Annotated in this window: 45 protein-coding genes (1 of these 45 running past the window's edge); 12 read left to right on the top strand and 33 right to left on the bottom strand. The window is 42.4% G+C overall.

From position 1 onward, the window contains the following. Positions 1 to 379: 379 nt before the first annotated feature. Genes ACFOSV_RS03655 through rpmH form a run of 5 tightly spaced genes read right to left on the bottom strand, consistent with a single transcriptional unit; the run spans position 380 to position 3,828 of the window. Positions 380 to 889 carry a DUF2480 family protein gene (locus ACFOSV_RS03655; RefSeq protein WP_377903514.1) on the bottom strand — a complete coding sequence of 170 codons (510 nt, stop codon included), beginning with the start codon at positions 887 to 889 and terminating at the stop codon, positions 380 to 382. Then, positions 886 to 1,575, bottom strand: coding sequence for a tRNA (adenosine(37)-N6)-threonylcarbamoyltransferase complex dimerization subunit type 1 TsaB (gene tsaB / locus ACFOSV_RS03660; protein ID WP_377903516.1), 690 nt, complete (start codon positions 1,573 to 1,575; stop codon positions 886 to 888). Before tsaB ends, ACFOSV_RS03655 begins: the two co-directional genes overlap by 4 nt. 8 nt (positions 1,576 to 1,583) lie before the next feature. Further along, positions 1,584 to 3,251, bottom strand: a complete 1,668-nt coding sequence (locus ACFOSV_RS03665; RefSeq protein ID WP_377903518.1) for a S41 family peptidase — start codon at positions 3,249 to 3,251, stop codon at positions 1,584 to 1,586. Then, positions 3,232 to 3,621: a ribonuclease P protein component gene (locus tag ACFOSV_RS03670; RefSeq protein ID WP_377903520.1), complete on the bottom strand. Its 390-nt coding sequence runs from the start codon at positions 3,619 to 3,621 to the stop codon at positions 3,232 to 3,234. The genes ACFOSV_RS03665 and ACFOSV_RS03670 overlap by 20 nt, the downstream gene beginning before the upstream one ends. 48 nt (positions 3,622 to 3,669) lie before the next feature. Then, the gene (gene rpmH, locus ACFOSV_RS03675) at positions 3,670 to 3,828 is read right to left on the bottom strand and encodes a 50S ribosomal protein L34 (RefSeq protein WP_377903522.1); all 159 of its coding nucleotides are present in this window, start codon (positions 3,826 to 3,828) and stop codon (positions 3,670 to 3,672) included. 135 nt (positions 3,829 to 3,963) lie between these two features. Between rpmH and ACFOSV_RS03680 the strand changes: the two genes are divergently transcribed. Continuing rightward, complete coding sequence (locus ACFOSV_RS03680; protein WP_377903524.1) at positions 3,964 to 5,604, top strand: M61 family metallopeptidase; 1,641 nt, start codon at positions 3,964 to 3,966, stop codon at positions 5,602 to 5,604. Positions 5,605 to 5,648: 44 nt separating this feature from the next. On the opposite strand, the gene ACFOSV_RS03685 is transcribed toward ACFOSV_RS03680, so the two are convergent. From ACFOSV_RS03685 to rimO, 9 genes are all read right to left on the bottom strand, one after another. Next, positions 5,649 to 7,697, bottom strand: a complete 2,049-nt coding sequence (locus ACFOSV_RS03685) for a M16 family metallopeptidase (RefSeq protein WP_377903526.1) — start codon at positions 7,695 to 7,697, stop codon at positions 5,649 to 5,651. A 26-nt stretch (positions 7,698 to 7,723) separates the two neighbouring features. Further along, positions 7,724 to 9,052 carry a M16 family metallopeptidase gene (locus ACFOSV_RS03690; RefSeq protein WP_377903528.1) on the bottom strand — a complete coding sequence of 443 codons (1,329 nt, stop codon included), beginning with the start codon at positions 9,050 to 9,052 and terminating at the stop codon, positions 7,724 to 7,726. 161 nt (positions 9,053 to 9,213) lie between these two features. Continuing rightward, positions 9,214 to 10,212 carry an adenosine kinase gene (locus tag ACFOSV_RS03695; protein ID WP_377903530.1) on the bottom strand — a complete coding sequence of 333 codons (999 nt, stop codon included), beginning with the start codon at positions 10,210 to 10,212 and terminating at the stop codon, positions 9,214 to 9,216. Positions 10,213 to 10,358: 146 nt separating this feature from the next. Beyond that, positions 10,359 to 11,522 carry a hypothetical protein gene (locus tag ACFOSV_RS03700; RefSeq protein WP_377903532.1) on the bottom strand — a complete coding sequence of 388 codons (1,164 nt, stop codon included), beginning with the start codon at positions 11,520 to 11,522 and terminating at the stop codon, positions 10,359 to 10,361. A gap of 69 nt (positions 11,523 to 11,591) precedes the next feature. Then, positions 11,592 to 12,266 carry a LytR/AlgR family response regulator transcription factor gene (locus ACFOSV_RS03705; RefSeq protein ID WP_377903534.1) on the bottom strand — a complete coding sequence of 225 codons (675 nt, stop codon included), beginning with the start codon at positions 12,264 to 12,266 and terminating at the stop codon, positions 11,592 to 11,594. Next, entirely contained in the window at positions 12,263 to 13,273 is a 1,011-nt protein-coding gene (locus ACFOSV_RS03710) for a sensor histidine kinase (RefSeq protein WP_377903536.1), read from the bottom strand. The genes ACFOSV_RS03705 and ACFOSV_RS03710 overlap by 4 nt, the downstream gene beginning before the upstream one ends. An 88-nt stretch (positions 13,274 to 13,361) precedes the next feature. Further along, positions 13,362 to 14,276 carry a hypothetical protein gene (locus ACFOSV_RS03715; protein ID WP_377903538.1) on the bottom strand — a complete coding sequence of 305 codons (915 nt, stop codon included), beginning with the start codon at positions 14,274 to 14,276 and terminating at the stop codon, positions 13,362 to 13,364. 114 nt (positions 14,277 to 14,390) lie between these two features. Next, complete coding sequence (locus ACFOSV_RS03720) at positions 14,391 to 15,260, bottom strand: glycerophosphodiester phosphodiesterase family protein (protein WP_377903540.1); 870 nt, start codon at positions 15,258 to 15,260, stop codon at positions 14,391 to 14,393. 147 nt (positions 15,261 to 15,407) lie between these two features. After that, positions 15,408 to 16,724, bottom strand: coding sequence for a 30S ribosomal protein S12 methylthiotransferase RimO (rimO, locus tag ACFOSV_RS03725; RefSeq protein WP_377903542.1), 1,317 nt, complete (start codon positions 16,722 to 16,724; stop codon positions 15,408 to 15,410). 587 nt (positions 16,725 to 17,311) lie between these two features. Here rimO and ACFOSV_RS03730 point away from each other — a divergent pair. From ACFOSV_RS03730 to ACFOSV_RS03740, 3 genes are read left to right on the top strand one after another with little or no spacing between them, the layout of a single operon-like run. After that, positions 17,312 to 19,318 (top strand): alpha-ketoacid dehydrogenase subunit alpha/beta, encoded by a 2,007-nt coding sequence (locus ACFOSV_RS03730; RefSeq protein WP_377903544.1) that lies wholly within the window; start codon positions 17,312 to 17,314, stop codon positions 19,316 to 19,318. 26 nt (positions 19,319 to 19,344) lie between these two features. Further along, positions 19,345 to 20,694 carry a DUF5723 family protein gene (locus tag ACFOSV_RS03735; protein WP_377903546.1) on the top strand — a complete coding sequence of 450 codons (1,350 nt, stop codon included), beginning with the start codon at positions 19,345 to 19,347 and terminating at the stop codon, positions 20,692 to 20,694. A 49-nt stretch (positions 20,695 to 20,743) separates the two neighbouring features. Then, a complete protein-coding gene (locus ACFOSV_RS03740; RefSeq protein WP_377903548.1) occupies positions 20,744 to 21,439 on the top strand; it encodes a hypothetical protein in 696 nt (231 codons plus the stop codon). A 36-nt stretch (positions 21,440 to 21,475) separates the two neighbouring features. Here ACFOSV_RS03740 and ACFOSV_RS03745 read toward each other — a convergent pair whose 3' ends face one another. The 4 genes from ACFOSV_RS03745 to ACFOSV_RS03760 all read right to left on the bottom strand — a co-directional run bounded on the left by ACFOSV_RS03745 (position 21,476) and on the right by ACFOSV_RS03760 (position 29,535). Further along, positions 21,476 to 24,658 carry an efflux RND transporter permease subunit gene (locus ACFOSV_RS03745; RefSeq protein ID WP_377903550.1) on the bottom strand — a complete coding sequence of 1,061 codons (3,183 nt, stop codon included), beginning with the start codon at positions 24,656 to 24,658 and terminating at the stop codon, positions 21,476 to 21,478. Between the two features lies 1 nt (position 24,659). Further along, on the bottom strand, positions 24,660 to 27,704 hold the full coding sequence (locus tag ACFOSV_RS03750) for an efflux RND transporter permease subunit (RefSeq protein ID WP_377903552.1): 3,045 nt from the start codon (positions 27,702 to 27,704) through the stop codon (positions 24,660 to 24,662). Positions 27,705 to 27,707: 3 nt separating this feature from the next. Further along, positions 27,708 to 28,778 (bottom strand): efflux RND transporter periplasmic adaptor subunit, encoded by a 1,071-nt coding sequence (locus ACFOSV_RS03755; protein ID WP_377903553.1) that lies wholly within the window; start codon positions 28,776 to 28,778, stop codon positions 27,708 to 27,710. A 133-nt stretch (positions 28,779 to 28,911) separates the two neighbouring features. Next, positions 28,912 to 29,535 carry a septal ring lytic transglycosylase RlpA family protein gene (locus ACFOSV_RS03760; RefSeq protein ID WP_377903554.1) on the bottom strand — a complete coding sequence of 208 codons (624 nt, stop codon included), beginning with the start codon at positions 29,533 to 29,535 and terminating at the stop codon, positions 28,912 to 28,914. Here ACFOSV_RS03760 and ACFOSV_RS03765 point away from each other — a divergent pair. Then, on the top strand, positions 29,518 to 30,747 hold the full coding sequence (locus tag ACFOSV_RS03765; protein WP_377903555.1) for a metallophosphoesterase family protein: 1,230 nt from the start codon (positions 29,518 to 29,520) through the stop codon (positions 30,745 to 30,747). The two genes, ACFOSV_RS03760 and ACFOSV_RS03765, sit on opposite strands and share 18 nt — an antisense overlap. Then, positions 30,744 to 33,779: an AAA family ATPase gene (locus tag ACFOSV_RS03770; protein WP_377903556.1), complete on the top strand. Its 3,036-nt coding sequence runs from the start codon at positions 30,744 to 30,746 to the stop codon at positions 33,777 to 33,779. The genes ACFOSV_RS03765 and ACFOSV_RS03770 overlap by 4 nt, the downstream gene beginning before the upstream one ends. Here the strand turns inward: ACFOSV_RS03770 and ACFOSV_RS03775 are convergent. The 5 genes from ACFOSV_RS03775 to ACFOSV_RS03795 all read right to left on the bottom strand — a co-directional run bounded on the left by ACFOSV_RS03775 (position 33,776) and on the right by ACFOSV_RS03795 (position 39,445). Beyond that, entirely contained in the window at positions 33,776 to 34,408 is a 633-nt protein-coding gene (locus ACFOSV_RS03775) for an alpha/beta hydrolase (protein WP_377903558.1), read from the bottom strand. The two genes, ACFOSV_RS03770 and ACFOSV_RS03775, sit on opposite strands and share 4 nt — an antisense overlap. Further along, on the bottom strand, positions 34,401 to 35,351 hold the full coding sequence (locus ACFOSV_RS03780; RefSeq protein ID WP_377905288.1) for a ring-cleaving dioxygenase: 951 nt from the start codon (positions 35,349 to 35,351) through the stop codon (positions 34,401 to 34,403). The genes ACFOSV_RS03775 and ACFOSV_RS03780 overlap by 8 nt, the downstream gene beginning before the upstream one ends. Positions 35,352 to 35,397: 46 nt before the next feature. Next, positions 35,398 to 35,943: a YceI family protein gene (locus ACFOSV_RS03785; RefSeq protein ID WP_377903560.1), complete on the bottom strand. Its 546-nt coding sequence runs from the start codon at positions 35,941 to 35,943 to the stop codon at positions 35,398 to 35,400. 68 nt (positions 35,944 to 36,011) lie between these two features. Then, on the bottom strand, positions 36,012 to 36,464 hold the full coding sequence (locus tag ACFOSV_RS03790; protein WP_377903562.1) for a MarR family winged helix-turn-helix transcriptional regulator: 453 nt from the start codon (positions 36,462 to 36,464) through the stop codon (positions 36,012 to 36,014). Positions 36,465 to 36,550: 86 nt separating this feature from the next. Continuing rightward, the gene (locus ACFOSV_RS03795; RefSeq protein ID WP_377903564.1) at positions 36,551 to 39,445 is read right to left on the bottom strand and encodes a triple tyrosine motif-containing protein; all 2,895 of its coding nucleotides are present in this window, start codon (positions 39,443 to 39,445) and stop codon (positions 36,551 to 36,553) included. A 213-nt stretch (positions 39,446 to 39,658) separates the two neighbouring features. Here ACFOSV_RS03795 and ACFOSV_RS03800 point away from each other — a divergent pair, with 213 nt between their 5' ends. Further along, positions 39,659 to 41,053, top strand: a complete 1,395-nt coding sequence (locus tag ACFOSV_RS03800; protein ID WP_377903566.1) for a hypothetical protein — start codon at positions 39,659 to 39,661, stop codon at positions 41,051 to 41,053. Positions 41,054 to 41,118: 65 nt separating this feature from the next. After that, positions 41,119 to 41,985: a glycoside hydrolase family 16 protein gene (locus ACFOSV_RS03805; RefSeq protein ID WP_377903568.1), complete on the top strand. Its 867-nt coding sequence runs from the start codon at positions 41,119 to 41,121 to the stop codon at positions 41,983 to 41,985. Between the two features lie 23 nt (positions 41,986 to 42,008). Here the strand turns inward: ACFOSV_RS03805 and ACFOSV_RS03810 are convergent, their stop codons facing one another. From ACFOSV_RS03810 to ACFOSV_RS03855, 10 genes are all read right to left on the bottom strand, one after another. Beyond that, complete coding sequence (locus ACFOSV_RS03810) at positions 42,009 to 42,809, bottom strand: alpha/beta fold hydrolase (protein WP_377903570.1); 801 nt, start codon at positions 42,807 to 42,809, stop codon at positions 42,009 to 42,011. Positions 42,810 to 42,823: 14 nt separating this feature from the next. Then, positions 42,824 to 44,407, bottom strand: coding sequence for an amidohydrolase family protein (locus tag ACFOSV_RS03815; protein WP_377903572.1), 1,584 nt, complete (start codon positions 44,405 to 44,407; stop codon positions 42,824 to 42,826). A gap of 125 nt (positions 44,408 to 44,532) precedes the next feature. Continuing rightward, positions 44,533 to 45,348, bottom strand: coding sequence for an enoyl-ACP reductase FabI (locus ACFOSV_RS03820; RefSeq protein ID WP_377903574.1), 816 nt, complete (start codon positions 45,346 to 45,348; stop codon positions 44,533 to 44,535). A 78-nt stretch (positions 45,349 to 45,426) separates the two neighbouring features. Further along, positions 45,427 to 47,085 carry a DNA repair protein RecN gene (gene recN, locus ACFOSV_RS03825; RefSeq protein ID WP_377903576.1) on the bottom strand — a complete coding sequence of 553 codons (1,659 nt, stop codon included), beginning with the start codon at positions 47,083 to 47,085 and terminating at the stop codon, positions 45,427 to 45,429. 15 nt (positions 47,086 to 47,100) lie between these two features. Beyond that, positions 47,101 to 48,003, bottom strand: a complete 903-nt coding sequence (gene porD, locus ACFOSV_RS03830) for a type IX secretion system protein PorD (protein WP_377903578.1) — start codon at positions 48,001 to 48,003, stop codon at positions 47,101 to 47,103. 29 nt (positions 48,004 to 48,032) lie between these two features. After that, the gene (coaBC, locus tag ACFOSV_RS03835) at positions 48,033 to 49,238 is read right to left on the bottom strand and encodes a bifunctional phosphopantothenoylcysteine decarboxylase/phosphopantothenate--cysteine ligase CoaBC (protein ID WP_377903580.1); all 1,206 of its coding nucleotides are present in this window, start codon (positions 49,236 to 49,238) and stop codon (positions 48,033 to 48,035) included. Positions 49,239 to 49,242: 4 nt separating this feature from the next. Continuing rightward, a complete protein-coding gene (locus ACFOSV_RS03840) occupies positions 49,243 to 49,554 on the bottom strand; it encodes a DNA-directed RNA polymerase subunit omega (RefSeq protein ID WP_377903582.1) in 312 nt (103 codons plus the stop codon). Between the two features lie 16 nt (positions 49,555 to 49,570). Beyond that, entirely contained in the window at positions 49,571 to 50,467 is an 897-nt protein-coding gene (locus ACFOSV_RS03845) for an outer membrane protein assembly factor BamD (protein WP_377903584.1), read from the bottom strand. A gap of 73 nt (positions 50,468 to 50,540) precedes the next feature. Continuing rightward, positions 50,541 to 51,257 carry a T9SS type A sorting domain-containing protein gene (locus ACFOSV_RS03850; RefSeq protein WP_377903586.1) on the bottom strand — a complete coding sequence of 239 codons (717 nt, stop codon included), beginning with the start codon at positions 51,255 to 51,257 and terminating at the stop codon, positions 50,541 to 50,543. Between the two features lie 132 nt (positions 51,258 to 51,389). Then, positions 51,390 to 53,060, bottom strand: coding sequence for an OstA-like protein (locus tag ACFOSV_RS03855; RefSeq protein ID WP_377903588.1), 1,671 nt, complete (start codon positions 53,058 to 53,060; stop codon positions 51,390 to 51,392). A 48-nt stretch (positions 53,061 to 53,108) separates the two neighbouring features. Here ACFOSV_RS03855 and tilS point away from each other — a divergent pair, with 48 nt between their 5' ends. From tilS to ACFOSV_RS03875, 4 genes are all read left to right on the top strand, one after another. Further along, on the top strand, positions 53,109 to 54,428 hold the full coding sequence (gene tilS / locus ACFOSV_RS03860; RefSeq protein WP_377903590.1) for a tRNA lysidine(34) synthetase TilS: 1,320 nt from the start codon (positions 53,109 to 53,111) through the stop codon (positions 54,426 to 54,428). 2 nt (positions 54,429 to 54,430) lie between these two features. Beyond that, complete coding sequence (locus ACFOSV_RS03865; RefSeq protein ID WP_377903592.1) at positions 54,431 to 54,946, top strand: Crp/Fnr family transcriptional regulator; 516 nt, start codon at positions 54,431 to 54,433, stop codon at positions 54,944 to 54,946. Between the two features lie 122 nt (positions 54,947 to 55,068). Next, positions 55,069 to 56,004 carry a malate dehydrogenase gene (gene mdh, locus ACFOSV_RS03870; protein WP_377903594.1) on the top strand — a complete coding sequence of 312 codons (936 nt, stop codon included), beginning with the start codon at positions 55,069 to 55,071 and terminating at the stop codon, positions 56,002 to 56,004. 99 nt (positions 56,005 to 56,103) lie between these two features. After that, positions 56,104 to 57,671, top strand: partial view of a hypothetical protein gene (locus ACFOSV_RS03875; RefSeq protein WP_377903596.1) — the 5' portion only. The gene runs 1,141 nt beyond the window's last position; only the first 1,568 of its 2,709 coding nucleotides appear in the window; the start codon lies at positions 56,104 to 56,106; its stop codon lies off the right edge, out of view.

Raw genomic sequence — 57,671 nt, forward strand, 5'->3', positions numbered from 1 at the left:
CTCCATTGTAAATTGTCTATTAACTTTTTTGTCTTTCTTTTCCTATTTCATGATCACACAAAGCCAGTCCGAAAACCAACCCCATATAACCACTCAGGTATTCGCCTTACATCATTTCAAAGAACTTTTTCCTTAGCTTTCTAAGGATGAGTGAGGTCGTTTTCCTCAAATGCGAGTGCAAATATCGGGATAATTATTTCATCTGCAAAAAGAAAAATCAAAAATAATTTAAATCTCTTTGTCCGAAAATTCGCGCTGTGAAATCAAAATTTGAGTCTGTTCTCAAATGGGAGTGCAAACATAGGGTAGAGTCTAGAATTAACCAAATGAATGTTTCAGAAAAACATTAAAAAATTATAAGACTCTTATCTTCAAGCAACTATTTTTTGGGCCGCTTATAAATAGGCACCGTGCTACATGGCTCACCGTACATAATTGATCTCACCAATGGCTGAATCCGCTTCACAAGCTGGCCATATGCATACAGTGGATTAGGCAAATCACTGCACCCTTTGATTACAACAGGGCGATCTTTTAACTCCTGATCATCGATATTTGTGATAACAGAATCGACGACCACCTTTTCTAAATCATCCATCGAACCCACCACATACCCAGCAGCCAACCCTTCAAGATGAGTTGCAACCAAAATAAAGGCCCAATTTGGAACGATAGCGTCAGCAGAACAAACAATAGACACCCACTTTGCTTCGTAAATCCCCCAATCTAATTCTTTCAACGCCAGACGAAATTCCTTTTCCCTGAGAATCAATTCCTGAAACAAAAATGGCTTAAGATCAAAAGTGACTCTTTCACCCTTTGGGTAAAGCTCCTCCAGATCAATTGTCAATAAAGGACTCGTAGCCACTCTGTTTACTATTTCGCTCATTTCAATAGTGGATTTTTTGTTGACTTTAACGCTTTAAATTCTTTCAAATAATCTGGTGCAAAATAGGCCAAATCTTCAAAGTCATGGATTAAGAACTTTTTCCAAGCCACCTCTCCCATAAAGCGCGCGGATATGCTGGCTTCTGAAAATTTAGCATTAGGATGGGAAATAATGTTCTTAGCTTTTGAAACCCCATCCCCAATAAAACAAACCACTGACTGAGACAAATAGTTCTCAAAGACGCCCTCTCCTAATATAACTGGGCGGACTCCTGAAACCGAGTCCAGCGTATCGTTGAATACCTCGGCATAGACCTCCATCCGACGAGCATCTAATAAAGGGATAATTAAACTTCTTTCATTCATCTCATGCCTAGCCGCATGTGCCAAAACTTCCATGGAGCTCACTCCAATGATTGGAACATTTCTAGCAAAGGCTAAACCCTTGGCCGCTGAGATCCCAATTCTCAAACCAGTATAGGAACCAGGTCCAGACGAAACAGCTATGGCGTCCAAATTTTCAATTTGAAGAACTGAATTTTCGAGACATGCAGTAATCAAATCCATCAATTTTCCTGCATGTGCACCAGGCTCATTCACTTCTTGCAATGCTCGCAGCTGGCCCTTTTCATGAATCGCAACCGAACAGACTGAAGTGGATGTCTCCAAAGACAATATAATTGCCATAGCCTAGCTTATTTTTTGGAAGCAGTTAGCACAGACTGTCTTAGATCCGCGTCATTCAAATACTTCAAAGCCTCTTCAATATCTTCGTCATAATCCAAGCCGGAGGCAATCATCCCCTCCTGAAAATAATATCTTGAAGCGATTTCACCTGAAAGGATTCGGCGAACCTCATTTTGATGGGTAATCAGATCCTGTTCTTTATTATGATTCACTCGAGCCTTGATGGCCTCTATTTGCTCTTCGATCTCAGAGTAGTACTCTTCTTTTTCAGCATACTTTTCCAAATCTTCCAAAGACTTCTCTACATAAGTAGTGTAGTCATACTCTTTACCTTCTAGAAAGGCTACAAACTCATTATAATCCTCATCAGTGATGGAGAAAGTTCTAGGATCCCCGATCTGTTCGTGCTTATAGTAATACTGCGTAGCAAAATCGAAAATATGATTCCCTGCGACCAAGGTGTAAGAAATAGGGGCGTATTGCCTTGGTTCTACCTTAGCATCTGGCTCAATTCCAGCTCCGTCTAAAACCACCCGGCCATTTGCCGTCAAAAATTCCTTACGAAGCGAATCAGGAACCACTGTAATTTCTCCATTTTCACGACTTTGGGCATAGTCAATAGCTTGGATACAGCGTCCACTTGGGATATAGTATTTTGCAGTAGTAACTTTAACTTGGGCGTTGTATGTCAATGGCAAAGTAGTTTGCACCAAACCTTTTCCAAATGACTTCCTTCCAATTAAAACCGCACGATCATAATCCTGCAAGGCTCCAGCCACGATCTCGGAGGCGGAAGCACTTCCTTCATTGATCAGAACCACGAGCGGAATATTTTTGTCGACAGGTGTTTTGGTCGTTTTGTAGGTGTAATTGACATTATCCAACTTTCCTAGCGTCTTCACCACCTCTTTGCCCTTGGGTACAAAGAGATTGACAATCTCCACTGCCTCGTTGAGCAATCCACCACCATTGTTTCGAAGATCTAGAACAAGCTTTTCAATCCCTTGTGATTTCAAATCCTCCAAAGCTCTACGTACCTCTAACGATGCGTTACTGGTAAACTCCGCTAGTTTAATATATCCAGTTGTCTCGTCAAGTTTTCCATAATATGGAACATTTGATATTACGATCTTCTTCCGCGTCAACTCAAAGCGAAGTGTATCCTTATCTCTTAATACACTCACATTTACATTGGTGTTTGCAGGCCCCTTCAATAGTTCAGAAACCTCAGCCGTTGATTTTTTAGCAACATTCACCGTATCCACAGTCAAAAGAAAATCGGCAATTCTCAATCCAGCCTCTTGAGCAGGAAACCCTGTGTAGGGCATAATAATCATATTGCCTTCTCCCCGGTTTCCAATCAAGGCCCCAACCCCGGCATATTCTCCAGTGGTTAAAGTTCTAAAACCTTCTGATTCTTCCTCTGGGATATACTCGGTATATGGGTCCAATTCTTCCAGCATGGCATTGATCCCAACAGTCACCAATTTATCTGCATCGATTTCCTCCACATAGTAAGAGTCTAACTCTCGAACTAGAGTAGCGAAAATGTCAATATTTTTGGCAAGGGTGAAAAGCCTATCATTCCTGAGGGTAAAAGCAAAGAGGCCGGAAAAAAGCACTAGGCTAATTCCTAAAAACAGCAAAGGCCCTTTTCTAAGGTTTTTTATCTTCATGGTTAGTGTGATATTCTAAATTTAAACGATCCAAAATCTTTACCATCTTGGATTGGATATCTGAAAACGACATAATTTCTTGAGAAACGTAAACAAACCCAAGAAGGATTGGTCGATCAAGCGTTAATTTATGTTTATTCAGTCGGTATGACTCCCTCATGCGGCGTTTGACAAGGTTTCTTTGGTGAGCTTTCCTCAGTTTCTTTTTCGGAACGGAAAACAGCACAGCCGTACCTTCTTCCTCAAGTGGTGCACGACCTTTGTAAACCACCTTGAAGGGGTATAAAAAGAAAGAGGAACCTTCGCTAAAAAGTTCCTCGATTAATTTTACGGAGTGAAGTCTCTCACTCTTTGGAAGTCGAAAATTCATCTGAAGGAGTCCTGCCGTATATGAACATACGAAAAGAAGTTCAAAGAATTACTTCTTCAATGTCTTTTCAGAAGAAACGGTAAGCTTCTTTCTACCTTTTGCTCTTCTGGATCTTAGCACCCTTCTTCCGTTGGCAGAAGACATTCTTTCTCTGAATCCGTGCTTATTTTTTCTTTTTCTGCGAGAAGGTTGGAATGTTCTTTTCATGATCGAATATCTTTAACTAATTGCGTTCTGTTTTTGACTTTCTGGTAAACCCTCCAAAAAGGACTGCAAAGATAAGTAGCATTTCATTAAATACAAATCCCCCTTTGAGATTTGTAATAAAACTTCTACAAAGGTATGATTAAGTATCAAATTTCATCAAAAAACCCGACTTCACAGTTCCTCAATATTCAAGTTTTGGTCCACTCGTACTTTGATACGACTATCAAAGTTCAACTTCCTGCCTGGCGTGCGGGACGCTATCAGCTGGCTGACTACGCTCAAAACTTGAGAAAATTCACTGTAGAGTCCAATGGCCATGCCGTTCCTTTTTCGAAAGAAAATAAAAACACTTGGACCATGTCGATCGAAGCCAACAAAGAATACACAATCAGCTATGAATACCATGCCGCCAAAATGGACGCTGGATCCTGCTGGGTAGATGAGCAGCAGATTTACATCAATTTTGTGAATTGCCTAGTCGAAATAAAAGGCTTGAAGCCTCAGGACCTGATTATAGAATTTCTCCAAAAAGGGTATTCCAAAAGGGTATGTACCCAGCCACTACTCAAAAACCAAAATTACACTGTTCCTAGTTTCGAGGAATTAGCCGATACTACCCTACTCGCAGCAGAAAATCTTACTCACTGGACATACAAAGTCGCTCATCAAGATTTTCAAATCTGGATTCATGGAGAAATTCACTTCAGTAAATCAGAATTTATCACAGCACATAAAAAATTTACTAAGCGATTGATTGAGGATTTTGGTGAATTCCCAGAGTCCGAATACCATTTCATCTACCAGATCCTCCCCTACAAACACTACCATGGAGTAGAACACAAGAGAGGCACTGTCATTACCTTTGGTCCTTGGGATATGCTTCAAGAAACTGAAGCCATGGAAGATTTGATTGGGGTGGCATGTCACGAGTTGTACCATGCTTGGAATGTCTGCCAGATTAGACCTAAAGAACTACTCCCATACAATTTTGGTACTGAAGTCTACACCGAAGCCGGATGGATGTTGGAGGGAATCACTACGTACATGGGCGATCTTTATTTGCTTAAATCTGGAGTTTATGGTTTTGAAACCTACCTCAAACATTTTAATAAAATATTAGATCGGGAATCAACTGTACAGGGCATGCAAACCAGTTCTATCCTTGAGTCAAGTTTTGACCTGTGGCTGGACGGATACCAAGCAGGCATCCCCGATAAGAAAACAAGCATTTATAGCCATGGGGCTTTGATCGCTTTTGCTTTGGATTTAATGCTTCTAGCCCAAGGGAGTAGCCTCCCAAAAGTGATGACAAGAGCTTGGCAGAAATTTGGTATGAAAAGGCAAGGCTATTCTCTGAATAGTTTTTGGCGATTGTTCAAGTCAAAAGGGATTGACGCTGAAAGATTAGATGAATTTTATCGTGAGTATATCCACGGTAAGGAGAATATTTTTGACTTTTTAGAAAATACAGTTGGACTCATCGGCATGGAATTGAATAAGATGGACAACCCTGACCTCTTGACCAAACAGCTGGGTATTCTTTCTAAGGACAATGTAATCCTAAAAATCCATCCTTGCTCCCCTGCTTACCAAGCACTAATGATTGGGGATGAACTGGATTGGGCTGAAACTCCAGAAAGCATAAAAATCAAGTCGAAGCGAAAAAATGGTCAAAACCATTCCTTTGATTTTCCTAAGGGGGAGCAATCCTATTACCCCAAAATTGTTCTCCACCCTCTAGAAAAGACTGCCGAATTTGATATTTGGACAAAATAAAAAAGGGAGCCAGATAGCTCCCTTAATCATTTGTTCAGTAATCATTACTTAAAATCTGCCTCCGTCAATGTCGGATTCAATTCGAGCGAAGTGATTTTCGCTGCAAGTGGAACTGGAATCGCTGGAGACTTAATAGTCCAAAGCATAGGAATCAATACTTCATTTTTCTCTGTATACTCCGAATAGAAAGTATCTCCTGAGGTCGGATTTTCATTTTTGATTTTTAACCCAGTTTCTACAGAGTAGTAATTACTCATGCTAGCACCGTTTGCATTTGCGATGATCACCTTGTAGGCATCTTCACCTTCCACGTCTTTTACACCATCAAGTGTAAGTGTATATCCGAGGTCCTCATAGTAAAGCTCAGCTATAAAGAATCCACTCATTTGCGCTTCTGCATACTGCTCGGCAGACATTTCGATGTTTTGACCCTGTGCAGAAATTGCTCCCTTGCCATCTACCATGCTCGTGCTTTGCATCACATTTCCACCAAGGGAAGTCTTCTGACCAAATCGCATGTTCTCGTCGTCAAAAACCATGTCGATAGTGATCATATTCCCCATAACATCAGCATCCATACTCACCTTAGCAGACTTCACAGCGTTTGCTGCAGATTCACCGCCGATGGCTTCGATATAGTTTGCAAGGACTTTAGATGCAGTCATATCCGCATCGACCATCTGCACCTCTCGTGCAGGATCTCCCATATTGTCATACATTTTCACCTCACCGAATTGAGCGAGTTTATCTTTAATCTCAGATCCATTACCCACCGCGGTGATGTATAATTTATTAGGATCGATCAATTCCTTTGCCGTTTGATTGATATCTTCTACAGTAAGCGCTTCAATCTTCTGGAGATAGGTTTTGTAATAATCTTTTGGCAAATCGTATCGCTCAGTATTGAGGGCAAAGTTTGCAATGGTTGATGGACTTTCTAAAGAACGACCGAATGAACCAGCAAGGTTGGCCTTAGCCATTTTCAATTCTTCCTCCGTCACGCCCTCTGCCAGCAAACGATCAATCTCGCTTACAAATTCATACACTGCAGAATCCGTTACTTCTGTTCTCACTGATGCACTTGCGGAAAACTGACCCACTAACTTATCCGCTGCCATAGAAGAATACGCACCATACGTAAATCCTTTGTCCTCTCTAAGGTTTTTGAATAGTCTACCGGAAGATCCACCACCAAAGATTTGATTTAGAACTCGGCTATTGATGTAATTATCATCTCCAAGCGTCAAATCAATTGGCTGTGCTATGTCAATCACCGTTTGAACTGAAGAGCTTCTATCTACAAGCCCAACTTCAGTCTTAGAGACAGGAGCAGGCTTTTCGTAGGTAAAAGAAGGAACTTCGCCTTGCTCCCAATTAGCAAAATATTTGGGAACAATTTCCTTCGCCTCTTCGATAGACATATCACCTACGATTGCCAAATAAGCAATATTTGGCTTGAAGAAAGTCTCATAATAAGACTTCACATCAGCTACTTCAATGTTATTGATTGTGGCTTCCGTCTGAACCTCCCCATAGGGATGATCTTTACCATAAACCAAAGCTGAAGAAAGTCGGCTAGAAATAGAATTTGGATCGTCTTTGGATGTGGCTAGTCCTGTTAAGGACTGCTTTTTCAATTTTTCCAATTCTTCTTGAGGAAAAATCGGGTTGTAAAGCACATCCGTCATTAGTTCCAATACTTTTTCTTGATGCTTTTTCAAAGAAGAAGCAAACATGGAAGATGAACCAGCGCTGACACTCGCTCCGATGAAATCAATCTCCTCGTCAAGTTCATCCTTGGATCTATTCTCTGTTCCAGCCATCATCATTTGACCTACAAAACCGAGGTATCCAGCCTTATCTCCCTCCAAAATAGGATCACGCTCTAAAACTAGAGTGAAAGATACGCGAGGTAATTTGTCATTTTCCACAACAAAAACCTTCAGCCCGTTTTCTAGAGTAAAGGTTTCAGCATCACCAATCTTGATTTCGGGAGCAGGACCAGAAGCAGGATAGCTGCTACGATCCACCTGAGCAAAGCTCATCACCGATACCAAAAGGGTTAATACAAAAGATATAGTTAATTTTTTCATGTCAATTGCTAATTTATTCACGGTGATTATTCAGTAGGTTGAGCTGACTTTGGTAAATAATAAAGAACCACTCGACCGTTCAAGTCTAGATACTCCTTAGCCACTCGCTGAAGGTCCTCTTTCTTGACCTTGCTGTAGTTATCCATTGTCTGATTGATATAATTCGTGTCTCCGAAAATCACATGAGCCTCAGCCAAATTTTGGGCAATACCTGCCATTGACGAGTTTCCACTGACGATATTATTTTCCATGATATTTTGAAGCTTTTCGAAATCTTCATCCGAAATTCCTTCATCCTGAACTTGCTTAATAAGCCTGTCGATTTCCGACTCCAAGTCCTGAGGCTCTACGCCCATATTGGTGATGCCATACATAATGAAGATCCCACCGTCCTCTAATTCCAAAGGAATCGCTGCCAAAGCCAAAGCCTTTTGCTGCTTATCCACAAGCTCCTTAGTCATCAAAGATGAATTTCCGCCAGTTAAGTAAGTAGAAAGCATTGACAGCGCATAAGAATCAGGATTGGTACGCTTTGGAAGATTGTAGGCCTGAATTACTGCTGGGATTTGAATGTTGTCGTAGACAATATCTCTGATCTCTTCTGTTTTCTTAGGCTCAGTGACATTAGGTCGATAAATTGCCTTCGTACTCATTGGAATTTCAGTAAAATATTCTCTTACCCATTTCTCCGCCTGTGCATAGTCAATATCTCCGGCAATGGTTAGTGTAGCATTATTTGGCACATAAAAATCATTGTAAAATTGTTGAAACTCTTCGATAGCCGCAGCATTCAAATGCTCAAGCGAACCAATTGGAGCCCATCTGTAGGGATGCTCACTATACGCTCTTCTTAGAGTTTCCAATAGAATGGTGCCATAAGGCTGGTTTTCATACCGCTGACGGTACTCCTCCTTCACCACCTCTCGCTGTGTCTCTACACCAATTTGATCCACTTTGGAATGCAGCATACGCTCGCTTTCCATATACAGGGCTAATTCCAACTCATTAGAAGGAAGCAACTCATAATAGTAGGTGATGTCATTTGAAGTGAAGGCATTCAAAGTACCTCCACGACTTTCAATCGTGCTCATGTACTCACCGCGTCCAATATTTTCAGACCCTTCAAACATCAAGTGCTCAAAGAAATGTGCAAACCCCGTTCTTTCTGGGTTTTCGTTCTTCGAACCAACATGATACAACACTGAAGTGATGACAATGGGTGTACTATTGTCCTGGTGCATGATCACATGCAGGCCGTTGTCCAAGGTGAATTCCTTGAACTCGATCTTTTTCTGGGCAAATGCCGGCATGCAGAGCAGGGCGGCAAGCAACCCAAATAGGGTAATTTTTTTCATTTTAAGTAAGAAGGTTAGAGTTTTCGATTTTACTAACTATAAACCGGGTTTACAGGGCAATTTGTTTTCAGAACTTATTTTTTCTGAGACCTGAAATTAATAATAGAATGGGATTTCAAGGTATCAACTAGACAATTTTTTCTGTAAATAATGCTAAATTCTTAAGAAGGAATCAGCTTCGCCAGAATATCCTTTGCCTCATGCCACTGTAATCGAGGTCCAAATTGGCTCACTATTTTAGAACTTGCCATAGAAGCCAGCTTTCCGCTGGAAGCATAGCTGTGTCCATTCGTGATCCCGAACATAAAGGCTCCGGCAAACATATCACCAGCCCCATTCGTGTCAATAGCCTCCGTAGCATAAGGCTCGATATCGATAAAGGTGTCCCCGTCAAAAATGATTGCACCGTTTTTCCCTTGGGTAATCACAAAATGCTTGGCATATTTCTTTAGCTCTTCCCGAGCTTCCGAAAGATTATCTTTTCCTGTGAATAGCATAGCTTCCTCCTCATTGGCAAACAGCATATCCACTCCCTCTCCCAAAACCTCAATAAAAGGATCTTTGAAGTACTTTACCATGGCAGGATCAGAAAAAGTAATCGCTACTTTAACTCCATTTTCCTCTGCCACTCGCTTAGCATGCCTCATGGCAGCCTTTCCATTTTCGGAAGTAATTAAATACCCTTCGATATACAAATACTGGGAATTCTTAATGGCCTCCTCATCTACATCCGCCAGAGAATAGTGCTGGGTAATACCCAAGTATGTATTCATGGTACGCTCAGCATCATCCGTTACCATTACTAGACACTTTCCAGTCACGCCATCCGCTAGGTTTTCTGGATCTAGATTATGGTCTACCCCACTCTCCTTCATGTCTTGCATATAAAAGTGCCCCAATTCATCATTGGCCACCTTACAGCAGTAAAAAGATTTTCCTCCAAATTGGCTGATGGCAATCACCGTATTCCCTGCTGAGCCACCACACTGCTTCTTTGCTTCAGCTGTATTGATTACTTGCATCAAGGCGTTTTGACGCTCTTCATCTACTAGAGTCATTAGACCTTTTTCTACCCCATTGTCGGTAAAAAACTGATCATTCGTTTTGAATTCAATATCTACTAGGGCATTTCCTATGCCGGTCACATCGTATTTTTTCATTTATATAATTGTAAAATTGAAAGATTGTAAAATTGAAAAATTCTGATCGAAGGTTGGCAAGACTTCATTCGGAATTAAACTTTCACCTGTAATGTCATTACTTATTGGATAGAAACATCGTGCATCGAGCATCCACCATAAACACCTCAATCAAATATCCGGTGTCTCTCGAAAGGTTTCTCTCGATCAAATAGGTATCTGTAAGTATGGTGGGTTTTATAGATCTCGGCGAGTAGCTGTTCGCAAACCCGCATCATTTTAGGGTTAAAATCTCCGATCCAGTTCATTTCTATTGTTTTGTATGGGAAAGAGGATTTGCCACTCATTTTATCATAGGTGATGATCATAGCGGACTCCACTCCTTTGCCTTGATGATCTGGAACCACACCGAAGACTAGACCAAGCATTTTATTCGGTGGTGAAAAGGTTTTGTACCAAAGAAATTTCAGCTTTCCAATGAGATCCATCTTTCCATTCACATGTTTGAAAATTTGGTTGATCTCCGGAATTTGGATGAAAAAACCGACGGGTTCGCCTTTGTAAAAAGCGAAGTAAATCAATCGCGGATCTATAATAGGTTTCATTTTACCAAACATCAGCTGCGCTTCCTTCAGCGCGATAGACTTGCCCATATGTCTAGCCCAAGCTTTATTGTACACCGTCATAAAATATTCCGGAGCTTTTTCTTGCAGCTCTTTTCCTTTGATATATCTAAAGGTGTAATCTGGATTGGCCATGATTTGATTGGCACGCTTGATCATCTTTTCATCAAAGCCCAAATTCTGAACTGGCCGCATGTAGGTGAATTGCTTGAAATAGAGCTTGAAGCCGTAGTCCTCAAAGAATTTTTGATAATACTTGAAGTTCCAAGGCATATTGTAATTCGGCTCTGAGAAACCATCTACCAAAAGTCCCCACCACTTGTCTCGCTCTCCGAAATTAATAGGACCATCCATGGCTTCCATTCCCTCGCTTTCCAACCAAGCTTTTGCCGTATCAAACAGAAGAAAAGCGGCCTCTTGACTATCGATACACTCAAAAAATCCTAAACCACCGGTTGGCTGTTTTTCCTTCATCTTGGGATTGATGAAAGCAGCTACCCGACCAATCGTTTCTCCTTTATCATTCTCCAAAAGCCAGCGCTTGCATTTCGCCCCGTTACGAAAAAGCTTATTAGTCTCAGGGTGAAAAAGCCCTTCTATATCTTTGTCCAAAGGACGAATCCAGTTCTTTTCGTTTTTGTATAGACGCACAGCCATCTCGATAAATTCTTTTTGATGCGCGGACGTGGTCACTTCGACTAGCTTCATTGGGGTGATTTTAGTCGGCTAAATTAGGCAAAGCGAGCCAAAGGGCAAAAACCGAATAATGAACCTCTCCTATTTCATTTTTTCCAAAACCGCTTCTCGGTACCTGAGACCAATAGGGATCATTTGGCTTCCTATTTTCACTTGATTCCCCTCGATGAATTCCACTTTGGAGGTGTTGATGATATAAGATTTATGAGTTCGGATAAAAAGCTCATTCGGTAGCTCAGCTTCCATCTTTTTCATCGTACTGGTGATGATCAAAACCTGATTTTCCAGATGTACTTTGGCATAATCCCCAAAAGCCTCCAAGTATAAAATATCTGAAAATGGAGTTCGATAGAGCTTTTTATCCACTTTTAGTAAAATATAGTCTTGAATTTCACGTGAGGTTTTGAGCCTGCCTTTCACCTTTTGGATAGCTTTCAAAAATCGGTCAAAAGCAATAGGTTTCATTAAGTAGTCCACCGCATTCAATTCAAAACCATCCAAGGCAAACTCGGGATATGCCGTGGTAAAAATTACCAGAGGTTTGCTGCTCAGGGATTTGTAGAAATTTATGCCAGAGAGTTTAGGCATATTGATATCCAACAACAGCAAATCCACCTCATTTTGCTCTATCCCAGCTAGAGCCTCCAAGGCATCCTTGTATTCGCCTTTCAAACTGAGATCGGGATGATCAGTTACAAATTGCCTCAAAACTTGTCTACTCAGAGGCTCGTCATCGATTATGGCACAGGTAATCATTCCAGAATAAGTTTTACGAGAAATTCACTTTCAGACCTTTCTATGGTCAATTCATACGCTTCCGGGTAGATCAGCTCCAATCGCCTTTTGACATTTTCTAGCCCTATTCCTCCATATTTCCCTTTCTCCATATCGTCAATTTGCCCCAGATTATTGCGAATCGCAAAAATAACGCGATCCTCCACCGAAAGCCGAATGCTCACATAGCCTGCCTCTGACACTCCTTTCAGACCATGTTTGAATGCATTTTCCACCAAAGGAAAAAGAAGCAATGGAGCAATTTTCACTTCGCTCAAATTCCCTGTGACCAAAAATTCTACACGGGAGTTTTCATCCAAGCGGAGCTTTTGTAACTCGATATAATTTTCGAGCATTTCTACTTCTTTGACCAAAGGCACCTTATCCTCACTCACTTCATAAAGCATATAGCGGAGCAAATTGGAAAGTTCCAAAACAGTTTCTGCCGTTTGCTCACTTTTGCCCAAGGCCTGAGAATAGATGCTATTCAAACTATTGAAGAGAAAATGGGGGTTGATCTGAGTTTTCAATGAATCGAGCTCGATGGAAAGCTTTTCCTTCTCCACCTCTTGGAGTTTGTACCAAGATTTAGAAAGCTTAATCAAAGTCGTCAAAACCAAGTAAATGCCGAAAATCGATACCAAAACCTGCCATTCGGTGAACGAAACCATGTAATAATCCGAATCCATTAAAGGGAAAAGTACCTCAAAGGTCAGCTCATGAATACAGTAAGTGGCTACAATCAAAGCCGGAATGCAGAGTATGTAATAAACATATTTTTCGTGCTCTAGCAATCGAGGGATCAAAAGTCGCAAATTCACATAGACCAAAAATACCAGCGAGACATGAAATAGGAGTGCGTAAAAGAAGTCTATGACTTTGAAAAGACTTGCAATGGAAAAATAGCTCCCGATGGTATAAATGGACAGTATCCAGAAAATTGAATGCTGAAACCAGGTCGAGGTAATGAGTTTTTTGAGAAATTTCATGTGTTCATAATTTGTTTTTTATGGCCACATGGAATCTCGCCAAATATAATCATTCCAGTGTGTGACTTTTTAGTCATGCTCGATTTCATCAGTCTATTTTTTGATAGGTATCCGTTTCCTCAAAGACCGACTCATCATCTGAATACCGATCCAAGAACTTCTGAATTTCTTCGGGCTGAGCCGTGATTAAAACGGTTCCATCCACATTTTCATGTCGCAAGCGAATGAGATTACTCTCAAAAAGTCTATTCAATTTATCCAGATCAAATTGAGTCATATCCAACTGGCCCCTTTTCAACTCTAGTTTCATAAAAGTATGCACAGGCATCATATTGGATCCAAAACCCGAATCCGAATATTCTGCCAGCGGATATATATCCAGAAAATGGTCCTTCCCGATTTTAGCCACGTGACCCATATACTCCGTTCTTTCCCCATCGTCCATAACAATGATTCGATAGCTCTCATCATTGGACTCATACATAGACCCTTCAAAAGAAGTAACCTTACCGCCTGCCTTGGTGACTGCATCCAAGGATTTCCCAATTGCATCAATGGATTTACCCAAAGCGTCCAAGGATTCTCCCACTGCCTCCATTGTGGATTTGGAATTTTCTGAATCATCACTAAAATCTACCCTCTGGGCAATTCTCTCATAAAACATGCGTATACTATCCCGGTCGTAGACCATTTTGCCCTCGACCATCATTCCGTCATCAGTATTAAAGCGTAAGGTCATCCCGTTCACAGTAATCGAGTCGGTATACACTTCATTACTGGATTCATTTACAGGGTCGGAAACCTGGATATTCTCTTCGGACTCACTATTGATCCGCTGAAATTCGATATAATCCTCCTGCTCTCCGGTTAATTGCCATCTTCCCAGAAGTTCGGGCAGGAAGACCAGCGTCTCCTCAGTATAGATGGGAAACAAAGAGTAAACGCAGGAATTGAGAAGCAACAGTAATGTGCCGAGTGCGAAATATGATTTTAATTTTTTCATGATTTGAGAATTTGAGTTGTTGATGGGCTCAAGATGTCTCTTGTCATGAATATGATAAAAAAAAGTCGATGAACGTGGGAGATTTCAGGTCAAACGTGGCCTTTCGGAAAAAAATCACTGCTTTGGAGCCAAATTTGGGTAATCAGTAATAATCCCATCCACACCCATATCCAAAAGCTTTTGCATTTGCTCCGCGGTATTCACGGTCCAAGGGATGACTTTCATGCCTTTTTTTTGAAGCTCGGCAACAATCTCTTTATTCAATCCCAAAAAATAACTGGAGTAAATTTCTGGCTGGAAACCAAGCTCTTCTAAATCTCGCTCATATTTACTAGCATTTTCCACAAGCATCGCGAGCGGAACCTCAGGATGATTTTCATGAATATACTTCAATACCCGAAAATCAAAAGATTGGATATTCACACGTTCCCAATCTAGATTTTTGTTCACAAAGTCTACCACCTTATCGGAAAACTCAGCAACGCCCGGATGATAAACCCCATCCCCTTCCGGAGAGCTTTTGATTTCGATATTATATCTCGGTGCTGGTAAATTCTGATCTCGAGCATACTTCTCTGTGACTGCCACAAGGTCTTCCAAAAGCGGTTTAGTAGCATAAAACTTCACCTGATCAGGAAATCCAGGGTGATACAAAGTCCCACAATCGTAAGCCCCGAGTTCACGATAGCTCATCTCGTAGATATTGTAGCTATGATCCCCAGTCACGATCTCAGAACCGTCAGGTTTCAAACAAATTCTGGGATTCATGTAAGGCTCGTGCGTAACCACCAAGACCCCATCCTTGGTAACTGCAAGGTCAAGTTCCAGCGTAGTCACTCCCAAATCCAGTGCTTTGATCATGGCAGGAATCGTATTCTCAGGCATCAGGCCTCGAGCCCCGCGGTGGCCTTGGAGGTCGTAAGAAAACTGTGCAAAAACAGACATAGGCAGTAGAGCGACTAGGAACAGGATTAGTTTTTTCATAGTCTAAAAATAGAAGATTTTTCGAGGATGAAAGAAAGAATCGGATTAGGGAATTTTTAATAAATCAGGAAATGCTGCTTCTGGTAAAGCAGCATAATTGTCGATTATTGTAGTCGTTGTCTTGCTTCTCCAGAAGCTGGACTAGTTCTAGTCTTCAATCACTTCCCCATAAAGATCAAACTCTGTCGCATCAGTAATTCGAGCATGTACAAAATCCCCAACTCGGCAGTAATGCTTCGACGCATCGATCAGCACTTCATTGTCCACTTCTACCGAATCAAATTCCGTTCGCCCTACAAAGTGACCGCCTTCTTTTTTGTCAATTAGTACTTTGAAAGTCTTTCCGATTTTCTCTTGGTTTAGGTCATAGGAGATTTGCTCTTGTACTTCCATGAGAAGGTTTGCCCGTGCCTGCTTTTCTTCTTGAGATAGGATATCCTCCATGGTGTGCGCATGGGTATTTTCTTCATGCGAATAAGTAAATACTCCCAGTCGCTCAAATTTCATTCGCTCCACAAAATCCACCATTTCCTGAAACTCCTTTTCTCCCTCACCCGGATGTCCGGCGATCAGGGTAGTTCGGATGGCTATCTCAGGGATCATTTCTCTGATATCGTGGATCAGTTTCTCCTGCTTTTCACGCGTGGTACCTCGACGCATCGCCTTCAACACATCCGTAGAACCATGCTGCAAGGGAATGTCCAGATAGTTACAAATATTTGAACGCTCCTTCATTACCTCAATCACGTCCATCGGGAAGCCTGTGGGATAGGCATAGTGCAATCGAATCCAGTCGATTCCCTCCACATCGGATAGCTGGCGTAGTAGTTCGGCAAGATTTCTCTTTTTATACAAATCCAAACCATAATACGTCGAATCCTGGGCGATCAAAAGTAGCTCTTTGGTGCCTTGAGCAGCTTTGTGTTGAGCTTCTTTGACCAATTCTTCAATCGGCCTAGAAACATGTCCTCCACGCATCAGCGGAATGGCGCAAAACGAACAAGGTCGATCGCAACCCTCGGAAATCTTCATATAGGCATAGTGCGCAGAATGAGTGAGCAGTCGCTCACCCACCAATTCGTGCTTATAGTCTGCTTTGAATTTTTTCAAAATTGCAGGCAAATCTCGCGTTCCGAAAAATGCATCCACCTGAGGAATTTCTTTTTCCAGATCAGCTTTATATCTCTGCGAAAGACATCCTGTCACATAGACTTTATCCACTAAGCCTTGCTCCTTGGCGTCCACATACTGCAAAATGGTATCGATAGACTCCTGCTTGGCATTATCGATAAAGCCACAGGTGTTGATGATCACAATATTATTGTCATCGGCATTGGACTCATGGTAGGCGTTGATGCCATTACCCTTGAGTTGAGTGAGTAGCACTTCCGAATCCACCAGATTCTTGGAGCAACCCATGGTGATGATATTGACCTTGTCTTTTTTGAGAGTTCTCGCTTTCACAGATTTCCTTCTTTTTGAGGGTGCAAAGGTAGGGAAATTTTCACGTCGACCGTCCACAGTCAACGGTCAACAGTTGCCCAAGATCTGTGGTCCACGGAGATCTTCTCCAATAATCTTCCACTTTCACAACATTCTTGGTACTGATCGGAATTTAGGCTTCAGCGCATTATATAAAGCAAAAGAATTTTTGGGAGATTGGCCACATTAATGTGGCCTTTGAGGTTAACTTAAAATTAAGCCAAAACCCCTCAAAATGATCAAAAATCAAGCTCACCAAGAATCAGAATAATATTACTCCGCTCGGTATTACCCTAAAATTAAATCCTGAATTGATTAATAAACTAAGCTTAACGAAAAGCTTACTCCGGCCTGAAACCGGCTGTGTACATTTGAACTGTACAGCAAAATTTTTTAACTCCTTGCATTTATTTTTAGCCTCGGCGGAAGTCGGGGCATTTGCATTTTCGGGGATTTTGAAAACTAAAGCCCGATCTAAAAGACTTTACACAATCCTTGTAAAGAATTGAGTTTTTTTGGCTTTGCAAAGCCTAATCCTTCGGTTAACTTAGTGTCCAAATCCTAGCCCAATGCCCAAACTTGCCGAAAAAACCGATTTAAATTTTGACCGAAAAAATTATTCAGATCAAAGGCTAATCGAACTGTACGAATCTCTCCTTCTTCCCAGAAGGATTGAAGAAAAAATGCTGATTTTGCTTCGACAGGGACGTATTTCTAAGTGGTTTAGCGGCTGGGGACAAGAAGCCATTTCGATTGGAGCAGTTAATGCGCTGGCTCAAGATGAGTTTATTCTGCCCATGCATAGAAATTTGGGCATTTTCACAGGACGGAATATTCCTCTTGAAAAGCTTTTCGCTCAGTTTCAGGGCAAGGCCTCAGGCTTTACAAAGGGTCGCGACCGTTCCTTCCACTTTGGGTCTAGAGAGCACCATATCGTGGGCATGATTTCTCACCTAGGCCCTCAAATGGCCATCGCAGATGGTATCGGCTTAGCACACAAACTTTCTCGGGAAAATAAAGTGACGGTGGTCTTCTCAGGAGATGGTGCAAGTTCGGAAGGAGACTTTCACGAGGGACTTAATGTCGCAGCGGTGTGGAAACTGCCAGTCATTTTTGTAGTGGAACACAATGGCTATGGTCTTTCTACTCCAAGTGAAGAGCAATTTGCCTTCAAAAATTTCACGGACAAAGGCCCAGGCTATGGGATGGAAACGATTCGGGTACAAGGAAATAATGTCTTAGAAGTCTATGATGCCATCAAGACCTTAGCTGAAGATATTCGCCAAAACCCACGTCCAGTACTCATAGAGGCAATCACTTTTAGAATGAGGGGGCACGAAGAAGCCTCGGGAACCAAATATGTTCCAAAACAAATCATGGAAGAGTGGGCTCGATTGGATCCAGTGGATAATTATGAAAACTATCTAGAAGAAATTGGTGTGCTGGAGACCAAAACCAAAGATCAAATCAACAAAAGGATCAAAAAAGCCATCAATGACGCATTAAATAAAGCCTTTTCAGAGCCAGCAATTTCACCGGATCTGCAGGTGGAATTGAATGATATTTATGCTCCTTTTTCACAAGAAGTAATTTCAGCCCCAGAAGATGGACCAAAATCAGAGAAACGTTTTGTAGACGCGATTTCTCAGGGACTGGAGCAATCCATGGAAAAGTACCCGAATTTGGTGCTGATGGGACAGGATATCGGGGATTATGGAGGAGTCTTCAAAATTACCGATGGCTTTAAGGCAAAATTTGGTGGAGATCGAGTTCGAAATACTCCACTTTGCGAAAGCGCCATCATCGGTGCCGGACTCGGACTTTCAATCAAGGGCTACAAAGCCATGGTGGAAATGCAATTTGCTGATTTTGTGTCTGTAGGATTCAACCAGATTGTAAATAATCTCGCCAAAATCCATTACCGTTGGGGACAAAATGCAGACGTGGTCGTGCGGATGCCAACAGGTGCAGGAATGGCAGCTGGTCCTTTCCATTCTCAGTCCAATGAGGCTTGGTTTTTCCATACGCCAGGCCTAAAAATCGTCTATCCTTCCAATCCTTACGATGCCAAAGGCCTCCTCAATGCCGCTATTGAGGACCCAAATCCTTATCTTTATTTTGAGCATAAAGGAATGTATCGCTCCATCACTGCAGAGATTCCTGACGGGCACTACACCACTGAAATTGGCAAAGCTGCTTTGGCAAGAGAAGGTGAAAACGTCTCCATCATCACGTACGGGATGGGAGTTCATTGGGCGATCCAGGCAGCGGAAGAAATGGGAATTTCGGCAGATATCTTGGACTTACGAACGCTATTGCCTTGGGACCAAGAAGCGGTTATGGCCACAGTCAAGAAAACAGGAAAAGTCATTTTCCTTCAAGAGGATTGCCTGACGGGCGGTATCGGGGCCGAGATTTGCGCTTGGATCTCAGAACATTGCTTTACTCATTTGGATGCGCCTGTGATGCGTGAAGGAAGCCTAGACACTCCAGTTCCATTTGCTCCAAGCTTGGAAAAGCAGTTTTTGCCAGTCGAGCGATTTAAAGCTAAATTGAAAGAGCTCATCGTCTTTTGAAATAACCAATTTAAACTCTTTACACTATGAAACTTTTTAAAAATTATCTATCCTTGATGATTACGATCACCCTATTTGGCTTGGCTCAAACATCTTCAGCCCAAACGTTGGTCGGGGCTCAAATAGATAATAGAGCGGGAATTCGGGGTCTTACCCTAAACCCAGCAAATGTGATCAATCCAAGACTCAAGTCAGAGATTAATTTATTCACCACCAGCGCGTATTTTGGGAATGATTATATCGGGGTCAACATCTCTGATATTTCCAAAATCACTACCCTTGACGAGCTTTCAGCTACCTCAGATATCAATGCAAAACCTGATAATAATTTCGTGGGCAACCTCGATATTCTCGGACCTTCATTCCAAATGAATTTAAGTCCCAAGCATAGCATTGCCATTAGCACTAGATTTCGAACTTTTTTCAATCTGAATAATATTGGCGGTGAATTTATTGAAGCTATAGTCGATGAAGAAGAGAATACTAGTCAATTTGAAGTACTCATGCAGGACTTAAATGGGATTACTCATCTCTGGGGTGAAATCGGCGGGACCTACGGTAGGGTTTTCTTGAACAATGAATCCATAGAGTTAAAAGGTGCTGCCACATTGAAGTATCTTTTCGGAGCGGGAGGCGTGACCACTTCAAGTGCAACACTCGGTGCGATTTATCGAGAAGCGTCTAATAACCTAACAACCTTAGGGCAATTGGATTATGGATACACTGATGGAGTAGATAATGGTGAGATTGATTTCGGTACATTCAATTCAGGTTTTGGAATGGATTTAGGAGTGATTCTAGAAATAAAAGATAAGCGAGAGCGCGCTTATGGAGACGGATATGTGTTCAGAGGTGGAGTCTCTGTATTGGATATTGGAGGAATTAGTTACAAGGGCTTCTCTGAGACTAGCTATGATATGAATGCGAGAATATCTCTTGACGAATTTGATGGCAGGAGCATTGAAGAAGTTCTAGAGGAAAATTACGATGGAGCCACAAACGTTCGTGATCAAAACCTTGCTATGCCGACTTCATTGCAGATTTTCGGTGATTTTGCCGTGACGAATAAATTTTATCTTTCTGCCCATGCGTCAATTAATTTAAGAGATCACCAGGAAATCCCCGTCAGCCAAATCACCAATAACATCAGTATCACACCAAGATTTGAATCTGGATGGTTGGCAGTTTATTCTCCACTGAGCTATCGGCAATATGAAGAGGGCCTTTCCTGGGGACTGGGAGTTCGACTCGGCCCTGTGATCATTGGATCAGGCTCGATCCTTACCAATATCCTTTCAAAAAACTCCCGAAGTACTGATGCTTATTTCGGACTACAAATCCCGATTTATAACAAAGGACAAAGAGTGAAAAATTAAGTTTTAGGCAACTTTCCAGCCTTAGAAATTCGTAAAAGAGTTATTCCCTATGATGAAAAAACTCTTTACCTTGATCTTAACATTCGGACTTCTCCAAACTTCCTCGGCTCAGTTCTTTATAGCAGGAGGCCATTTGAATGGAAGTACTAGCGTTGGCGATTTACGAGATCAAGCCGGAGGTCTATTTTTTCCAAGCATTTCTGGATTTATGCTCTATGAATTTCAGACTACTCCGATTCAAATTGGAGTTGATTTTGGCTATGGAGTTTACGGGAGCAAGCTGGAGAAACGTACCGATCTTTTCCCTGGGTTCACGGATGAACTTCGCCTACGCAGAAACAATAATATCGTGACCGGCATGCTCACGATGCGATATCTCCCCTTTGTCAATTCCAAATACACGCCATTTCTGGAAGCGCAGTTTGGCGGTAATTATCTCTACACCCGATATAAAATCCGGGCAAGTATTGATGAGGAAGCCTTTGAAGCAGGTACGGACCATTCAGAATGGACACTAGCCTATCGAATGGGGGCTGGAATTCAAATTCCCATGGCTTTTTGGGATGATCACATGAAGCTTGAAATCAAAACCACCTACCAGAGCAGCAATGATATTCGCTTTTTGACCCGGGGAGATGTCACCTATTTACCAGATGAGGGGATTTTCGAGTATAATTACCAACGAGGACCGTTACAGTTTTTGACTTTTTCGGTCGGTTTTGTGGTGTATGATATTTTTTATTAGAGGAAAATTCAGAATTAGTTTCAGTATGTAAATGTTTTATTTACGTTTCCAAAATGTGAATTTTTGCCTTTTTGGTTTTTCTAATTTGGTTACTGCCTCTGACTCATCCATATGCAGTAATTCCTTCCTCCACAGCAAAACCGGTAACACCCAAAACACTCCCACCATACTAAATACTAACCCACCTATGGTGCCTATTGCTAGCGAAAACCAGAATATCTCATTTTGGCCCTCGATCAAGAAAGGAATCAGACCAAAACAAGTTGATAGAATCGTAAGCAAGATTGGGATGGCCTTACCCGCCACGGACTTAAGCACATTACGATTGTAGACCCCACCAGATCGATTATTCAGATCATTGATGATGAAAATCCCAGCATTCACAGCCAGACCTCCGAGCATCACAAACGCCGCATATCCTCCCTGATCAAAGTAAAAATCGAAAAGAGAAAAGATCAAAAACAGTCCTATAAAACTGATGGGAACAATAGAGATGATGTAAAGTGGCTGTTTGAGGTTTTCAAATAATACAGAGCAAATCAAGAAAATTGCAACGATCAATAATCCGATCAATCCGTATTGCCTTTTGGCTTTTTCAAAATCCCAACTCCAAGTTTGCTTTTTGGCCTCGTAGCCGATCGGCATGGTGACCTTCATCTCGTCTAGGACCTCATCAAGATATTCATTTCCAAATTTAGCGGATCCCATGTACTCAAAACTTGCTACTCGGATGTATTGCCTGTTTTCTTTGTGAAGGGCATTGGTGGTAGTTTCTTTGGTCAAAGTGCCAAAGTCAGCCACTTTGTAAATCCTATTTTCACCTCCAATTAGGCCGGTTTTCTCCAAGTCAAACTTGCTAAAATCCTCCGAATCTGTTTCTCGGATAACCAATCCGTAGTTTTTATCATCCAATGCTACATATCCAGAAGCACCTTGTGGCTTCGACATGTCCAATAGCGCATTGATTACCTCATACTGATTGGTTTGGCCCAAGGCGATCTGATTTTGATCCAATCGAAGCACATATTCCTCGGTTTTCTGATCTTGATAGCTTAGCCGTTCATTGGTATTGACTTCTTGGATTCGCTTATGCTTTAGGAGCTTTTCTGCAAGGATATCCGTTTGCTTTTCTAGCTCGTCAAAATTGTAGCCACGCATCTCCACTCGAAATTGCGGGATTCCCTCTCCACCTGAACCCGTATAGAAGCCTTGACCCACTCCATAAATATTCCATTGAGCACCAGACCAGTCCGTAGATTTTACCGACAGTTTTCCTTTCAATTGGTACGGAAGTGGTCCCTTTTCGGCTGCTTCCGTAAAGGTGATGATGATCTGTGCAGATTGGCCGGACATCACATAGGTCACGAATTGATCAATGCCATCCACACCTTTGAGGTATTCCTCAAATTCCCGCATGATAAAATCCATTTGATCCAGCGTATTCCCAAATGGCAATCTGGCATAGACATAAAGACGAGTCTTCTCGGCCTCTCGATAGGAGCTTTTTTCAAATACCCCTCGTACAAACATCCGGAGAGATCCTCCTAGCGCCTTATCCACATAGGGTCTGACCTCCTCTTGATAAAAAGTGTTTCCAACGGTTTTGTTGTACCATTCGTGATCTTCCCAAGTTGCAGGCAACCAAAATATCGGTAGGCCAAAAAGAAGTACTAAGGATGCCAGAAAGGTTTTCCTATACTTTGCTGTCCATGCCACCGTTTTCTCATAGCGGTGCAAAGCGCGAACCCTTCTTCTCAATTTAGGCACAGTGAGCCTTCTGGCCTTTTTTACCGACTCTCCAAACAGCACCTGATAAAATGCCGGAGTGAAGAAAAGTGCAATCAATAGGCTAATCCCGAGCATCACCGAAACCACGATGGAGAATTCGGTAAGATTCTTTCGATCATCTTCAGGAAGGAAAAATACCACCATCAAAGCTGCAATTGTGGTCAATGAAGCAGCCAGCAAAGCCAAAAATACTCGTCTATTTTTATGCTTGTGCAGGTGATCAATCATGATGATAGCATTATCCACGATCAATCCAAAACTGATGGTCAAGCCCGCTAAGGAATAAAGATGAATATCCACTTTGAGGAAATAGAGCACGATCGCACATAAGCTCAGATTGGCGATGATTCCTAGAAAAAGGATAGCCAAGTACTTAATATTTCGGTTGATCAGAAAGATAAAAACGATCAGAATCAGGATAGAAAGCCCCGAACGTTTGTAGATTTTGTCCAGTTCTTTTTCTAGAAATTCGGTGTCATCATTTTCCAATCGTACTTCAAAGCCTGCCGGAAGTGATCCTTTTGCACTTTCTAGAGCTACTTTTAAATTTTGCGCAAGCAAAACCTTATTGACACCATCTCGATTGAAGATGGACAGGGTGACAGAGTTATTTCCATTAATTCGATAATAGCTAGATGGCTCCGCCTCCTCTAGGGTCAAAGTGGCCAGATCCCGTAATCGAACATCCATCCCATCGAGCTGTCTGATTCGGAGATTTTCGAGCTGGCTCATATCCTTGAGCGAGCGATCGACTTGGATGAATAGTGTCTCTCCCGCATTATTCAAAACCGCCCCAGGATAACTTCTCCCAAAGGCCTCATTGATCGCATTGTTTAGCGTGCCACGATCCACACCGAAGGCCTGCATTTTTTGAATATCATAAGTGATATACAGCTGCAAGTCATTTGCTCCTCTCACATTGACCTCCTCCACTTCTTCAAATCGAGTGATGGCTGGCTTAAGGACATCTTCCGTTATTTTTTTGATCTCAAAAGAAGCGAATGGCCCATTTACCGAATAGGTCAAAATCGGGCTTTTGGCTTCTCTATTACGCTGAGACCCAGTCTGACTGATTTGCGGATAACTCACTCGCTGATCCAGCTGGGGATAGACCTGACGCACCATGGAGGCCACTTCAAACTTTTTCAGCTCCATGTCCGCTTCTTTATCGAAATGAAGCGTAATACTCCCTCGATCATAATTGGAAACCGACTCGATTTTATTGAGCTCCGATAGTCTGCTGAAAGTCCCCTCTAGTGGAGAGGTGGCTAATTTCTCGACGATCTCAGGCGAGGATCTGGGAATACCAAAAGTTACATTCAAGATCGGCTCGCGTTCACGAGGATTTAGATCCACCGACAGCAAAGGAATCACCGCAAATCCACAAATGGACAAAAGCACAAAAACGATCAATATCCTGAATGGCGTCATCTTAGGCTTGGTTTAATTTCTTCTTTGGGGTAAAAAACCAATAGGCCAAAGGGACAAAATACAAGGCAGTCAGCGTACCGATGGTCAAGCCACCAATCACTGCCTCCACCAAGGGTCGCTGCAAATCCGCGCCCAAACCAGAACTGAAAATAATGGGAATCAATGCCAAAATAGTCGTGATGGAAGTCATTAAAATCGGCTTCAATCGGATCTGTCCAGCTCGATGCAAGGCGTCCTCTAGTGCCTGCTGCGGACTTACATCATCCTCCTGCACATACTCCTTTCTCAATCTATTGATGGTATCGATTTTCAAAATCGCATCATTCACCATAATCCCTAGCATCACCACGAGTCCTATAGCAGACATCACATTCAGCGAGGATCCAGCGAGCCAAAGCACCAAGAATGCTCCACCAATACCCAAAGGCAAGGTGAACACAACGATCAAAGGCTGAATAAAGCTCTCAAATTGAGCGGCTAGAATAAAATACAGGAGCAACACAGAGATCAATAGGATACCAATCAGCTGACGAATATTCTCCTGATCTTTAAAATACTGGCCAACGATATCGATTCCTAGGTTTTTGTCTTGGCCCCAGCGAACAAAGTCGCTTTCCATTTCCTGAGGATTTTCTTCAGTCACAAGAATGGACTGATAAATTCCTCCCTTGTCCGCAGTCACGAACTTGAAGTGATCCTCATATTCGTAGTCCACAAACTCTCCCAAAATATAGCTGCTCGAATCCGAGGCATATACTCGAGTATTACGAAGCAAATCCTCAAATCGAGCCTGAGACTCCTTCATCCGGATAGGCGTGATTTCCCCAAATCGACGAATATCGGTAATCGTAAAGGTTCCGAAAAGCCTCGAAATCATATCCTGAATCGTCTGAACAGGGATTTGATAGGTGGCGAGTCGATCGGCACGAAGGGTGAAAATGACTGAAGCTTCCTTTTGCAAGCCCGGTCCTCCCTCCCAATTGTTTGTGGGAAGCTGACTGAGCCACGGCCCCATTCGATCTTCTGATACGGGTTCTTTGGATTCGAGATCCTTCCAGCGTACCTCGTAATAAGGAAACGAGGAATTGAAAAGTTGGTCAAAGGCATTTGGGGCGTCGCCCAAAGCAAAGACAGCAGCAGGATAGTTTTCCTTCAAAAAGGAATTCAACTGAGTCAAGGCCGCTTCTTTTTCTTCGGTCGTCGGAAAAAGGAAATAGAGCAAGGATTGCTGAATGGAATTTTCCCCTCCAAAAAGCAAAAACTGCCGTACCCCGACATCTGCTTCTGCCTGAGTGTACGCTCCCTCCAAGCTTTCCATCAATCGCAAGACCCGGGTACGGTTTTCTTCTGCAGAGATTGGTTCGCTCCAGTCTATCTCCAGTGTGGCATCCAGCTTTTCGATCTCGGGAAGCCCTTCAGTTTTGAGGACTTGACTGATCAGGAGTCCCAATGGAATCAAAAGCACAAAAACGAAAAAACTCACCTTTCTATATCCCATAATTCGAGCATAGATGGCATCATACAGGCGCAAAACCCCAGAGAAAAAGCGGCTTTCTCCTTGATCCTCCTTCTTTTTACTTCGGGAGAAAAAGAGAAAGTATAACATAGGCAAAAGAATAAATGCCACAGCAAGAGACACTGACAGAATCGCTGCCACGGCAACTGCCTGATCAAAAAACAAGGCTCCGGAAATTCCACTCAGGAAGACCAGTGGCACAAAAACAGCCAAGGTGGTAAGTACAGAACTGATCAAGGCTCCCATCACCTCATTGACTCCAGCTACGCAGGCCTCAAAGAGCGAAAGTCCATTCTCACGCTTTCGAGTGATATTGTCCAAAACGATAATGGCATTATCAATCAGCATCCCTATACCTAGGGCCAATCCCGAGAGTGAAATAATATTGATCGAGAGATCAAAAAAGTAGAAAATCAAAAAGCTGATCAATAAAGAAGAAGGTAAACTCACTCCAATAATAATTGGAATGCGAAAGTCCTTCATAAAGACGAAAAGCACTGCAAATGCGAAAATTCCTCCAAAAAGAAGAGAAGTGCTCAGATTGGAAATGGCCGCATTCAGCAGATTCGACTGATCTTGTGTCAGCTCAAACTCCACCTGCGGATAGTCATCCTTAAAGAGCTCTAGTGCCTCCTTCAGCGCAGGAATCAACTCGTTCATTTTGGCGCTCGCCTGCTTGTGTACCGTGATCACCAGAGCCTCTTCTGTCCCAAAAAGGTGATAACCCAGCATTTCCTCTGCTTCATAGCTCACATTGGCTAGACGTCCCAATGGAATAATGGCTCCAGAAGGTGATGCCACTGGGAGGGTTTCAATATCTCTAGGCGAATTCACCCGTGTAGCTAGACGCAGATAGTATCTGAATTGACCGTCTTTCACTGAGATGCCTGGGAGTTCAGAATTGCCGGACTGTATGGCTGAGACTACTTGCTGCTGAGTCATACCGAGTGCGGCCAAAGCCTCCTCATTCGGCTCCACAGTGATAATACGCTCCTTTTTCCCATTGATATCTACTAGTGATACTCCGGGAAGCTGCTCGATACGTTTTTTGAGAACATTTTCGGCAAGCAAACTTACCTCCACCCCATCCACATTTTCTTTAGGTACAACTTGGACCCGAGCCACGGGGATATCGGATGTATTGATTCGGATGACCTCTGGTCTTGGGAGCTCCTCCGGAAGTGAATTGCTGAGTCGATCGATTTTTTCGTTCACATCGATGTAAGCTAACTCCATCTGGGTGGAATAATCGAAAGTCAGCCTAATGGTTCCCACTTCAGAGCCTGCTTTTGAGTCCATTTCCTCCAAACCATTCAGGGTGATCAGCCCTTCCCGGATGGGACTGAGCACATTTTGCTCGATAGCCTCAGGAGATGCATTGGCATAATTCACCTTCACCACAATCTGTGGCACATCGATCGGCGGCAGCAAAGAAATGGGCAGCGTACGAAGAACGATGAAAGCAAAGACCAACAAGGCCAAAAAACTCATGAAGACCGCAATGGGTCGGGCCAGTAAAAATCTTACCATGGCTTAGTCTTCTACGATTTGTACAGGTGCCTGATGTGCGAGCTGAAGATTATTCGTGGTGATGACGGTACTTCCTGCTTCTATTCCTTCAAGGATTTCAACTTCCTCGCCATTATCCTTACCTACCTCCACGTAGTTCCATTTAGACTCCTTGTTTTCTATGGTAAATACCACAGCCCTTCCTGATCTATAGACCACGGCATCTTTGGGTACCACTAGGCTGTTGGACTGAGGCGCTCGGATGATCGCTCTGGCATTCATGCCAGGTAGTAGGGTATTGGCTGAGGCCAAAGCAATAGAAACCTGAACCAAGCCATTCTCATCGACTCTAGGATTAATACCGATGACTCTTCCTTTCATGGCATTTTGTGTATTGGTCACTGGATAGATATCTGCCTGTTGGTTTTCGCTGATCAGTGCAATGTCAGACTCCAGCACTTTCACTCGCAGCACCAATCCATTATTTCCCAAAATTTCACACAGCTCCGAACTGGCACTTACCAAACTGCCTTCTCTAAATTTCAAATCGGCAATTTTCCCAGAAATGGGTGCTTTGACCTCACATCGTGTCAGGGCGAGCTCCGCTTCACGAACTTCCAATTCGGATAAAAACACGCCGCTTTTGGCTTTTAGCTGTTCGTCGATAATGGCTTTGCGCTCCTCATCATTGGAGTCGAAAACAGACCCAAAACCTAGCTTCATGGATTCATATTCTGCCAGTGCGTTGCGCAGGGCAATATTTGCCTTTTCTAATCGTAGTTTGGCTTCCGTATCGTCAAGCTTTGCAATCACCTGACCTTTGGTCACTGTCTGTCCTTCTCGGATAGGCAAATCAAGTAAATAGCCAGCCTGCTCTATCACTGCCATGACTTCGGAGGCTGCCTCAAGTTTACCGGTGGCATTGATTAGATAGTCAAAGCTTTTTCGCTCAGCAGAGGCGACTCTTACTTCTGTGGCAGCGACTTCATTTCGGAAGGATTCAGTGGGTGCTTCTTCGACTTTTTCGGCTTTTTCTTCGCAGGATTGGAAAAGGCCAAAAAGCAGGATGGAGGTGATCCAGATGCTTTTTTTCATGTTGGCGTAGTTTAGATAGGGAATAAACTAACAAAACCTTTGAAAACAAAATCGAAGTCCCAAAATGATGTTAAAAGCTGAAGGATAGGTCGTGAATGCTTTATTGAATTGGTTTATGAAAAAAACCAGAGAGCTATTCCCAATCGAATACCATAGGAGTCTTTTCAAACCGAATCCCCTCTTCAAAATACCGCACCCGGATCGTACCAGGAGCCTCGCCTTCAAAAAATTCGTATAGTTCATTCATCTCCATAGTACTCCGTAGCTCTAAATTCACCCGAGCCAAACCCTTATCAATCATTTTCAATTGGCGCGCAGCTGCTCTAGAGAGATCAATGATGCGTCTGGAGGTGCGAGGAAGCCGGTCATTGATCCGCACCCAGACCGTATCCCGAGTGTCCACTCGGGTCACCTTCACCCATGTATCAAAAGGCAAATACTTATGTGCTGCAGTCAGCGAATCCATAGAAAATATCTCACCATTGGCAGTCATCTTTCCGTCAAATCGTCGCCCATAAAAACTAGCCGTTCCAGTTTGTACCAAAACCGAATCAGCCTGCTGAGCCAGCCCCTCAAAGACTAATAGAACCCAAAAAATAAAAAGAAAAGCTACTCTCATGGCGAAATATACTGACGGATTCCGCTTTTCTACAAAAGTGCCAATTCCTGACGGAAGTCTTTTTTCTGTTGCAGGATGCTTCGCTAGCCGGTATCTTAGTTGAAATTCTTTTTTAGACTTATGCTTAAAATCCTTCATACCGCTGATTGGCACCTCGGCAAAAAGCTTCAGGAATATTCTCGCGTCGAGGAGCAAAAGCTCGTACTTGAGGAAATTTCTTCCATCGCTGATCAGCAGGAAGTGGATCTAGTACTACTCGCAGGAGATATATTTGACACCTTCAATCCCAGCCATGAGGCTGTGGAGTTGCTTTACAAAACCCTTCGAAAGCTTTCTAAAAATGGGGCTCGACCGATTATTGCCATTTCTGGCAATCATGATAGCACCCAATTCGTAGAAGCTCCAGACCCACTTGCACGAGAGATGGGGATCTTTTTTTATGGAAAATACGACACCCTCATTCCTCTCAAAAAACTAGACTCAGGTGTAGAAATAAGTGCTTCAGACTCTGGATTTATGGAGCTCAGAATACCAAAGTTTGATTTTCCCATCCGCATCATTTTGGCACCCTATGCCAATGAAGTTTCCTTGCGGACCCATCTGGGGGAGGGAGATCGAGAATATGAATTCCGTAAATTGATGGAGGCTAAATGGCAGCAGACCGCGGACCAATACTGCGACGATCACGGAGTGAATTTGTTTGTGGGTCACTTTTTCTTTACCAAAAAAGGCTCAAAACCAGAGAGTGAACCCGAGTCAGAACGTCCCATTCTTCATGTGGGCGGGACTCAGGCCCTGTACACAGAAAATATTCCGAGTCAGATTCAGTATGCTGCCTTAGGTCATCTGCATCGCTTTCATGCTGTGGATCAAGAAATGGCTCCGGTGGTTTATTCCAGCTCTCCGCTGGCCTATTCATTTTCGGAAGCAGATCAAGAGAAAAAGGTTGTCCTTATAAACGCAACTCCCGGCCAGTCCGTGGACTATAAAGATATCACACTAAAAGCCGGGCGCCCACTCTTCCGCAAGCGTTTTGAGACGCTTTCCGAAACTTTGGATTGGCTCAACGAAAACCCTTACTGCTTTGTGGAGCTCACCTTTGTGGTGGACAAATCCATAGAGGCTTCTACCCGCAAAGCCATCATGTCGGCCCATGATGGGATCGTCAGTTTGATCCCTGAATTGAAAAGCAATCGCAAAACGAATACGGAAGCAATGCGTGTGGAAGATCTGTCCCAAGATATCAATGCGCTATTTGGGAAATATTACGAAAGCCAAAAAGGCACTCCCCCAAATGAGGAATTGATGGGTATTTTTCAAGAAGTAATCGCAAGCCAACACCACTCATGATCCCAAAAAAACTAGAAATACAGGGTCTTTATTCCTATCAGGAAAAGCAAGTCGTAGATTTTGAGCAACTCACTGCGGCTGGGCTCTTTGGGATATTTGGTGCGGTGGGCAGTGGAAAGTCCTCCATACTCGAAGCGATTCTGCTCGCACTCTATGGGAGTACCGAGCGGCTCAGCGTGAGCGGAGAGCGAAGTAGCATGATGAACTTACAGAGCAATCTGCTTTTGGTGAATTTTGAGTTCAAAGCTGGGAAAAGTAATAATCAGACTTTTTTAGCTAGATATTCTGCTAAACGAAATAAGAAAAACTGGGAGAAAATCGAAACTGGGGAGCATACCTTGTACGAAAAGGTAGATGGAGAATGGCAGGCGCTTGAACGAAATGCGGAGCAGATCATTGGAATGAAAAAAGAGCACTTCAAGCAGACCGTCATCATTCCGCAAGGGAAATTTCGTGAATTCATCGACCTCAAGCCACGAGACCAAGCCGATATGATGAAAGAGCTTTTTGGTCTGCAGCGCTTTGATCTTTCCCAGCAGACGGGTACGCTGATTGGCGCGGTTAAAGAGGAAGTCATCCGGCTAAGCACCAAATTAGAAACTTTAGAATCGGTGAGCAAGTCCGCTTTGGGTGAAAAAAGAGAAAGAAAATCTCAGGCACAACAAACTCTTAAACAACAAAACGAAGCATTTGAAGCAAAACAGGAGAGGTTGCGCACTCAGGAAAAAATACGGGAGAAAAGACTGGAGTGGGATCGAGTAAAGGAGGAGCTAAACAATTTGATGCTTCGGCAAGCTGAAATGGATGCGAAAAAATCCCACCATTCTCGATACCTAACGGCAAAAAACAAATTAAAACCCACTTGGGATCGGCTTAAGGCTCTTGCCATTGAAATAGAAAAAAATCAAGTGTCCGTAAAAAAATGCAAAGACTGGGTTGAAGACTATAAAAGCGAAATAGAAATTCTAGAAAAGGAGGTAGATCAGCTCAAAAAGCGAAACCTAGAGCGGCCTATTCGTGAATCTAAAATTAGAGATCTGAAGCAAGTACTAGATATCAAAAGTCTAGAGCAAAAACTGACGCAGTCCCGACTAAAAGTAGACGAAATTGCCCCTAGCATTGAGCAGCAAAAGAAGAGTCAAAAGAAGCTTCAATCGAAAATCAAAGAACTCGAGCAAACCCAAACTGCAAGCAATCTTCCTAATGCCTCCACGCTAGCAAATTGGAAATCGTGGATCCGAGAGGCCTCTCAAAATCAAGATCAACTGGAAAAGCTAAGCCAGGAAAACCAATCACTCGAGGCAACCCGAAAGCAACTGGCGGATGAGATAACAGAATTGAGCAACTGTCTTCCAGATGGGATTCAAAACCTGACGGCTTGGGAAAAGCAAGAGCAGAATCTGCTCGAAAGTCGCGAAAAGCAATATCAAGTACTCAAGGATCAGCTGGGGATTGCCGCCTATGTGCAGCACCTGCATGATGGGAGTCCCTGCCCGCTTTGTGGATCTGAAGAGCATCCACATCCTGCTTCAGAAAAGGATGGCTTCGCTGCACTCAGCGAGATCGAGAATCAAATCCAGGAAAGCAAAAATTTAATCGCCCAGATTAGGGCAGATCAGAAGACCAACGATCAAGTCAACTTTCAACTCGAGCAAATCACTAAGGAAAAGCAGAACAAAACCAACAGCCTTCAGGAGACAAAAAAGGAGCAGGTACGAATTAGTAATGAAATTACAAGGGCTGGGTTTGAGAATCTGGAGCAGCTGAAACATGAGATTGAAATCAAGGAAAATGAAGTTAATACGCAAGAGAAAAGAGCCCAAGCAATTCTTGAACTTCGAAGTCAACTAGAAGATTCTCAGGCCTCCGTCGAAAAACTTGAGATCGCCTTTCAATCTACCAGAAAGGAATTTGACCAGATCCAATCCGCCATAGAGACTAAGCGCAATGAGATCTGGGACATTGAATTCACCAAGGATTTCTTCAGTCAGGAATTGAGCTCTATCCATGAAACCATTGAGGCGGTACAAAAAAGCATTCTCAGCACTGAACAAAAGCTAGATGGCGCGGTAAAGCATCTCCATGACCGGAAATTGATGCAATCCCAAAACGCCACCAGCCTCAAAATGTATGAGGAAGCTTTGCAAAGGGATCAAGAAGAAAGAAATAACTTATTGGTGAAATTTGAATCGGAAAAAGCCAGCCATGGATTTACCGATGATGGAGAATTGAAAGTGCTCTTTGAAGAATCTCTGGACGAGGAAAAAGTAGCTCAAGAGATTCGACGGTACGAGGATCGCCTAAATGTTCTGAAGAACAAGGTAGACGAACTGAGTCAAGATCAAGCCTTGGGAGACTTCCAGGAGGATAAATTCAATGAGCTCAAAACCGAAATATTGGCGGAAGCGGAGCAACTCGAAGCCAGCAAGTCTGAATTGACACTTTTGATTCAGGAAATCAAAACCTTGGAAGTAGACCTCCAGCAGAAAACGGAATTGCTTCAACAGCTAGAAAAGGCAACCCATCGCCAGAGTAATCTCAAGGAACTGGATGTACTCTTTAGGGGTGGTGGCTTTGTGAAATTCGTCAGCTCCATCTATTTGCGTGAGCTATGCAATACAGCCAATATTCGCTTTATGAAACTGACCAAAAATCAGCTCAGTTTGGATATAGACGACAACAATACGTTTTGGGTGGTGGACTATTTGAATGGTGGAAAACGACGCTTACTGAAAACACTTTCCGGTGGGCAGACTTTTCAGGCTTCGCTATGTCTGGCTTTGGCTTTAGCTGAAAAAATAAAAGCCCTGAACCAAGCGGATCAGAGCTTCTTTTTTATGGATGAAGGCTTTGGAGCCTTGGATAAATCTAGTCTAGGGGTGGTCTTTGACACACTTAAATCACTTCAATTCGAAAATCGAATCGTTGGCATCATCAGTCATGTCGAGGACCTTCAGCAAGAAATCGGTGTCTATGCAAAAGTAGAATTAGACCCTGAGAATGGCTCTCAGATATCGTATTCTTTCGCTTAAAATATAGCTGTCTGGCTTTTGGCAAGGATATTTTCATTGACCCAATCTACCTCCTCGTGCCGGATGGTATGTTGCCGGTCAGCAAAAATCAACTTAGTCACTTTGGCGCCGTGTTCTTCAAGCAAGGCCACTGATTCATTGATCCGACTCAATGGAACATGGACATCTGCCTCACTACTTCCGATAAAAATCGGTGTCTGGGCAAAATCTCCGGCATATTTCGATGAGTCGAGGTTTTCACCAATCAGCCCCCCCGTGAAGGCTATCACCCCGCCATATTTCTTTGCATTTCGGGCTGCAAACTCTAGCGCTAGACAGGCCCCTTGCGAAAACCCGATGAAGTACAACTGCTCACTCTTGAAGCCCTTCGAATATAAATCTTTGACAATTTCTTCTAGCTCCAAAATAGCCTCAGAAAGAGCTGGTTGATTCGTATGATCCGGGGACATAAAACTGAAAGGGTACCAAGTGTTGTCATTGGCCTGCGGCAAAATCAAAGCAAAACCATCCAAATTCAAATAGTCCCTTAATGACAAAATACTGGAAACCGTTCCTCCTCTGCCATGAATCATGATCGCTACTTTGTTAGCTTCTTCGAAGGAAGCTCCCTCATTAAATACATTAATCATATTGCTCTAGATTTAGGGTTACTTTTTGTAATTGAGCCTCAATTCTCGCTCTGCTTGGTTCTGCCCATTCAGGAAGTTTAAGCAATTCTCCTAGGTGCGCTTCTTCCTCGTCAATAGCAAAGCCTGGTTCATCCGTCGCTATTTCAAACAAAACTCCGCCTGGAGATCTGAAATAAATGGAAGTAAAATAGTTTCTATCCTTGACCTCAGTGGTCTGATAGCCATTATCCCAAAGCAGTTGCTGTATTTGTAACTGAGTAGTTGCGTTTTCTGTTCGAAAAGCTATATGGTGCACAGTTCCTGCGCTCTGCTGCCCTCGGTGTCCATCTGGATTCACAATAATATCCACGATATCTCCTGGCTTTCCTGCTGTTCCGTAACGGAATCTACCATTCTCTTCACCAATAAATTGATAATCCATATGCTCGGTCATCAACTCTGCTGTCTGATCCTTGGTAGTGAGGTATAAAGTGGCTCCGAAGAATCCTAGGATGGAGTGCTCAGCCGGAATATGTCCATAGGTCCAGCCTTTCCGATCATCTTGATCATTGGCTACTAACTCGATACCCATTCCATCATGATCTTCAAATCGGATCAGCTTATTCCCAAATCGTGTCAAGCGATCCGAAATCACCACTCCATATTTTCTAAGCCTTTCTTCCCAATAATCTAGGGAATCAATGCCGACTGAAAATGCGGTGTATGTCAACTCTCCGGTTCCTTTGCTTCCCTTCCTCGCTCCGGTAAATGGGAAGGTGGTGAAAACGGTACCCGGAGCACCTAACTCATCCCCGAAATAGAAGTGGTAAACATCTGGCGCATCGAAATTGATCGTCTTTTTTACGAGTCTCAATCCCAAAATCCCAGAATAGAAATTAATATTTGCTTGAGGATTCCCAGCAATTGCTGTGATATGATGAATGCCTTTGATCAGTGCCATAATGGAGTTGATTTAGATTAAAAGGGCTGCCCAAAGGCAGCCCTAAAAATTAAGCTTCTACGCTTTCTGCAACTTGCTTAACGAGCTGTACGCTCAAAAGCAATCTTACTTGATCGCTCACTACGACATTGCCTGCCTCAGTCACTGCAGACCAAGAAAGTCCAAAGTCTTTTCTATTAAGCTTACCTTCAATCTCAAATCCAGCTTTGGTCTGTCCATAAGGATCACCTGCCACACCACCGAAGTCCACATCTAATGTCAATGGCTTGGTCGTACCTCTCAAGGTGATGTCACCTACAAGCTTATACTCCCCTCCTTGGTTTTGAATAGTCCCTTCAAACGTAAGCTGTGGAAAGTTAGCGGCGTCAAAGAAATCAGCAGATTTCAAGTGTCCGTCTCTGTCTGCTTGGTTGGTATCGATGCTGTCGATATCCGCGGAGAAACTTACTTTCGCTCCTGCAAAATCGTCTGAAGTAGATTCTGCTGTGCCTTCGAATTTTTTGAAGTAGCCGGTCACAGTTGAGATGACAAGGTGCTTCACTTTGAAAGAAACTTCAGAGTGAGTCTGATCGATAGTCCATTTAGTTGTAGTCATTTTTTTATTGGTTTGGTTTAAAATTGTTTTAACATTAGTTGTATATACATATAAAGGAATAAATTTTTTTACCCCCTTAGTTTATCCAGTAATTCGCTGAGTTGATGAACTTCTTCTAAATCCAGATGAATAGATTCCTTATTAAATCCATCCACCTTAATCTGAAGTTCTGCCAAAAGATTTAGCCCTTCTTCGGTGATCACAATGTCCACTTGTCGCCGATCTGTAGGACACTCCTCTCGTTTCAAAAAACCTTTCAGTTTTAGTTTTTCCACTAATCTAGAAGCATTGGACATTCGATTGAGCATACGATCCTGAATGGAAGAAACTGTGGTTGGCTGACCATTCTGACCTTTTAAAATACGGAGCACATTGTATTGCTCAGGTGAAATCCCGTATGGCTTAAAGAGCTGGCTCTGAGCAGACACTAGATGGCTATGCGTGTAGAGCAAGTTCACCATCAATTTATTGTAAGGATCCTTAAACTGTCTTTGCTGTATAGCCTCTTCTATCTTTACCATTTAATTTCAAATGTATTTAATGTATATACATCTAATGTAATGAAAAGGTTTAAATAAGGTTGATTTTTTTTCAAAAAAGTTTGAAATCAGAATCTCAGGAGAAAGTCACTGAGATTGTCTTTTCGCTCTAGTCCAAGCTTTTTTCTCACTCGATATCGGCCTATTTCTACGCCGCGTACAGATATACCCAATAAATTGGCAATTTCTTTGGTATTGAGGTTCATCCGGATGTAGGCCGAAAACTTAATTTCCTGAGGGGTAAGGTTCGGATACTTTTCTTTCAGTCTCATAATGAATTTACCATGAACCTGATCGAAATTATCTGAAAACTGCTCCCATTCGCTTCCACCTTCCAGATCCTTATCTATAGTTTTGATCAGTCGAGAAAGCTGAGAATTCAGTTGCTTACCCTTCTCATCTTTAGCAATATTCTTAAGGGTTCCTTTGATATTCGTAAGCAATTGATTCTTCTGAATCAAATGCATGGCAGAGGACGCAAGCTCTTGATTTTTATGCTGCACCTCAGATTGCAATTTTTCGTTTTTAAGCTTTATGATTTCTTCTTCCGTCCGTTGGGTAATGGACTTAATTTCTTTTTCCTTTTTTTCTAGCGCAATACCCTGCTCCTCTTCAAGTTTGATCGTCTTTTGTTTATATTTTTTGTCAACTAGCCTAAATGCGAGAAAAAAGAGAATGACCGTGCCCAAAAAATAAAAGACGTAGGCAACAAAACTACGATAAAATGGAGGGCGTACCGCAAATGAAAAAACTACTGGATCACTGACTTCATCAAAAATATTTTTTGCTCGAACCATAAGCTGATAGTCACCTTCCCGAAGATTGGTGAATTCTCGCCGATTCTCATATCCCCATTCAGACCAATCCTCTTGAATTTTATTGAGCTTATATTGATAAGTCAATTCTTGGTCGCTCTCAAGATGAGGAGATACAAATTCAAACTCGAAGGAGTTTTGATCATAAGGAAAACTCATGCCTTTCAATTTGGACATAAGCTCTGAATCGGTATCATGACCCCGATATAAGACGGTGTCTCTTTCTCCCCGATTTGAGATTTTGGTAAAATATACTGAGGGAGTGATCCCACGTGGTAAATCATCTCCAGGAGAATAATGAATAAACCCTTGCTTACCTCCAAACAAGATGTTTTGATTATCCAAAACCATCACATTTGCGAGGTCATCATTCCAGGCACTTTTGATTTTATTGAAAGTACTATAATGCAATTCAAACTCATTTGACGATGTAGGCTTCAGCACACCAAGTTTCTCTCGCTCGATGAAATAAACGTTGCCCAAGGCATCTCCCTCCATGTCCACCATGATCACATCATCTCCCAATACATCACGATAAGTATCCGCTGGATCGAATGAATCGGTGAACTCATTGTATTCAAAAAAACCAGTATCCGCCGAGAACACCAGTCGATTGGCGATTTTAAAGACGTTGATCAGAACATCCCTTGGAAATCCATTTTGACTATTGTAGAGTTTGCTACTGGTTACTCGAGTCAAGTCTTTGCTCACCTCCACCTTAAAAACGCCCTTATACCCATGAGCGACCCAAATGAAGTCTTCATCAACCTCAATAAGTCTAGAAGACTCATCAAATCCCTCCAACTTGTTGCGAAATCTAAATTCATCATTTTGTACCTCGAGGATGGATAGCCCGGAGTAATTTCCCTGTAGGATTAGATTGGGATGATCCGGCAGGCTCTTGAATATCCATGTGCCAGGTTCATCGTGCACTTGAATGACACGATCATTTTTCAAAACAAAGGTCCCATTTTGATGACCGATCAAGATGGCATTGTTTAATTCCTGCACCGTGTAAACTTGACCTTCTGATCCCTCCACAAAGCGCATTTGACCATTTTCTGAAATGTATAAGCCAATGTTGGTCCCAAGGTAAATTTTATTGCCCTTTTTCAGTGCGGTGTACCCTGCTCCAGCGATACCCATCCGATCATCCAAAAAGGTAAAAGGAGAATTGAGGTCAATCCTTGCTATACCGTAATTCATTGCCACCCAAAGCCCTTGAAATTTATCTTCAAAGACATAATTGACTGTTAAATCGAGTAAGCCAGAAGATTTGTTCAGATGGAGAATAAGCTCACCTTGAGTATTAATGATGAAGAGCCCGGCGTTTTGTGTAGCGAGGGCAATATTCCCGTTGCGCAGCCTCATGCTATAATTGATCAAAAAATTATCCTCCCAGAAATCTCCATTAAACTGAAAAGGCTCTATGTCTCCATCATACAAAAACGCCCCGTGCTCAAAAGTGGTAATCAGTAATCTTTCACGATCAAAATTCAAAATATTTGAGATACGCTTATCCTTGAAAAATTCTCCATTCTTCACCAGAGCTATCTGATTATTCTCGATTCGTGCCAACCCTTTGTCATACTCAAAGGTGTAGAGTTGATTATTTACTTTAAAGGATATATCCAGACGATTTGATGATGATATGACTTCGACCCTCTTTTGATCGTAGCTAAAGATCCCCTGAAATGTGCAAAAGTAAATCTTGTCTTCAATTTGAAATACCTTCCAGGTTTCATCAAAGTTTCGTTGTTCTTGAGAAAGGCTGTCCGATAAAGAGACATACACCAAAGCACCCGTCTCATCGGAATGGAGGTATCCAAACCCTCCCTGACTACCTACAAAAATTTTCCCGTCACTCGCTTGATATAGGGAGCGAACCTTGGTATTATTAATTTCATATCGCTCCCAGGATGCACCATCGAAACTGAGTAATCCTAGGTTATTGGCCACATATATGAGTCCAGTATTATCTTGAATTATATCCCAATTTTGAATTCCTGCTTTGTACTCTTCCGGGCTATATGTAGTGACCATTGGGAGACCTTGGAATTTACCCTGAGCCATAATAGAATTAGGCACAGAAGCAATCCAAAGACCTATTACCAGTTCACAAACGAGTAATTTTTTCCAAACGCCCATTCTCATCAAGCTTTTTAAAATTGAGAAAGTCACAAATGAGATTGCGAAATTTCACCGAAGCAAAAAACAGCCTCAAATCAATCCTTTAACATCTTTTTTGCAAAATGATGAATTTTTGATGTATTAAAAAATTGAGATAGATGAAATCTTGATGCATCCTCAAACTTGTGAGAGTGAGAATTAAATAATTGATTAGTGGAAAAAAATAAACCCATGAAAAAATTCTTACAAAACGGATTATTGCTATTGTCAGGGCTTGCCATTGTTTGGGCTTGCGACAATGGTTTTTCAGAAGTGCCGATTATAGATACACCTCCTACTATTCAGCTAGGAAGTATTTCATCGGGGACTACTGAAGGAGAAGACTTCAGAATCAATGTAAGCATGAAGGATGCTATTGAGGGAAGTGAGATTAGTCAATTGGGACTATTGGAGTACAGCATCACTAGTGCTGGAGTAACGGTAGAATCTGGAAGTGAAGCTATTTCAGGATACAATCAAACAGTAACTATTACTGTACCGGGTGGTTTTCCTGCAGGTGATTACAATTTTGATGTAACTGTTTCTGATACCAACGGTAATGCCAGTGTAGATAACCGATCTTTCACAGTAGCCCCAGCGAGACCAGCATTTGACATTACTGGTGTATGGACTATGGCACCTGTTGCTGGAGCCTTTGCAGTCGGTCCAGCACCTGGCGATGGACAATGGTTTACTAGCTCTGCTGGTGATGTAGTGGTAAGAGCTTGTTTCTTTGACGATACTTACACCTTCAATGCTGACGGCACATTCTCTATTGATATGGGTGACCAGACTTGGCTAGAAACGTGGCAAGGAGTAGGTGCAGAATCTTGTGGTACACCAGTTGCTCCATATAATGGAGGGAACTTTACATACACCTATACCAGTACAGCATTGACATTAAGCGGTGAAGGCGCTCACGTAGGTCTTCCAAAGGTTAACAATGCTGGTGAGCTACCAAATGTACCCGTACCAAACGAGATCACCTATACTATTGTAGATCAATCTGAGCAAGGCGAGACTAGAAACATGACTTTAAGAATTGAAGCCGGAAGTGGTGTTTGGTGGGATTTCAAACTGACATCAGGACCAGCCCCTACAGTGGATATTGTTGGTCAATGGAGTGTGGAGCCAGTAGCTGGTTCTTTGGGAGTAGGACCTACACAAGGAAGCACTGAGTGGTTCGCTATTTCAGCGGAAGCTGTGGCTGATAGAGCATGTTTCTATGACGATGTGTACACCTTCAATGAAGATGGTACATTCACTATCGATATGGGCGACCAGACTTGGCTAGAGCCATGGCAAGGAGTGGGCGCAGAATCTTGCGGTACACCAGTAGCCCCTTATGATGGTAATGGTACTTTCAATTACGAGTTTGATGGGTCAAGCCTTAAAGTAATGGGAACAGGAGCCCATGTAGCTCTTCCTAAAGTGAATAATGACGGCGAACTTCCAAACGTAAGCGTTCCAACTGAAATCACTTATTCCGTAGTAAGCTATACAGAAGACGGAGACACCAAAAGAATGACGCTTAATATCGAAGCGGGTTCAGGAGTTTGGTGGACCTACCAGTTAATATCAAAGTAAAAGATAGATTGAACTTGCCCGCATAAGCTTTTTGTGCGGGCATTTTTTTCTAAAATAGAATGAGGATGAAGAGAATTAATTTAATGATTTTGGCTGCAGGACTTATTGTCTACAGTGCTTGCAGCAGCGATGGAGATGACACACCTAACCCAGGTAGTCCAGTTGAGAAAGTGGTGATCCCAACTTCAGGCGCTACTTCTCCTAACTCTTACCCAGGAATGTCTCTGGTATGGGAAGATGATTTTCAAGGATCCAGCCTAAATACCTCAAATTGGTCTTACGAGATAGGAAGAGGAAATAACGGCTGGGGAAATAATGAGCTACAGTATTACAGAAGAGAAAATACATCCTTACAGGATGGTCACTTAATCATTACTGCCAAGAAGGAAAATTTTGAGGGAGCTGCGTACACTTCGTCACGTCTGGTGACCATGAATAAGCAAGACTTCCGATATGGACGGATCGATATTAGAGCAACTATGCCAAGAGGCCAAGGTCTATGGCCTGCACTATGGATGCTAGGGTCCAACTTCTCTGAAGTGGGATGGCCAAACTGCGGAGAAATTGATATTATGGAGATGATCGGAGGAAATGGAAGAGAGAATACCGTTCACGGCACTGTCCACTGGGACAATAACGGTTCAAGAGCTCAGTTTGGTGGTGAGAAGCGTATTTCTACTGGCACGCTAGCTGATCAATTCCATGTTTACTCTATTGTTTGGGATGCTACCTCAATCAAGTGGCTAATTAACGATGAGCAATATCATGAAATCGACACTACGCCTGCAGGATTAGATGAATTCAGAAGAAAATTCTTCTTCATTTTCAATGTCGCTGTTGGTGGTGATTGGCCTGGATCTCCAAATACTACTACTACATTTCCACAGCATATGATTGTGGATTATGTCCGGGTTTTTCAAACCAACCCATAAAAAAAGTCCTTCGGGGCTTTTTTTTATTCTTTATGGCTGAGCCATTCTGAAATTAGTCGATTGATTTCTTCGGGTTTTTCGATACAGCTTGAATGCCCTGCTCCAATTACCGTATGCAGTACTGCATTCGAAATTCCCATTTGAATAAATTTTGCTTTCTCAGGTTTGGTAGCCACATCTTCATCACCCACCACCACCATTGTGGGACAAGTGATATTCTTTAATTCGTCCTCGATTCCCTTGCGGTAAATCACACCCTCAACAGCAGCAGTTACACTTTTTTTGTTTCTCATCAGTTCACGCTTCCAGCGCTTAACTTGAGACTTGTTGTCAGGGTTTTGTAGCCAACTCTGAGCAAACATGATGGGCATCACCTGATTTGCAATCGGCGAAATCACCCCCACCCATTTCACTAATCCATTCAGGGTTTTATACTTCGGATGGTTTTCCACTGGCTCAGCATTTGCCGAGGTTTCTAAAAGCACCAAAGACTTAACCAAATCCGGATAACGGGCAGCGAGTCGCATTCCGGTGAAACCTCCCATAGAAAGTCCGACAAAGTGTACAGGCTCGTCACAAAGTGCTTTGATCAGTTCAGCAGCATCTACAGCCAAGGTGTCCATATCGAAAGGTTCGACAAACTGACTTTGGCCTTGGCCACGATGATCATAAGCAATGACACGATAATTCGTTTTGAGAAAATCAATTTGCTTTTCAAACATGAGCTGACTCCAAAGCAACCCGTGAGAAAAAACCACTGTCTCCTCACCCGATCCTTGATCGGTATAAAAAAGCTCTACACCATTTACCTTTATTTTTGGCATTTCTTACCGATTAATTACCAATCCAAACCAGGCTGCTTCAACAGAACACCACCTTTGGCCTGCTCTACCATATTTTGCACATCTTTCAATAAAGCCTTGGCATCGTATACAATCCCATCTTTTACCGTGTATTTCACCCCACCCACTCGAATTGGAGTGTTAGTATCATCTATGCGAATTGCCCCTGTACCATAAAGCACCTTTAAGTTTTGTAGTGGATTCTCCTCCAAAATCACGAAATCAGCCAATTTACCGACTTCTACTGTCCCGATTTCTTTATCCATTCCCAAAGCCTCGGCACCATACATCGTCGCTGATCTGATTACCTCTAAAGGATGGAAGCCTGCCTCTCTTAAAAGTTCTAACTCCCGGATATATGCGAAACCATAAAGCTGATAGATAAACCCTGAGTCAGAACCTGCGGTCACACGACCTCCACGATTTTTATATTCATTGATAAAGGTCATCCAGAGTCTATAATTCTCCTTCCACTGCAGCTCTTCCTCAGTAGTCCAGTCAAACCAATACGAACCATGGGACTGACGGCTTGGCTGATAAAATTTCCATAGAGAAGGAAGCGTATAAACAGAATGCCATTCGGCGGTTCTCGCACGCATTAGATCTCTATTCGCCTCATAAATATTAAAAGTAGGGTCAAGGGTAAAATCAAGTGCCAGTAATTCATTCATCACAGCATTCCAATGATCCGAATAAGGTGCTGCAGCTTGTTTCCAAAGCTTTCCGGCTTCACCGAAGCGGTGTTGTTCATTCTGGTAATTGTAATCCAATCTAAAGTCTTGAATGGTTCTATCTTCAAAAAGCGCCTCAGGAAGTCCATACCAATGTTCCATAGAAGTCAACCCTGCACGGGCAGAATTAAGCACATTCCATCGCGCTACATCCAGCTGCTGATGGTGCATGGCAGAACGAAGGCCTAGTTTTTTGTTTTCCGAAATAGCCGCTTGCATCACTTCAGGATTTGCTCCAAAGAACTTGATTCCATCTGCTCCCTTGTCTTTGTTGGATTGGACCCAAGCTTTTGCCTGAGCAGCAGTAGTGATCGACTCCGAGGCCCCTTGCCCGAAGGCAGTATAGGCCAAAAGTCTAGGAGCTGTTATTTCATTTGCTTGCGATCTTTTCTTCTCAGACAAAACCCAGTCCAGGCCATTCCCGGTCGAGGGATCCCGCACTGTAGTAATTCCATGAGCCATCCAAAGTTTATAGACGTACTCTGCTGGAGTGCCTTGGCCTCTACCGCCGATATGCCCGTGCATATCTATAAATCCAGGAAGCAAATAATGACCTTCCAAATCATATTCCTTGTCACCAGGCTCTGCTTTAGGTCTTCTTCCTTCTGAAATAGGCAATCCAGGATAGCCTACCACTTGGATAGCAGCAATCCTATTATTTTCTACAACGATATCTACTGGTCCAATTGGCGGTGCCCCGGTACCATCGACTAGGGTTACACCTCGAAGAATAAGCCTTCCATACGGTCCATCTCCTTCATTTCGATCTGGGGCTGGCTCGATTTGAGCTTGCGTAGAAAAGATAAGACAAAAACAAAATGTGCTGAGTAATAAGAGTCTTTTGATCATTGAGTTTGGTGGTGTTTGGAATATAAGTTAGGATAAAAAGTCAATACAAAAAACGTCTTTCCGGTGAGCCGAAAACAAAAAAGCCTCTCGACAAAGGAGAGGCTTCAAATTTGAAGATGAGTGGTTTACATATCACCGAGCTTATCCATCATTTCTTCGGAAATTCCAGTGAATGAGTACCCTCCATCATGGAAGAGGTTTTGCATAGTCACCATTCTGGTCAAGTCAGAGAACATGGTCACGATATAATCGGCACAAGACTCAGCTGATGCATTTCCCAAGGGAGAAAGGGATTCGGCGAAGTTGAAGAAGGAATCAAAACCTCCAATTCCAGTTCCGGCTGTAGTTTTGGTTGGGGATTGTGAGATGGTATTCACTCGTACTTTTTTGGCCTTGCCAAATCTGTACCCATAACCCCGAGCGATACTCTCCAGTAAAGCCTTGGCATCCGCCATGTCAGTATAAAATGGAAAAATTCGTTGTGCGGCGATATACGAAAGGCCTACGATAGAAGCCCATTCGTTCATGACATCTTTCTTTTCAGCCACTTGCATCATTTTATGAAAGGAAATAGCCGACACATCATAAGATTTCATCGCCCAGTCATAATTAAGATCTCCGTAGGATCTCCCCTTTCGGATGTTTGGAGACATTCCAATTGAGTGAAGCAAAAAGTCAAAGTTTCCGCCTAAAAACTCTTTTGCCTCATCATAAAGCTTTTCAATATCTTCCAAACTTGTAGCATCCGCTGGGATTACAATGGTGTTACACTCCTGTGCGAGCTCATTGATGGCACCCATTCGCATGGCAATTGGGGCATTGGTTAGCACAAATTTAGCTCCTTGTTCTTTGGCTTTTATCGCAGTTTTCCAAGCGATTGAATTTTCGTCCAATGCGCCGGTGATGATTCCTACTTTTCCTTCAAGCAAATTCTGAGGCATAGTGATTCTTTTTTTGGGTAAAAATTTGTGTAAAAATAGACTTTTTTCCTGACTCAGGAAGGATCTGAAAGCAAAGTGCTAGATCGCGCTACTCAAAAGCTCTTTGGCACTTCGTATTGCAGAATCCGATGGACTTGCACCCGCAATCATTTTGGCGAGCTCAAGAACACGTTCGTCAGCCTTCAATTCGCGGATTTTACTAATTGTTTTTTCCTCTGTATCATCTTTGAAGACAAAGAAATGTGCGTCTCCTTGACCTGCAACTTGAGGGAGGTGAGTGATACAAATGATCTGATGATTTGCAGCCATTTCTTTCATCATCTTCACGAGCTGCAAGGCAACTTCGCCAGAAATCCCTGTATCAATTTCATCAAAAATAAGCGTTGGGAGTGCCATTTTATCCGCCATGATATACTTGATGGCAAAGAGCAATCTGGAGAATTCCCCACCTGACGCTACTTTCTTCAGGGGTTGAAGTGCGGTACCTTTATTGGCTGTAAATAGAAACTCCACCGAGTCCAGTCCAGAGTCACTTGGTTTTATTCCCTGATGCTCAATTTTCACTTGCGCATTTTCGATCGCTAGTTGGGTCAGAATGGACTTCAGTTGCTTTTCGAATTCGGGGAATCCAGACTTTCTTTTTTCAGTAAGAAGCTTACCTGCCGCTTGCATCTCCTTTTCTTTAGCTTGAAATGCTCGCTCAGCAACATCAATACTCTCATCCAAGTTTTGAACTTGAAAAACTTTATCTGCTAGCTCCTGCTCCAAGGCCATCAATGCCTCCACAGAGTCCAGTCCATGTTTCTTCTGCAATTGATATATTTTGCTCAAGCGATCTCGAATCTCTTCAAGGCTGTCCACATCCAAATCCATGGACGAAAAATCATCTTCAAGATTTTCTTCGATGTCCTTAAACTCTAAAAACAGGCTTTTGAAACGCTCCTGAAGAGCTGAAAACTTATTCCCAAGTCCAGCCAATTGATTGAATGCCTGAGCGATGCTCGCCATTCCTTGCCCTACTCCATATTCCTCATTTTGAGCTAAAAGAAGGATTTCCTGAATTTTAGCTTTAATCTCCTCACTATTTTCAAGGAGTTCGAGCTCCTCTTCTAATGATTCCTGCTCCCCGCTTTTTAGCACCAGCGCCGAAAGCTCGTTCAGCTGGAACTCGTTAAAGTCTGCTTCTTTCTTCAGCTCGAAAGCTTCTTGCTTGAGTTTTTCTAAGGCTTTTTTAGCCTGAATATACTCCTTGAAAATTTTTTGATAGGTCGCCTTTTCAGAGTGACTTCCAGCAAATGCATCCACCAGGGCTAATTGATAAGACCCTTCTCCCAACTTCAGCGTATCATGCTGCGAATGCACATCCATCAAGACCTCTCCGAGCGAACGAAGCGTATCGAGTAGAACAGGAGTATCGTTGACAAAGGATCGGGATTTGCCAGACGGGCTTATTTCCCTACGAATAATGCATTGATCTTCATAATCTAGATCCGAATTCTTGAAGAAATCATTCAACCCATAATCCTCGATTTGGAACACACCTTCAACTACGCATTTCTGATCAGAAAAAAGCAAAACCTTGGTATCCGCCCGATTTCCCATTAGCAAGCCGAGGGCTCCCAGCATAATGGATTTTCCAGCTCCAGTTTCACCCGTAATCATATTCAACTTTGCCGAAGGCGAAAGCTCCAAATCATCGATCAGGGCATAGTTCTTTATGAAAAGCGATTTGAGCATAGGTCAAAGTTAAAATTAACCTTCAAGAAGGTCATTATACTTCCTGGCATTATTCGGGTCTACTTCAAGCAATAATTCGACAGCCTCGGATCTCAATTCGAAAGATGCATTTTTCAACACCTGAGCGATTTCATCACTTTTGGCATCCATAAATGAAATCGTAAAAATCCCGTTTGGTTGCGTTTCATTAGCTTCGGCCAGAATCCGGATTGCTTCCAAAATATTATTGTAAGCTTGGTCTTCATCAATCAACAAAATATCCATCCCTTGACGATGATAGAGGTAATAGGCATCACGGATTTTACCAAAAACAGAAGAGGTGTAAATATCATTGATCAGCCAGTAGCGGTTTCTTCGATCGGTGGCACTCTGCCCCCATCCTGGTCTACCGGATTGCTGGGCGTTGTTTACGATGTCATTGGCTATTTCAAAATATGGATTACCTCCACGGCTTTCGAAAGAATCATAATCAATTCCTAATGCGATATGGGCATAGAAAGCGAGAAGAGATGTGATATTATTTAAATACGTAAATCGATTGAACTCTAGAGGCTGAGAATCTAGGTACTGGAAATTCCAATTTCGATCTGCGAAATTAAAAGTGAGTGATTCATAATTGGTACCGTAAATGGGTCGTAAAACCTGTATCTGAACCGTGGCATTGTAGGTACCTACCTGCGGCACATCTCCAATGGTGATCAGCAAATTCCCTCTGATTCGCTCCTCAGGTCTATATTCATCCCCTGTCCAAGATCGGCCGTTTAAAAATTGCTCAAAACTAGATTTCATCTGGTTGAAGACATCCGTATTTTGGATTCTTGACCGTTCAGCGTTTATGGTAACGGTGAAATTTAACTCCTGAGCAAAGGACTTGAAACCTAGAACTAGAAGGAAAAATACAAGCAATAGTTTTTTCATTTGAATAAAAATAAGGAATAATCCACTCCTCATATCCAAACGGGAACATTTTTGATTTCGTCTAGAATCAATTCTGCAATTTGAGATTTTGGGAGCAACTCAGACTCCGATGAAAGACCAGAAGCATGGATGATGGAGACCTTATTGGTATCTATCTGAAAACCTGCACCTTCATCTCTCAAGGAGTTCAAGACGATGAGATCAAAGTTCTTTTTGGTTAATTTCTGCTTCGCAAAACGACTTTCATTTTCGGTTTCCAAAGCAAACCCTACATGAATTTGATGGGCACTTTTGGCTTTGCCCAAAGTCAAAGCAATGTCCACATTTTTAGTCAACGTCAGCTCTAGCTTTGAGCTAGATTTTTTGATTTTTTGGGGAGCAACCTCGGCAGGTTTGTAGTCAGCAACTGCCGCCGCAAAAACACAAATGTCCATCTGTGCATGAATTGTTTGACAGGCTTCAAACATCTCCTGAGCTGATTTTACCTGAGTAGTATTGACCTCCTTTGGAAAAGTCAATTTGGTGGGACCAGAAACAGCATACACTTCCGCCCCTCTTGCTAGAAAAGCCTTTACGATGGCCATTCCCATTTTCCCACTAGAATGATTGCTAATGAATCGGACTGGGTCAATAGCTTCTTGAGTAGGACCCATAGTTATAAGTACCTTTTTACCCGCAAAGTCTTTGCTTTTGGAAAAATAATCCGAAACCGCCTGCAAAATATGCTCCGGCTCCATCATTCTACCCTGACCTGAAAGCCCACTGGCTAATTCACCCGTTTCAGCATCCAATACGATATGACCAAAAGCTTTCATTTTTGCCAAAGAATTTTGTACCGCAGGATGCTGATACATATCTAAATCCATGGCAGGAGCCAGCATCACAGGACATCTCGCAGAGAGGTAAACCGCAGTTAAAAGGTTATCACAGGATCCATGCGCAAATTTGGAGAGGGTATTCGCTGATAGAGGTGCTACCAGCATCAAGTCCGCCCAAAGACCTAGATCCACGTGGTTGTTCCAAGTACCGGTCTCATCTTTTTGAAATTTACTCAGTACAGGACGCTTGGATAGGGTAGCTAAGGTGAGAGGGGTAATAAAATCAAAAGCAGAAGTGGTCATAACGACTTGCACTTCTGCTCCTGCTTTTACTAAAAGTCTGATCAGAAAAGCTGACTTGTACGCTGCGATACTCGCAGTGACTCCAAGTAGGACTCGCTTTCCTTTAAGACTCATATTATTATTTTTCTTCTACTTCAGGAAATCTGAAATAAATTTTTCCTTCCATGAACTCTTCCATCGCCATAGTAGTCGGCTTAGGCATTCTTTCATAGAATTTAGAAATTTCGATTTGCTCCTTGTTTTCAAACACTTCCTCAAGGTTGTCAACGGTAGATGCAAACTCAGAAAGCTTAGTATTCAATTCTTCCTTAAGGGAAGAAGAGATTTGCTTTGCTCTATTGCCTACCACGTGGAGAGATTCGTAAATGTTTCCAGTCACGTTAGCTACCTTATCTAGATCTCTTGTGATAATTGATGGATTAACTGCCATAGTATATGCTTTAGTGTTATTTATTCTCGTCTGTTTTTTCTTTTGCTATTGCTGCAGCCTCTTGCTCTGCACGTCGGTTAGCAATTTCTGCCACCAATTCTTGATGCTTATTCAGTTCTTGGATAGCCTCTTCTTCAAATCCCTTCACCTTTCCAATGAAGCCAGAATTGGGATATTTCCTGTAGAAAGCACTGGCAAAGCCAATTGCATCTTTGAGCCTTTCTTCCTTTTTATTGAAAACGCTGTTTTCGGCATACCCCGTGCTAACCTCGACTAGTTTATAAGCCAATTCCTCATTGTGTTCGCTTTCTGGGTAGTCTTTGGTGAAATTCTGGAAATTGATAATACAAGCCCGATAAAAGTCTCCAGGATACAAACCATCTTTTAATCTGTAGTACATGGAAGCTTCCTGGTATGCCTTCTCTTCAAATCGATCCTCAAGCGTATTCAACATATCCATCGCTCGCTCATAACTAGCTGAGCTGGGGAATCGAGTTACAAATTGCTGAATGGCTGCTACTGCTTCTTGAGAACTTTGCTGATCCAAATTATAATCAGGTGAATCCAAGAACAAGGAATACGCATTCATAAAAAGCGCTTCTTCCGCTAAAGGGCTTCGATTGTAGGTTCGATAGAAGTTGCTGAAATACCCAGCTGCCTCGATATATCGCTTCGTTTTGAAGTGACAGTTGGCGTAGTTATACTCTGCCAATTCTGCCTTTTCACTACCCTTAATTACTGGCAAAACCTTATCGTAAAGAATGATCGCCTTGTTATATTCACCTTCTTGGTAGTACTTGTTTGCACCATTGTACAACTCCTCCCAGTTGGTACTTTTCTCCAGCTTTGAGAAGGGCCCACAGGAAGTGAAGAGTAAAAAAACTGCTAAAAGACTGTATGAAAGTAAGCGCATGGTAGTTTTCAAGACCGCAAATATACGGGTTTTTCTTTGGATTCAAATGAAATTCAATGGTGTGGTACTCTCACTATTTCTTCACGACGAGCTTTTTGGTGACTACATTTTTGTTGTCAACGAATAGTGTGTAGAAATATACTCCAGGATTGAAGTCTGAAACATTGATAAGTAAGGTATTTCTTTCTGGATCAAGAGTGTAGGACTGAATAGGATTACCAATGAAACTATTAATGGCAATTCTAGCTTTTACATCCTGATCTTTTATTTCATAATCTATTTGCGCGATTCTTTGCGATGGATTCGGGTACACATCCGTGATGGAGATAGCATCATGTGTGAAACCCTCCTCTGCGAGGGTCGGACCTTTGACATCATACTTTGCTTCAACGACAAAAGCCTCACGAATATTTTTCTCGTTCACAAAGAAAAGATCAAAACTGCCTCTTGTCTCCATGATCCCCATTTCAAACTCGAGGTACATATCAGTCATGATTTCGCCAGGGGCAAGATTAATCTTAATCTTAGCTAAATCTCTTTTCGAGTCAAAGCAATTATCACCTATACAAATTTTGACGTTTTGAGAAGACCCTATATTTCCTCTCAGATTTTTCAAGAAATACGTTTGAGATTGATCAGTTTCGTTATGAAGAATGATGGTTTTACGTTGTGATTGGTTGATATCCCCACGAAAATCTATCTCCTCACTCAGGACCTTAACTTCCTGTGCTGCCACGAATAGCGACAGCCCTAGCAAGAGCCAAGTAAAAATAGTGAGAAACTTTTTCATGTAGAATTTTAATCTATACGCCTTCAGTTGATTGAAACTGTGATTAATATACGCACAAAATTAGAATCAAGGTTCCCTTTTTCGGTTAATTTCCGGTTAATTGATGTTAACCATTAAAAATTTTTCTCGAACCTATTCGTTACCCTTTTGCTTCAAAGGCCTTAAATTTTTGGGCCTCAGGATTTTGTCAGGGAAATAACCCTTTTCACGAAGAGAATTTTGTATTTCATCATCCGTTGGCATTCGGATTTTCACCTCGGGAACATCAAAAAGATTTTCTGCATTTAAATCAATTTCTTCGGGCTTGCGCCAATCATCAATATCAGCTCTCGTTGGTTTTTCTTCCACGCGCCATACAAAGTCATCCAATCTGGAGTTTTCATCATTTACAGATTGAACGGGTATAAATCTCCCATCGGGTTTGATGTTGTACATCATCTTGCGAATAGCTCCATCCTCGAAATCCATTCGAATGGTGGCACTTAAGGTCACATTAACCCCTTGAGTTAAGGAATCCGCTTCAAGCAGGTAATAGAGCGACTCAGCATTGCCATCTATTTGCAAGCGGGAAATATTTCCTTCGGAAAAATACCCAGTCATCTTCCTGCCCTTCATTTGATTAAAATTCAGAAGAGTGTCCTGAGCGATAGCAAAGGCCTTTTCCTTCATAATGACACGATCCAGATTCTCCTCCTTCAGGTAAAAAATCATGCTGTCCGAGGTGATTTGGCTTTTTTCATTCCAGAGAACCGGGTCCGTAAACAACTGTATTGTGGAATCTGAAAAATTATAACTCAGCGAATCTGAACGGGAGGAAACGTCTGACTTGACTAGACGAACATTTCTAAAAGCCGTGAGGTAGTTCAGGGAATCCACTTCATTATCGATAGAAATCAAGCTATCTGAAACCATGAATAGGGTGTCTTGCTCAAAATACTTCCGAACCAAAGCATTCCCATAGACTTTACTGAATTTTCGCTCCTCGTAATACTCACCTTTATCCCCATAAATTTCTACCTCTCGCTCCTTGTTGAGAACTTGCACATTGCCCTTGCCCTCATAGTACATTTTGACCTCGTCATAAAAAAGCTCCTCTGCCTTCACTCGACTCGTCTCAGTATCTACTATCCCCTCATAAAATCTAAACTGCTTCTGCTGAGTCTCATAAAAGCTTCCTTTATGTGCGTCCAATGTATTCCCTTCTTTGGAGACCAAATTCGTCAAGCCTTTGGTCTCAGCAGTTTTTGGGATGGTGAGATAGACCAGATAATTTGTCTTCATCGTGTAGTCTGGATTGACCAGAATCACGTCATTGATGAAGGTGATCCGCTCCAAGGACACCTCATATAGTCCTTTTTCGCTGGTCAGCACATTAGTAGAATCGACCACACGGCCGTCATTGAAGTAATTGGCAATATTTGTGGCTCGATTATAATCCAGGAACTCTGTGTACAAGGTAGTCTCCTGATTGGTAAATACCACTTGATTCCTCAGTTTGGCAATTTTGGTATTCCCGTCGTATTCCGCATACCTACTGGTGGTTACGATGGGATCATCGGTGTCAATTATTCGCACATTCCCGAAAAGTTTGGCTTTATTTTCAGCTCTAAAAAAATGCGCTGAATCACAATAAATCAGAGAACTCTGATGCTTCATTTCTACACTACCTAGAAGCCGCTCAAACCCATCTGCTCCACGCAAAAGATCTGCCTTTTTGATCTCCAAAAGATTTTGCTGTGCCCATAGATCCACCCTGACAAAAATGAAAAGAAGAGAAAACAGAAAGAAGAAATGTCGAGCCATAGGATGCCGGTGATGCGCAAAATTAGCAGAAAATGATATTTTTGATCAATGATCGAAGCATTTATACGGCATATCCAAGAGAAGAGTCTTATTGATCCTGATAAAAGGTATCTTTTAGCCTGCAGTGGGGGTTTGGATAGCATGTGTTTGGCTCACCTTTTAGAAAAATCGGGAGTCTCTTTTGACATTGCCCATGTCAATTTTCAATTACGCGGAACAGAAAGCGATCAAGACGAATTATTTGTTCAGGATTTTGCAGCACGAAAAAGCATTCCTTTTCATCTCAAAAAAGCCCAAACCAAAGACTATGTAGAAAGCCACAAGGTCTCGATGCAAGAAGCCGCCCGTGATCTTCGCTATGCGTTTTTTGAGCAAATTCTGGCCCAGCAAAACCTTGCCGCCGTACTCGTAGCACATCATCAAGACGATCAGATTGAGACGATATTTCTAAACCTCCTCCGTGGAACCGGAATAGAAGGTATCTCAGGAATGTCTGATCAACGTGGACAAATTATCCGACCACTACTTCCCTTTTCAAGAGAGGAGATTGAGGGTTTTGCAAGATCGGAAGGACTGTCTTGGCGTGAAGATTCGTCCAATGAAAAAACAGATTACCTGCGCAATAAGCTTCGTCACCAAATGCTGCCAAATCTAATGGATATGAAAGAAGATTCCAGACAAAATCTGTTAGCAAGCTTTGATCGGATCCGAGATACGGGCAGAGCGTTTGCTAGTCTTTTCGAAGAGTGGACTTCACGTTATAGCAAGGAGATGGATGGGATTTTCTCATTGGAGATTCAGGCATTGAAGCAATATTCTGGCTCGCAGTCCCTCCTATTTTATTGGCTGAGGCAGTTTGGATTCAATTCGGATCAAAGCAAAAACATTCACCATGCAGCGATTTTAGGGAACTCTGGGAAAATCTTCGAGTCTCGCGAGTATCTGGCCAATGTCGATCGTGAAGATATTTTGGTGTGCAAAAAAGAGATGGAGTTTACTCCTCTCGAATTGGGTATCTCTGACATTGAGCTAAATCTCGGAAACGAGAGCTATTCCATTATCCACAGCCAACCCGGTGATTTCATCGACAAAAACTCCAGTAATGCCATGCTTGATTTTGATCTACTGAGCTTTCCCTTAGAGATCAGAACTTGGCAACTAGGCGACAGATTCAATCCCCTAGGGATGAGCCAGGAAAAAAAAGTGAGTGACTTTCTGATAGATTTAAAAATTCCATTTATTAAAAAAGCACCAGTGAAAGTTGTACTTTCCGCAGGTAAAATCGCTTGGATAATAGGCCATCGAATTGCGGACTGGGCGAAAACCACCGCAGGCACCCGAAAGATTTTTTACCTCAAAAAAAATTGAACATGCAAAACCCTTTTTCCAAAACCTTCTCTGATCAAGACTTAGAAACTTTCAAGTTTCTATCCTCCATCAAACTTTTTGAGCGACTTCGAAACAAAGAGATGGCGCGCTTTCTATCCGCATTAAATTCCAGAAAATACGAAAATAATGAGGTGGTTTTTTTCAGTAAAGACCCTAGCCAGGCACTGTATCTGATTAAGCGAGGAAAGGTACAATTGACCATAGACATCAAGGACAATTTTGAAACTATTCTAGAGGTCGAAAAGGGCGATTTCTTTGGAGAAAACTCCCTGCTAGAGAATGCGAAGCGGACTTACACCGCGATCGTTCAGTCTGAGGATGCTGATTTGCTGGTGATTCCTCACTTTGCCATCCAAGAAATTTTTGATAGCAATCCAAAGATCAAGGCCAAAATGATGTCCTCATTGGCGGAATATTACAATGAAAACAACCAGAGACTATTCCGATCCTATCGAGAGTCTTTCGGCTTTTTCCGACTCAGACAAATGTTTGAATAAATCCAGCATTCACATTTTTTCACCCCAATCATATCCTGATTTAAGTTTCTATTCTGCCCGACGTTTAATAACTTAGCGCAGCTTTTTTTAATCAAATCAATTTTAAAAAAATACAATCTACCATGAGCAAAGTAACCGTAGTAGGAGCAGGAAATGTGGGAGCCACTTGTGCCGACGTTTTGGCCTACCGAGAGATCGCAGAAGAAATCGTCCTTGTGGACATCAAAGAAGGCGTAGCCGAAGGGAAAGCGCTGGATATTTGGCAAAAAGCCCCTATCAATCAATACGATAGCCGTACTGTGGGTAGCACTGCGGACTACAGCAAAACAGCAAATTCTGATGTAGTGGTAATTACATCCGGACTACCAAGAAAGCCAGGTATGACCAGAGATGACCTGATCGAGACCAACGCCGGTATTGTAAAGTCAGTAACTGAGCAAGTGATCCAGCACTCTCCAAATGCCATCATCATTATCGTTTCCAATCCATTGGACGTGATGACTTACCAAGCACACTTGACTTCTAAATTCCCAAGAAACAAAGTGATGGGTATGGCTGGAATCTTGGATACAGCTAGATATCGCGCATTTATTGCAGAAGCATTAAACGTGTCACCAAAAGAAATTCAGGCCATCTTGATGGGAGGTCACGGAGATACAATGGTGCCATTACCGAGATATACTACGGTTGCAGGTATTCCAGTGACTGAGTTGATCGAAAAAGATAAGCTTGATGCAATCATTGAGCGTACCAAATTTGGTGGTGGGGAATTGGTAAAATTGATGGGTACTTCAGCATGGTATGCACCAGGATCCGCCGCTGCACAAATGGTAGAAGCTATTTTGAAAAATCAGCGACGAGTATTCCCAGTTTGTATCAAACTTGATGGTGAGTACGGAATTGATGACTGTTACCTTGGTGTGCCAGTAATTCTCGGCAAAAACGGAATTGAAAAAGTAATCGAGCTAGATCTGAATGCTGAAGAAAAAGCACTTCTCGAGACTTCTCGAGGCCATGTAAAAGAAGTAATGGCCGTTTTGGATAAGCTTTCGAGCTAATTCCACCTAAATAGCAAGTAAAGACCTAAGACATCAAAGCCTAGCAACGAAGTCTTAGGTCTTATTTTTGCATACTAATCTGAGCACAAAAAATAAAGCGTGAAAATCTGGAAAAGTATCACTGTCCTAATTCTTCTAGCTGCTCTTGTAGCAGGCGGGATTTGGGTTTTTCAAAATTATTTTTCTTCAAAAAAGATCAACAACCTCGAGCTGATCAGCCAAGAGGCCATTTTTGTTTTTGAATCATACAATGCCGCTGAAACTTGGAATGACATGGCCGCAGCGGAGGCACACCCCTTACTTCTCAATTTTCCACCATTTCAAAAACTAGGCAATCAGCTTTTTATACTGGATAGCCTTCTTGGTTCTCAAGGTGCTCTCGCCAGAGAACTCAACGGTACACAAACTACCGTCAGCTTTCACCCGCTGGGTAAGGAAAGTTTTGACCTGCTTTTCATGATCAATCTTCGTGAAGGAAGCGCCCAATCTCTTATTGAGGATATCCAGTCTCGGCTTTCGGGTGGGGAGCGATTCCAAGCACGAACGTACAGCGGGCAAGAGATTCTTGAGCTATTCGATGGGGAAAATGAACGGATCTGGTCAGTCGCATTTCTCGATGATCTAGTGCTGATTTCTGCATCTTCCTTCTTGGTCGAAGAAGCGATTCGATTTCATGAAAATGGAGAATTATTAGATTTCAGTGACTACTTCAGTTCTGAAATTCTTGCAGAAAAATCACATAGCAGACTCCTCCTTTCCAGCAGAGGTGTTGCCAATTTCCTCAAAGGTGTAAAGGGAATCACAGTAGACCCGGTGATTCAGAAATATGAACAATACCAAACGGGAATTGCCTTGAATCTAGAACTTCAAGACGATGAGCTTCTTTTTTCCGGGGAGATCACCCTCGATAATGGAGTGAACTTTACCCCTTCCATCCAAGCCAACTTGAACGAGGTATTAGACGCAATACCCTTGAGCACGACAGATCTCACTCAGATCAATCTGGAAAGTATCTATGAAACCCAAAAGCTAAAAAATCTGGCATTTACCCCTCGTGCGACTCTCGCTGCTCAGATAGATGTTGAGCTGCTTTCCAAAGGTTTTTTGGACACTTTTTACGGAGGCCTTTATTTGGTAAAGCTGGAAAAAATAGGTCCAGTACCTGTCAACCTTGGATTAATTGCCCGAAATGCAAATCCAGGCGCAGCCATTGAGTTGCTTAAAAATTATCAAAGTCAAGAAGGTGATATTGTCTCCGACTTTTACCGGGGCTATGAAATCATTTTGATTGATGAACAAAATTTCCCCTCCCATCTCTTCGAAGGGAAGTTTGTCGGCTTCAATCAATCCTGGATCACTGCTATTGGCAACATTCTAATTTTCACCAATAATCAGCAAAGCATGAAACTGATCTTGGATGAAATCGAAAATGGGGAGACCTGGGGTAAATCTGCACGTAAACACCCCATGCAGAGTATGCTCTCCGCAAGTTCTGGATTTAGCAAAATTGTACTGATGGATAAGGCTTGGGAAGCTTGGACCGAATCTGCCAGCCCCGCTTGGAGTAGCTATTTCCAAAGATACAGTGCTAGCTTTCAGCAGTTTTATGGATTTGCTTTTCGAGTCAATCAATATCCAGATCGTTTGGAAGCGACACTCACCTTTCC

The sequence above is a fragment of the Algoriphagus namhaensis genome, assembly GCF_042649705.1.
Taxonomy (GTDB): Bacteria; Bacteroidota; Bacteroidia; order Cytophagales; family Cyclobacteriaceae; genus Algoriphagus; species Algoriphagus namhaensis.

Bases quoted from the DNA above. Each gene is read 5' to 3' on its own strand.
- ACFOSV_RS03655 (WP_377903514.1), bottom strand. From the start codon at position 889: ATGAGCGAAATAGTAAACAGAGTGGCTACGAGTCCTTTATTGACAATT.
- tsaB (WP_377903516.1), bottom strand. From the start codon at position 1,575: ATGGCAATTATATTGTCTTTGGAGACATCCACTTCAGTCTGTTCGGTT.
- ACFOSV_RS03665 (WP_377903518.1), bottom strand. From the start codon at position 3,251: ATGAAGATAAAAAACCTTAGAAAAGGGCCTTTGCTGTTTTTAGGAATT.
- ACFOSV_RS03670 (WP_377903520.1), bottom strand. From the start codon at position 3,621: ATGAATTTTCGACTTCCAAAGAGTGAGAGACTTCACTCCGTAAAATTA.
- rpmH (WP_377903522.1), bottom strand. From the start codon at position 3,828: ATGAAAAGAACATTCCAACCTTCTCGCAGAAAAAGAAAAAATAAGCAC.
- ACFOSV_RS03680 (WP_377903524.1), top strand. From the start codon at position 3,964: ATGATTAAGTATCAAATTTCATCAAAAAACCCGACTTCACAGTTCCTC.
- ACFOSV_RS03685 (WP_377903526.1), bottom strand. From the start codon at position 7,697: ATGAAAAAATTAACTATATCTTTTGTATTAACCCTTTTGGTATCGGTG.
- ACFOSV_RS03690 (WP_377903528.1), bottom strand. From the start codon at position 9,052: ATGAAAAAAATTACCCTATTTGGGTTGCTTGCCGCCCTGCTCTGCATG.
- ACFOSV_RS03695 (WP_377903530.1), bottom strand. From the start codon at position 10,212: ATGAAAAAATACGATGTGACCGGCATAGGAAATGCCCTAGTAGATATT.
- ACFOSV_RS03700 (WP_377903532.1), bottom strand. From the start codon at position 11,522: ATGAAGCTAGTCGAAGTGACCACGTCCGCGCATCAAAAAGAATTTATC.
- ACFOSV_RS03705 (WP_377903534.1), bottom strand. From the start codon at position 12,266: ATGATTACCTGTGCCATAATCGATGACGAGCCTCTGAGTAGACAAGTT.
- ACFOSV_RS03710 (WP_377903536.1), bottom strand. From the start codon at position 13,273: ATGAAATTTCTCAAAAAACTCATTACCTCGACCTGGTTTCAGCATTCA.
- ACFOSV_RS03715 (WP_377903538.1), bottom strand. From the start codon at position 14,276: ATGAAAAAATTAAAATCATATTTCGCACTCGGCACATTACTGTTGCTT.
- ACFOSV_RS03720 (WP_377903540.1), bottom strand. From the start codon at position 15,260: ATGAAAAAACTAATCCTGTTCCTAGTCGCTCTACTGCCTATGTCTGTT.
- ACFOSV_RS03730 (WP_377903544.1), top strand. From the start codon at position 17,312: ATGCCCAAACTTGCCGAAAAAACCGATTTAAATTTTGACCGAAAAAAT.
- ACFOSV_RS03735 (WP_377903546.1), top strand. From the start codon at position 19,345: ATGAAACTTTTTAAAAATTATCTATCCTTGATGATTACGATCACCCTA.
- ACFOSV_RS03740 (WP_377903548.1), top strand. From the start codon at position 20,744: ATGATGAAAAAACTCTTTACCTTGATCTTAACATTCGGACTTCTCCAA.
- ACFOSV_RS03745 (WP_377903550.1), bottom strand. From the start codon at position 24,658: ATGACGCCATTCAGGATATTGATCGTTTTTGTGCTTTTGTCCATTTGT.
- ACFOSV_RS03750 (WP_377903552.1), bottom strand. From the start codon at position 27,704: ATGGTAAGATTTTTACTGGCCCGACCCATTGCGGTCTTCATGAGTTTT.
- ACFOSV_RS03755 (WP_377903553.1), bottom strand. From the start codon at position 28,778: ATGAAAAAAAGCATCTGGATCACCTCCATCCTGCTTTTTGGCCTTTTC.
- ACFOSV_RS03765 (WP_377903555.1), top strand. From the start codon at position 29,518: ATGCTTAAAATCCTTCATACCGCTGATTGGCACCTCGGCAAAAAGCTT.
- ACFOSV_RS03760 (WP_377903554.1), bottom strand. From the start codon at position 29,535: ATGAAGGATTTTAAGCATAAGTCTAAAAAAGAATTTCAACTAAGATAC.
- ACFOSV_RS03770 (WP_377903556.1), top strand. From the start codon at position 30,744: ATGATCCCAAAAAAACTAGAAATACAGGGTCTTTATTCCTATCAGGAA.
- ACFOSV_RS03775 (WP_377903558.1), bottom strand. From the start codon at position 34,408: ATGATTAATGTATTTAATGAGGGAGCTTCCTTCGAAGAAGCTAACAAA.
- ACFOSV_RS03785 (WP_377903560.1), bottom strand. From the start codon at position 35,943: ATGACTACAACTAAATGGACTATCGATCAGACTCACTCTGAAGTTTCT.
- ACFOSV_RS03790 (WP_377903562.1), bottom strand. From the start codon at position 36,464: ATGGTAAAGATAGAAGAGGCTATACAGCAAAGACAGTTTAAGGATCCT.
- ACFOSV_RS03795 (WP_377903564.1), bottom strand. From the start codon at position 39,445: ATGGGCGTTTGGAAAAAATTACTCGTTTGTGAACTGGTAATAGGTCTT.
- ACFOSV_RS03800 (WP_377903566.1), top strand. From the start codon at position 39,659: ATGAAAAAATTCTTACAAAACGGATTATTGCTATTGTCAGGGCTTGCC.
- ACFOSV_RS03805 (WP_377903568.1), top strand. From the start codon at position 41,119: ATGAAGAGAATTAATTTAATGATTTTGGCTGCAGGACTTATTGTCTAC.
- ACFOSV_RS03810 (WP_377903570.1), bottom strand. From the start codon at position 42,809: ATGCCAAAAATAAAGGTAAATGGTGTAGAGCTTTTTTATACCGATCAA.
- ACFOSV_RS03815 (WP_377903572.1), bottom strand. From the start codon at position 44,407: ATGATCAAAAGACTCTTATTACTCAGCACATTTTGTTTTTGTCTTATC.
- ACFOSV_RS03820 (WP_377903574.1), bottom strand. From the start codon at position 45,348: ATGCCTCAGAATTTGCTTGAAGGAAAAGTAGGAATCATCACCGGCGCA.
- recN (WP_377903576.1), bottom strand. From the start codon at position 47,085: ATGCTCAAATCGCTTTTCATAAAGAACTATGCCCTGATCGATGATTTG.
- porD (WP_377903578.1), bottom strand. From the start codon at position 48,003: ATGAAAAAACTATTGCTTGTATTTTTCCTTCTAGTTCTAGGTTTCAAG.
- coaBC (WP_377903580.1), bottom strand. From the start codon at position 49,238: ATGAGTCTTAAAGGAAAGCGAGTCCTACTTGGAGTCACTGCGAGTATC.
- ACFOSV_RS03840 (WP_377903582.1), bottom strand. From the start codon at position 49,554: ATGGCAGTTAATCCATCAATTATCACAAGAGATCTAGATAAGGTAGCT.
- ACFOSV_RS03845 (WP_377903584.1), bottom strand. From the start codon at position 50,467: ATGCGCTTACTTTCATACAGTCTTTTAGCAGTTTTTTTACTCTTCACT.
- ACFOSV_RS03850 (WP_377903586.1), bottom strand. From the start codon at position 51,257: ATGAAAAAGTTTCTCACTATTTTTACTTGGCTCTTGCTAGGGCTGTCG.
- ACFOSV_RS03855 (WP_377903588.1), bottom strand. From the start codon at position 53,060: ATGGCTCGACATTTCTTCTTTCTGTTTTCTCTTCTTTTCATTTTTGTC.
- tilS (WP_377903590.1), top strand. From the start codon at position 53,109: ATGATCGAAGCATTTATACGGCATATCCAAGAGAAGAGTCTTATTGAT.
- ACFOSV_RS03865 (WP_377903592.1), top strand. From the start codon at position 54,431: ATGCAAAACCCTTTTTCCAAAACCTTCTCTGATCAAGACTTAGAAACT.
- mdh (WP_377903594.1), top strand. From the start codon at position 55,069: ATGAGCAAAGTAACCGTAGTAGGAGCAGGAAATGTGGGAGCCACTTGT.